47 protein-coding genes, 2 tRNA genes and 2 rRNA genes are annotated in these 57,246 nt (G+C 62.7%); 16 read left to right on the top strand and 35 right to left on the bottom strand.

The genetic code is table 11. The features are described from left to right. The first annotated feature begins 115 nt into the window (after positions 1-115). Positions 116-814 carry a response regulator gene (locus L4X63_RS22955; protein ID WP_250681002.1) on the top strand — a complete coding sequence of 233 codons (699 nt, stop codon included), beginning with the start codon at positions 116-118 and terminating at the stop codon, positions 812-814. Between the two features lies 1 nt (position 815). Here L4X63_RS22955 and L4X63_RS22950 read toward each other — a convergent pair whose 3' ends face one another. The 4 genes from L4X63_RS22950 to dusB form a co-directional block, all read right to left on the bottom strand. Further along, positions 816-1,379 (bottom strand): isochorismatase family protein, encoded by a 564-nt coding sequence (locus L4X63_RS22950; protein WP_250681001.1) that lies wholly within the window; start codon positions 1,377-1,379, stop codon positions 816-818. A gap of 142 nt (positions 1,380-1,521) precedes the next feature. Next, positions 1,522-2,964: a sigma-54-dependent transcriptional regulator gene (locus L4X63_RS22945; protein ID WP_250681000.1), complete on the bottom strand. Its 1,443-nt coding sequence runs from the start codon at positions 2,962-2,964 to the stop codon at positions 1,522-1,524. Between the two features lie 238 nt (positions 2,965-3,202). Then, positions 3,203-4,288 (bottom strand): two-component system sensor histidine kinase NtrB, encoded by a 1,086-nt coding sequence (locus tag L4X63_RS22940; protein WP_250680999.1) that lies wholly within the window; start codon positions 4,286-4,288, stop codon positions 3,203-3,205. After that, a complete protein-coding gene (gene dusB / locus L4X63_RS22935) occupies positions 4,281-5,246 on the bottom strand; it encodes a tRNA dihydrouridine synthase DusB (protein ID WP_250680998.1) in 966 nt (321 codons plus the stop codon). The genes L4X63_RS22940 and dusB overlap by 8 nt, the downstream gene beginning before the upstream one ends. A gap of 163 nt (positions 5,247-5,409) precedes the next feature. On the opposite strand from dusB, the gene L4X63_RS22930 reads away from it, so the two are divergent. After that, entirely contained in the window at positions 5,410-5,811 is a 402-nt protein-coding gene (locus L4X63_RS22930) for a VOC family protein (RefSeq protein WP_250680997.1), read from the top strand. Between the two features lie 92 nt (positions 5,812-5,903). Here L4X63_RS22930 and L4X63_RS22925 read toward each other — a convergent pair whose 3' ends face one another. From L4X63_RS22925 to ybaK, 3 genes are all read right to left on the bottom strand, one after another. Next, positions 5,904-6,638, bottom strand: a complete 735-nt coding sequence (locus L4X63_RS22925) for a UPF0149 family protein (RefSeq protein WP_250680996.1) — start codon at positions 6,636-6,638, stop codon at positions 5,904-5,906. A gap of 197 nt (positions 6,639-6,835) precedes the next feature. Further along, complete coding sequence (locus L4X63_RS22920) at positions 6,836-7,678, bottom strand: SIR2 family NAD-dependent protein deacylase (protein ID WP_250680995.1); 843 nt, start codon at positions 7,676-7,678, stop codon at positions 6,836-6,838. Between the two features lie 56 nt (positions 7,679-7,734). Next, complete coding sequence (gene ybaK, locus L4X63_RS22915) at positions 7,735-8,223, bottom strand: Cys-tRNA(Pro) deacylase (protein ID WP_250680994.1); 489 nt, start codon at positions 8,221-8,223, stop codon at positions 7,735-7,737. Positions 8,224-8,422: 199 nt separating this feature from the next. Between ybaK and L4X63_RS22910 the strand changes: the two genes are divergently transcribed. From L4X63_RS22910 to L4X63_RS22875, 8 genes are all read left to right on the top strand, one after another. Continuing rightward, positions 8,423-8,812, top strand: coding sequence for a response regulator (locus L4X63_RS22910; protein ID WP_250680993.1), 390 nt, complete (start codon positions 8,423-8,425; stop codon positions 8,810-8,812). A gap of 2 nt (positions 8,813-8,814) precedes the next feature. After that, on the top strand, positions 8,815-9,348 hold the full coding sequence (locus tag L4X63_RS22905) for a YkgJ family cysteine cluster protein (protein ID WP_250680992.1): 534 nt from the start codon (positions 8,815-8,817) through the stop codon (positions 9,346-9,348). Between the two features lie 7 nt (positions 9,349-9,355). Then, entirely contained in the window at positions 9,356-9,655 is a 300-nt protein-coding gene (locus L4X63_RS22900; protein WP_502799944.1) for a TIGR03905 family TSCPD domain-containing protein, read from the top strand. A 14-nt stretch (positions 9,656-9,669) separates the two neighbouring features. Beyond that, entirely contained in the window at positions 9,670-9,927 is a 258-nt protein-coding gene (locus tag L4X63_RS22895) for a hypothetical protein (RefSeq protein ID WP_250680990.1), read from the top strand. A gap of 234 nt (positions 9,928-10,161) precedes the next feature. After that, the gene (locus L4X63_RS22890; RefSeq protein ID WP_250680989.1) at positions 10,162-10,932 is read left to right on the top strand and encodes an enoyl-ACP reductase FabI; all 771 of its coding nucleotides are present in this window, start codon (positions 10,162-10,164) and stop codon (positions 10,930-10,932) included. An 83-nt stretch (positions 10,933-11,015) separates the two neighbouring features. Then, the gene (hflX, locus tag L4X63_RS22885; RefSeq protein WP_250680988.1) at positions 11,016-12,671 is read left to right on the top strand and encodes a GTPase HflX; all 1,656 of its coding nucleotides are present in this window, start codon (positions 11,016-11,018) and stop codon (positions 12,669-12,671) included. A 7-nt stretch (positions 12,672-12,678) separates the two neighbouring features. Beyond that, on the top strand, positions 12,679-13,299 hold the full coding sequence (locus tag L4X63_RS22880) for a trimeric intracellular cation channel family protein (protein ID WP_250680987.1): 621 nt from the start codon (positions 12,679-12,681) through the stop codon (positions 13,297-13,299). Between the two features lie 163 nt (positions 13,300-13,462). Next, complete coding sequence (locus tag L4X63_RS22875) at positions 13,463-13,927, top strand: NUDIX hydrolase (protein WP_250680986.1); 465 nt, start codon at positions 13,463-13,465, stop codon at positions 13,925-13,927. A 9-nt stretch (positions 13,928-13,936) separates the two neighbouring features. Here the strand turns inward: L4X63_RS22875 and L4X63_RS22870 are convergent, their stop codons facing one another. From L4X63_RS22870 to L4X63_RS22845, 6 genes are all read right to left on the bottom strand, one after another. Continuing rightward, entirely contained in the window at positions 13,937-15,589 is a 1,653-nt protein-coding gene (locus L4X63_RS22870) for an aspartate:alanine exchanger family transporter (RefSeq protein WP_250680985.1), read from the bottom strand. Further along, on the bottom strand, positions 15,586-16,665 hold the full coding sequence (gene rtcA / locus L4X63_RS22865) for an RNA 3'-terminal phosphate cyclase (protein ID WP_284694794.1): 1,080 nt from the start codon (positions 16,663-16,665) through the stop codon (positions 15,586-15,588). Before rtcA ends, L4X63_RS22870 begins: the two co-directional genes overlap by 4 nt. 241 nt (positions 16,666-16,906) lie before the next feature. Next, the gene (locus L4X63_RS22860; RefSeq protein ID WP_250680983.1) at positions 16,907-18,079 is read right to left on the bottom strand and encodes a 6-phosphofructokinase; all 1,173 of its coding nucleotides are present in this window, start codon (positions 18,077-18,079) and stop codon (positions 16,907-16,909) included. A gap of 162 nt (positions 18,080-18,241) precedes the next feature. Beyond that, on the bottom strand, positions 18,242-19,822 hold the full coding sequence (locus tag L4X63_RS22855) for a putative bifunctional diguanylate cyclase/phosphodiesterase (protein WP_250680982.1): 1,581 nt from the start codon (positions 19,820-19,822) through the stop codon (positions 18,242-18,244). A 176-nt stretch (positions 19,823-19,998) separates the two neighbouring features. Further along, positions 19,999-20,319: a carboxymuconolactone decarboxylase family protein gene (locus tag L4X63_RS22850; RefSeq protein WP_250680981.1), complete on the bottom strand. Its 321-nt coding sequence runs from the start codon at positions 20,317-20,319 to the stop codon at positions 19,999-20,001. Positions 20,320-20,539: 220 nt separating this feature from the next. After that, positions 20,540-21,013 (bottom strand): DNA-processing protein DprA, encoded by a 474-nt coding sequence (locus tag L4X63_RS22845; RefSeq protein WP_250680980.1) that lies wholly within the window; start codon positions 21,011-21,013, stop codon positions 20,540-20,542. Between the two features lie 111 nt (positions 21,014-21,124). On the opposite strand from L4X63_RS22845, the gene L4X63_RS22840 reads away from it, so the two are divergent. The 4 genes from L4X63_RS22840 (at position 21,125) to L4X63_RS22825 (ending at position 25,698) form a co-directional block, all read left to right on the top strand. Then, complete coding sequence (locus L4X63_RS22840) at positions 21,125-21,853, top strand: CBM21 domain-containing protein (protein ID WP_250680979.1); 729 nt, start codon at positions 21,125-21,127, stop codon at positions 21,851-21,853. Positions 21,854-21,946: 93 nt separating this feature from the next. Beyond that, positions 21,947-23,827: an alpha-amylase family glycosyl hydrolase gene (locus tag L4X63_RS22835; protein ID WP_250680978.1), complete on the top strand. Its 1,881-nt coding sequence runs from the start codon at positions 21,947-21,949 to the stop codon at positions 23,825-23,827. Between the two features lie 79 nt (positions 23,828-23,906). Continuing rightward, the gene (locus L4X63_RS22830) at positions 23,907-24,824 is read left to right on the top strand and encodes a GNAT family N-acetyltransferase (RefSeq protein ID WP_250680977.1); all 918 of its coding nucleotides are present in this window, start codon (positions 23,907-23,909) and stop codon (positions 24,822-24,824) included. 130 nt (positions 24,825-24,954) lie between these two features. Next, entirely contained in the window at positions 24,955-25,698 is a 744-nt protein-coding gene (locus L4X63_RS22825) for a hypothetical protein (protein ID WP_250680976.1), read from the top strand. 75 nt (positions 25,699-25,773) lie between these two features. Here the strand turns inward: L4X63_RS22825 and L4X63_RS22820 are convergent, their stop codons facing one another. From L4X63_RS22820 to L4X63_RS22740, 17 genes are all read right to left on the bottom strand, one after another. Beyond that, positions 25,774-26,226 carry a DUF2889 domain-containing protein gene (locus tag L4X63_RS22820; protein WP_250680975.1) on the bottom strand — a complete coding sequence of 151 codons (453 nt, stop codon included), beginning with the start codon at positions 26,224-26,226 and terminating at the stop codon, positions 25,774-25,776. 51 nt (positions 26,227-26,277) lie between these two features. Further along, positions 26,278-26,712: a DUF2141 domain-containing protein gene (locus L4X63_RS22815; RefSeq protein ID WP_250680974.1), complete on the bottom strand. Its 435-nt coding sequence runs from the start codon at positions 26,710-26,712 to the stop codon at positions 26,278-26,280. Next, on the bottom strand, positions 26,712-30,641 hold the full coding sequence (locus L4X63_RS22810) for a CheR family methyltransferase (RefSeq protein WP_250680973.1): 3,930 nt from the start codon (positions 30,639-30,641) through the stop codon (positions 26,712-26,714). The genes L4X63_RS22815 and L4X63_RS22810 overlap by 1 nt, the downstream gene beginning before the upstream one ends. Positions 30,642-30,870: 229 nt before the next feature. Then, positions 30,871-31,341 (bottom strand): HyaD/HybD family hydrogenase maturation endopeptidase, encoded by a 471-nt coding sequence (locus L4X63_RS22805; protein ID WP_250680972.1) that lies wholly within the window; start codon positions 31,339-31,341, stop codon positions 30,871-30,873. Positions 31,342-31,624: 283 nt separating this feature from the next. Beyond that, entirely contained in the window at positions 31,625-32,287 is a 663-nt protein-coding gene (gene cybH, locus L4X63_RS22800; protein ID WP_250680971.1) for a Ni/Fe-hydrogenase, b-type cytochrome subunit, read from the bottom strand. Between the two features lie 10 nt (positions 32,288-32,297). After that, a complete protein-coding gene (locus L4X63_RS22795) occupies positions 32,298-33,998 on the bottom strand; it encodes a nickel-dependent hydrogenase large subunit (RefSeq protein ID WP_250680970.1) in 1,701 nt (566 codons plus the stop codon). Continuing rightward, positions 33,995-35,092 carry a hydrogenase small subunit gene (locus tag L4X63_RS22790; protein ID WP_250680969.1) on the bottom strand — a complete coding sequence of 366 codons (1,098 nt, stop codon included), beginning with the start codon at positions 35,090-35,092 and terminating at the stop codon, positions 33,995-33,997. Before L4X63_RS22790 ends, L4X63_RS22795 begins: the two co-directional genes overlap by 4 nt. Positions 35,093-35,433: 341 nt before the next feature. Next, on the bottom strand, positions 35,434-36,237 hold the full coding sequence (locus L4X63_RS22785; RefSeq protein ID WP_250680968.1) for a hypothetical protein: 804 nt from the start codon (positions 36,235-36,237) through the stop codon (positions 35,434-35,436). A gap of 15 nt (positions 36,238-36,252) precedes the next feature. After that, entirely contained in the window at positions 36,253-37,737 is a 1,485-nt protein-coding gene (locus L4X63_RS23805) for a hypothetical protein (RefSeq protein WP_284694793.1), read from the bottom strand. Between the two features lie 12 nt (positions 37,738-37,749). After that, complete coding sequence (locus L4X63_RS22775; RefSeq protein ID WP_250680967.1) at positions 37,750-43,686, bottom strand: cadherin-like beta sandwich domain-containing protein; 5,937 nt, start codon at positions 43,684-43,686, stop codon at positions 37,750-37,752. Between the two features lie 452 nt (positions 43,687-44,138). Beyond that, positions 44,139-44,639, bottom strand: coding sequence for a chemotaxis protein CheX (locus tag L4X63_RS22770; protein ID WP_250680966.1), 501 nt, complete (start codon positions 44,637-44,639; stop codon positions 44,139-44,141). Positions 44,640-44,667: 28 nt separating this feature from the next. Next, complete coding sequence (locus tag L4X63_RS22765) at positions 44,668-45,024, bottom strand: Hpt domain-containing protein (protein WP_250680965.1); 357 nt, start codon at positions 45,022-45,024, stop codon at positions 44,668-44,670. Between the two features lie 237 nt (positions 45,025-45,261). Next, positions 45,262-45,975, bottom strand: a complete 714-nt coding sequence (locus L4X63_RS22760) for a class II glutamine amidotransferase (RefSeq protein WP_250680964.1) — start codon at positions 45,973-45,975, stop codon at positions 45,262-45,264. Beyond that, a complete protein-coding gene (locus tag L4X63_RS22755) occupies positions 45,975-46,505 on the bottom strand; it encodes a spore maturation protein (protein WP_250680963.1) in 531 nt (176 codons plus the stop codon). Before L4X63_RS22755 ends, L4X63_RS22760 begins: the two co-directional genes overlap by 1 nt. After that, a complete protein-coding gene (locus tag L4X63_RS22750; RefSeq protein ID WP_250680962.1) occupies positions 46,502-47,077 on the bottom strand; it encodes a nucleoside recognition domain-containing protein in 576 nt (191 codons plus the stop codon). The genes L4X63_RS22755 and L4X63_RS22750 overlap by 4 nt, the downstream gene beginning before the upstream one ends. Beyond that, a complete protein-coding gene (locus L4X63_RS22745) occupies positions 47,074-47,940 on the bottom strand; it encodes a S66 peptidase family protein (protein WP_250680961.1) in 867 nt (288 codons plus the stop codon). The genes L4X63_RS22750 and L4X63_RS22745 overlap by 4 nt, the downstream gene beginning before the upstream one ends. A gap of 212 nt (positions 47,941-48,152) precedes the next feature. After that, the gene (locus L4X63_RS22740; protein WP_250680960.1) at positions 48,153-49,496 is read right to left on the bottom strand and encodes a radical SAM family protein; all 1,344 of its coding nucleotides are present in this window, start codon (positions 49,494-49,496) and stop codon (positions 48,153-48,155) included. A gap of 209 nt (positions 49,497-49,705) precedes the next feature. Here L4X63_RS22740 and L4X63_RS22735 point away from each other — a divergent pair, with 209 nt between their 5' ends. Then, on the top strand, positions 49,706-51,379 hold the full coding sequence (locus L4X63_RS22735) for a B12-binding domain-containing radical SAM protein (protein WP_250680959.1): 1,674 nt from the start codon (positions 49,706-49,708) through the stop codon (positions 51,377-51,379). Between the two features lie 150 nt (positions 51,380-51,529). Beyond that, complete coding sequence (locus tag L4X63_RS22730) at positions 51,530-51,766, top strand: hypothetical protein (protein ID WP_250680958.1); 237 nt, start codon at positions 51,530-51,532, stop codon at positions 51,764-51,766. Between the two features lie 4 nt (positions 51,767-51,770). Here L4X63_RS22730 and L4X63_RS22725 read toward each other — a convergent pair whose 3' ends face one another. From L4X63_RS22725 to L4X63_RS22705, 5 genes are all read right to left on the bottom strand, one after another. Then, positions 51,771-53,237 (bottom strand): aminoacyl-histidine dipeptidase, encoded by a 1,467-nt coding sequence (locus tag L4X63_RS22725; RefSeq protein WP_250680957.1) that lies wholly within the window; start codon positions 53,235-53,237, stop codon positions 51,771-51,773. 442 nt (positions 53,238-53,679) lie between these two features. Next, positions 53,680-53,796: ribosomal RNA gene (gene rrf / locus L4X63_RS22720) — 5S ribosomal RNA — on the bottom strand. 155 nt (positions 53,797-53,951) lie between these two features. Continuing rightward, positions 53,952-56,909 (bottom strand): 23S ribosomal RNA (locus L4X63_RS22715). Positions 56,910-57,067: 158 nt separating this feature from the next. Further along, positions 57,068-57,143, bottom strand: a tRNA-Ala gene (locus L4X63_RS22710). A 22-nt stretch (positions 57,144-57,165) separates the two neighbouring features. Next, positions 57,166-57,242, bottom strand: a tRNA-Ile gene (locus L4X63_RS22705). Positions 57,243-57,246: the final 4 nt, after the last annotated feature.

The following is a 57,246-nucleotide window of genomic DNA, read 5'->3' as shown; positions in this document are numbered from 1 at the left end:
TAAAATCCCCCCTGTCCCCCCTTCGCAAAGGGGGGGGACGTCCTCCTCACGGGGCGTGGTGACTCTGGCACCGTCCTCGGTACTGCGTGCGTACGTTTAAGCGTAAGGAAATGTTATGGCGGAAAAGATTCTGCTTGTAGATGACGTGAATATGTTCCTGGAACTTGAGAAGGGATACCTGCAACACTCCGCAGTACGGGTGCTCACTGCACGCGACGGCCAGGAGGCGCTCAACCTCTGCCGGCAGGAGCAGCCCGGCCTCGTCTTCATGGATCTCCACATGCCGGTCATGAACGGCGCCGACTGCTGCCACAAGATAAAAGAAGACCGCAATCTCAAGGAGACCGCGGTCGTTCTCATCACTTCGGAGGGAAAGGCGGACGATCGTAAACTCTGCATGGACGCCGGGTGCGACGACTTCATGACCAAGCCGCTCGACCGCCTCCTCTTCCTGGCGACCGCCCGCAGGTTCCTCCCGGAGATCGAGCGGCGCGACAAGCGGGTGCCATGCAACATCAAGGCGAAATTCCGTGCCTTCGGCGTCACCCTCTCCGGCACCCTGGCCGACATCAGCCGCCACGGTGCCTATATCTCATCCGATATCGACGCGGAAATCGGGAGGATGATCGATCTGGTCTTCGCACTTCCCGACCCGATCGGGACGGTGATTCAGGCGAAGGGGAAAATTGCCTGGACCAATACGGCGAAGCGCCGGGTGAAGCCGGTGCTGCCGATCGGCTTCGGGGTCGAGATCATCTCCATCCCGAAAGAGGCGGAAGCGGACCTGGCCCGCTTCCTCACCCAGCACAGCTAGCCTAACGGACCAGCTTGGAGAGCTTCTTGAACTCCTCGCTCCCCGCCACCTTGAGAAGCTGGAAGACCACCGACTCGGTCGAGGTCAGCACCGCCCCGGCCGCCGCCATCGCCTGCTTGGCGATGTTCCAGTTGTCCTTCTTCCGGCTCATCACCGCGTCGCACACGAGATGCACCACGTACCCCTTCTCGATCAGCTCCAGGGCGGTCTGCAGCACGCAGACGTGAGTCTCCATCCCCACCAGGATTACCTGTTTCTTCCCGTTTTTGGCCAGGGTCTCCATGAACCCTTCGCCGCCGCAGCAGCTGAAGGTCATCTTCTCGAGCGCCGCGGAGGCGAGCTTCTCCTTAAGGGCCGGGATGGTCGCCCCGAGCCCCTTCACGTACTGCTCGGTGGCCACTACCGGGAGCCCCAGTTCGGCCGCCGCATCGAGCAGGATGGAGATGTTTTTCGTCAGCTTCTCAAGCACCGGGGGATCCATCGCCAGGCAGAGCTTCTCCTGCACGTCGACCACCACCAGTTGCGCCGTGTTCCGGTCCAAAAAGAACTTCTCCATCACACTCACGGTACCCTCCTGTCTTGTTGTTTCAGGTAATGTCGATTAAGTCCCCCTTTGAAAAAGGGGGACTTAGGGGGATTTTTCCCTCCGGCACCCCCCCCCCGCCCCCCCTTTTCCAAAGGGGGGTGAGCTGAGGAGACTCTGGCTGTTATTCCTTCCTGAGCTCGATGCCGAGCTCGGTGATCTTCTTTCTGAGGGTGTTGCGGTTGATGCCGAGGATATCGGCGGCCTTGACCTGGTTGCCGCGGGTCTTCTCCAGGACGAAGCGGATCAGCGGGCGCTCCACCTGCTCGAGAACCATGGCGTAGACGTCGCCGCTCTCCATCCGTTCCATGTTGGTGAAGCTCCCGCGCAGCTTCAGGTCGACGATTCCTTCCAGGGAAAGCTCTTCGCCTTTGCCGTCCCCGCTCTGTCGGCTCCTCAGCCCCGGGAAGTCGGCGGCCACGAGCTGCGGGTCGGGAGAGAGGATCACGGCGCGCTTGATGGTGTTCTCCAGTTCGCGGATGTTGCCGGGCCAGTTGTAGCTGGTCAGAAGCTTCATGGCGTCAGGCGAGCAGCGCTTGACCGGGACCTCCAGCTCGCCGCAGATCTTGGCGAGGAAGTAATCGACCAGAAGCGGCACGTCCTCGGCGCGGTCGCGTAGCGGCACCAGGTGGATGGGGATCACGTTCAGGCGGTAGTAAAGGTCCTCGCGGAACTGCTTCTTCCTGACGCTGTCCTCCAGGTCCTGGTTGGTCGCCGCGACGATGCGGACGTCGACCGGGATACTCTGGTTGCCGCCGGTGCGGGTGATTTCGCGCTCCTGGAGAACCCTCAAGATCTTGGCCTGGAGGTCGAAGGGCATGTCGCCGATCTCGTCGAGGAAGATGGTGCCGCCGTTGGCTTGCTCGAACTTGCCGAGCTTCCTTTCGGAGGCGCCGGTGAAGGCCCCCTTCTCGAAGCCGAAGAGCTCGCTCTCCAAAAGCTCCTTCGGGATGGCGGCGCAGTTCAAGGGAATGAAGGGCTTGCCGAGCCGTTTGGAGTTGTAGTGGATGGCGCGGGCGATCAGCTCCTTCCCGGTGCCGGATTCCCCCTGCACGAGCACCGTCACGTCGCTCGGGGCGACCTTGCCGATGGTCTTGTAGATGTCCCGCATGACGGGTGAGTTGCCGATGATGGTTTTTTCGAGCTGGTAGCGGTCCTTCAGCTCTTCTTTCAGGAGCGAGACCTGGGAGGTCATCTCGCGGGCCCGGCTCACCTTCTCCACCAGGGCATCGATCACCCCGAGGTCGAACGGCTTGGTGAAGTAGTCGTAGGCGCCGCGCTTCATCGCCTCGACCGCGTTCTTCATGCTCGCCTCGGCGGTCATGATGACCACGAAAAGGTCGCCGCTCTCATCCTTGATCCGGTCCAAAAGCTCGAGCCCGGACACGCCCGGCATCTTAATGTCGAGGAGCGCCAGGTCGTAGGAGCTCTCCTTGATCATCCGGAGCGCCTCGTCTCCGTCACGCGCCAGCTCGACGTTGAAACCTTTCTTCCGGAGGGCCTTGGAAAGGACCCATCGCATGCTCTCTTCGTCGTCGGCGACCAGAATGTTCTTGATGGTTGTCATGGGTGACTCCTGGGGCAAAATCGTTCAGCTAAGCAGGGTAGCGACGCTGCTGCCCCATGAATTAGGCAATTTCCTGTCTACTCCGCCTCAAAAGGGAACCGTCTCTCCCCCTTTTGAAAAAAGGGGACGGGGGGAATTTCTCATTCCGCCCAAGACAAATCCCCCTGAATCCCCTTTGTCAAAGGGGGACCTGGCGGCCCTCGCCGTTGAGGACCGGCCCGCGGAGCTTGCGAAAAAACTACTGGATCAAGGGGAGCATCACGGTAAAGACCGTGCCGCGGGAGGCGTCGGAATCGACCTTGATCATGCCGCGGTGCTCCGACACGATCTTTTGGCAGATGGCGAGGCCGAGCCCGGTCCCCTTGGATTTGGTGGTAAAAAAGGGTGTGAAAAGATTCTCCAGGACGTCCGGCGCCATGCCGGGGCCGTTGTCGGCCACGTCGATGGCGACCATCCGCGCCCGCCTCTCCCCGATCTGGTTCATGGCGTAGTCGGAGAGCACCCGGCTGGTGACCTTGACGACACCCCCCTCCCCGACCGCCTCGATGGCGTTCTTGATGAGGTTCAGGAAGAGCTGGGTCAGGAGCGACTCGTCCGCCAGGATGGCGGGGATGCTGGGATCGAAGTACTGGTGGATGGCGACCTCCCGCCCGCCGGTGGCGCGCTTTTGCAGGAGCACGATATCCGAAAGGACCCGGTGGAGGTTGACCTTCCCGAGCTTCAGCCTTCCCGGAGATGCCAGGGCCAGCAGTTCCTCGACGATCACGTTGACCCGCTGCACCTCCTTCAGCATGACCCGGATGTACTCGCGGAGATCCTCGTTGTCGGGGAACTCCATCTCGAGAAGCTGGGCGGCGCCGTTGATCCCCCCCAGCGGGTTCTTGATCTCGTGGGCGAGACCGGCGGCCAAGGCCCCCAGCGAGGAGAGGCGGTCGGCCTGGCGGACGGCGGCTTCCAGCTCCCGCACGTTGGTGAGGTCGCGCATAAGCACGATGGTCCCGATCCGCTCGCCGGAGGAGCTCAAAAGGGGCGAGGTGCTGGTGCCGATAGGAGTAATCCTGCCGCTGCGTTTGAGGACGATGTTCTCGTGATCGGAGACCGACATGCCGGTGGCGACGGTCTTGGCCACCATCTCGTTGAGGGCATCCTCCCCTTTGAAGATGTCCTTGAACGGCTTCCCCTTGGCCAGGCGCCGGGAAACGCCCGCCATCTCCTCGGCCGCCGGGTTCATGTGGGTCACCGCTCCGGCGTTGTCCAGCACGATGACGCCGTCGCCGAAACTGTCCACCACATTCGCGTAATAGCTCTCTGCCGTGTCACCCATGGAAAAAGCTCTCCATTGCCTCGACAAGTTGGGAACGATCCTCGATCCGGTTGACGGCGGCCCGGAATTGGGCGGCGCCGGGAAGTCCCTTGGAATACCAGGCGAGATGCTTGCGCATCTCCATGAGCGCGAGCCGCTCTCCCTCGTGCTCCTCGAAAAGGGCGAGGTGCTCGAGGGCGGCCTGATGGCGCTCGGAAGCGGTGGGGGGGACGGGCTCCCCGCCGGCCAGCATGGCAAGGGAGTCGCGGAAGATCCAGGGATTCCCCATCGCGCCGCGGGCCACCATCACCGCGTCGCAGCCGGTCTGCTCCAGCATGGCGGCCACGTCCTGGGCGGTAAAGAGGTCACCGCTGCCGATCACCGGGATCTTCAGGAGACTCTTCAGCTCGCCGATCTTCGACCAGTCGGCGTGGCCGTCGAACATCATCGCGCGGCTCCTGGGGTGGAGGGTGATGGCGTCGGCCCCCTCCTCCTGGGCGATCCGTCCCACCTCGAGGAAGACGTCGTCGCCGCAAACCCAGCCAGTGCGGATCTTGATGGTCAGCGGGAGCGTGGTCGCCTTCCTCACCGCGGCCACCATGGCGGCGATGCGGGGAGGATCCTTCAAAAGGGCGCTGCCGGCCCCGGTGCCGACCACTTTGCGAACCGGGCAGCCCATGTTAATATCCACCAGCTCGCCGTACCCCTCGACCAGCCGGGCGGCCTCGGCCACCATCTCCGGCTCGTCGCCGAAGAGCTGCATCCCGATGGGGCGGTCCTCCTGGGTAGTCTTCAAAAGATCGAAACTCTTGCGCCCCTCGCGGGTGAGTCCGTTCACGCTGACCATTTCGGTGAAGGTGAGCGAGGCCCCCTCGCGGCGGGCGATCAATCGCATCGGGAGGTTGGTTATTCCCGCCATCGGGGCGAGGAACAACCGGTTCTTCAAGGTCAGCGATCCGATCGCCACCGTTTTCTGCATAGGTTTCATCTTCCTTTTCTGCCTAAAAAATGTGCATACTAACAGGTAGGGTCACGGAAATCAAGGGGATTATACAGGAAGAAAACGTGTGGCAAGGTTGCAACAGACGGTGAAGAACAGTGCCTATCACGGGCGGCACAAGGAGCCAATTGGAGGGCTTACTATGATCGTTTCTACCTTTCTCATGTTCCAGGACGGCAACGCGCAGGATGCCCTGTCACTGTACGGCTCCGTTTTTCCGGATTTCCGCGTCGAAGAGATCCAGCGCTACGGCGCGGGAGAGCAGGGACCTGAGGGCACCGTGAAGCTGGCGCGGGTTGACTTGAACGGCCATCGCTTGCTGTTCAGCGACAGCTTCGTGAAGCACGCCTTCACCTTCACGCCGTCGATCTCGCTGTTCGTCGACTTTGCCTCGGCCGAAGAACTGGATCGTGCTTTCGCCCTGCTCTCCGAAGGCGGCATGGTCTTCATGCCGCTCAACGGCTACGGCTTCAGCCGCCGGTTCGGCTGGTGCAGCGACCGCTTTGGCGTTTCCTGGCAGTTGAATCTGCCACTGGTGGCGTGACAGAGGCGGAATGTAAAAGGGCCAGCTTGAAAAGCCGGCCCTTTTACGATGCCTACGCCCCTACGATACGGCAGACCATGGCCGCTGGCCGGTCAGGACTCCTCCCCGTCCCGGGGCATCCCCAATTTGCTGGCGTCGACTACCACAAAATCCTCATCATAGGCGGCTGCGTAACGCTGCAGCGAATCCACGATATGGTGCAGGCGGGCGATACCGAAGATCCGGAACAGCATAATAAGCTCCTCGTCCCAGCTTTCGCGCAACGCATGGTGCCAATCGGGGGAGCCAGCCAGGACGTTGCGCTGGAAAGGAATCGGGTCCTTCACTATCTCCGGTATCGTAGAAGGATCTACCACCGTGCCGAGGGATTGGATGTTCAGGTTGACCTCTTCCTTTAATTTCTCATCGATATCATCCACTTCATCCTCGTAAGGAATCCAGATGTCCTCCTGCGACGAGATCGCGTGATGCAGGCCGGTTGCCCAATCGATGACCGGCTGGGCATCCGACACGAGGTTCACCTTGAGCAGATCGAAAGGAAACAGCTTTCCTCCCTGCAGCTTCACGGCCTCCACCCTCTCGTACAGAGACAGCAGCGATTCCATGAAGACCTCGATCTCTTCTACTGCGCCGAGTGCTATTCCGTTGAGATCGAATAACTGTTGCAGCCAATCTGATGGCTCGAATCCTCCCGGCGTGATGACGGCGCCGGTGACGAAGCCAAGCAACTGCTCGAAGGAAGTCTCCCGGCCAAAGTTTTCCTGACACTTTTTCAGATGCGCTTCGATCGCGTCCCGCTCAGGGGCCTCAAGCAGATTCTCGCTCATATGGTTTCTCCACTCTGGGGTTTTCTACGGAAGCACCAAGGCCGGCGCAAGGCTCAGAATTAGAATTGCATAATAATAGCAGAATTTTTTGAGGATGCCAGGTACGCGTCAGGCACAGCTGATATGAGCCATCGCAGGACGGTAAAGAAACCGCCGCGCAGCCTTAGGCCCCCCTTCCCCTGAAGGAGGGGAAGCTCCTATCCTTGCGCCGGCTTGGCGAGGCAATCGTCGATGGCCGACAGGGCTTCCAGCGCGTTGCAGGGGAGCGAGATGTGGGGCGGGCGGATTTCGGGCTCGCGGGGGTTGATCCGGACAACGTGGGCGTGGGAGAGGGAACCGACCCGTTCGCTGGCGGCGCGCACGGTCGGGATGGCGGTACCGGCCCCCATCTCGACGACCACGATCCTTTTCCCGGAGTTGCGGTCGAGGAAGGCACGGAAGCGGTCCTGCTGGCGGCGGGTCCGCTCCTCGATCCACCCCCAGTCGCCGAACATGAGGATGTTGGGGCGGGCGGTGGCGCCGCAGTGCGGGCAAAGCGGCACGTGGCCGGAGCGCATGGTCTCCAGGTCGATCCCGAACGCTTCACGGTTCTCCCAGATCCGGTTCGAGCAGGGGCGGGTGCACTGCAGGTGGTGGATGGAGCCGTGAAACTCGAGGACGGCGTCTTCGCGGTAGCCGGCCTTCTGGAACTGGCCGTCTACGTTGGAGGTGGCCACGAAGTACTCCATCCCGAAGCGCCGTGACCATTCCAACAGTATCGAGAAGCCGCGGTGGGGAACGGTCTCGCGGTAGAGGTTGGTACGGTGGCCGTAAAAGCCCCAGCCGAAGGAGGGGTCGCGCTCGAAGTGGTCGGGGTTGGCAGCGTCGACGAAGCTGATCCCGAGACGCTGGTAGAGGGGATAGGCTTTCCAGAAGCCGGCATCGCCGCGAAAGTCGGGGAGGCCGGAATCGACGCCCATGCCCGCGCCGGCGGTCACGAGGAGTGCCTGGGCTTCACCGATCCATTCGGCAGCTTTGGCGTACTGATCGGAAAGATCCATGGAACCGCCTCCTGTAACGGGAGGGGAAAACCTCCCTCAAGCGACGAGGGTAGTGGTCAGCCTTCGATGCCGACCTGAACGGGGACGGGGTTGAGCACCCTGACCAGCTCGGCGGGGGAGATCGCGACGAGGAAGCCGCGGTGACCGCCGTTGATGTAGATCTTCGGCAGGGCGAGGATGCTCTCCTCCACGTAGACCGGCATCCGCTTCCGGGTGCCGAACGGGGAGGTTCCCCCGACCATGTAGCCGGAGTGGCGATTGGCGATCTCGGGGGCGCAAGGTGCGACCGATTTCACCCCGATGGCCCGGGCCAGTTCCTTGGTGGAAACCTGGTAGTCGCCGTGCATGAGAACGACCAGCGGCGCCTTGCTCTCGTCCTCCATGATGAGGGTCTTGATGACGGCGTGCTCGTCCACCCCGAGCTCCCGGGCGGATACCGCGGTCCCGCCCTTCTCCTCGTAGTTGTAGAGGTGCTCTTCGTAGGTCACCTTGGCATCCCTGAGCACCCTGACCGCCGCCGTCACCGGCGTCTTCACCTTGGCCATCGCGGGCCTCCTTTATCTATAAGGGCACCCGGCAGATACCTCGCGCCGTAAGCACCGCATTTTACGCCTCACATGAAAAAATCGGCTTGCAAGCACCCATCTTCCACGCTATAGATGTATGGCACTACATATCACGTCTCAACCAGCTACACAACCAGCAACCGGGGATTCTTCTATGGGCGAAGGCGGTCAGCAGGCAGTGACGAAGGTGCTCGTGATGGACGATGACGAGATGGTACGATTCGTCGCGGGTGAAACACTCAAACGGTATGGGTTCGATGTGGAATTTGCCGCTGACGGAACCGAAGCCGTGAAACTGTACCGTGAGCATCGCGACGCAGGGTCGCCGTTCGTAGCGGTGATCCTCGACCTCAACATACCCGGCGGCGTCGGGGGAGCCGAGGCGATGAAGTTGCTGCTGGAGATCGATCCCGAGGCCAAAGGGTACGTTTCCAGCGGAAGAACCGACGACCCCGTCATGATGAACTACCAGACCTTCGGTTTCACCGGCACCATTGAGAAGCCGTACTTTTACCTGAGCAAAGAGCTGATGGAAGCGTTCACGAAGAGCCTCCGCGGCACGGGGTAACAATGCCCGCCCTCGATAACTATCTCACCCTGGTCGGCCGCGTCGACGAACTCTGCGGCCGCACCGCCTCCAGCCTGGCCTCCCACATCTCCTGCACCCCCGGCTGCGACTCCTGCTGCCGCCACCTCTCCATCTTCGCAGTCGAGGCCGCTGCTCTTCGCCAGGCCCTCTCCAGGCGTCCCACCGCAGAAGCCGGGGTGATCCGCTCCTCAGCCGAAGAGTCCACCCCGGACGGCCACTGCCCGCTTCTCAAGGGCGGTCTCTGCCTTCTGTACGAGGCGCGCCCGATCATCTGCCGCACCCACGGCCTCCCCCTTCTGATCACCCGGGAGGGTGAACAGGAGGTCGATTTCTGCCCCCGCAATTTCCAGGAGCTGGAAAGCATCCCGGGGAGCGCGGTGATCGACCTTGAACGCCTCAACGCCGTGCTGGCGGCCATCAACGCGCTGTACCTCCAATCCTCTCCCGGCCCCGAACGGGTCACCATCGCCGACGCCATCCTCGGCCCCCAGGAAGAGCCCGACTCCGTAGCCTGATACCACCATTGGACTACCACCAACCCATTACACTTACAAGGAGCAGTACGTGAAGACCCAGGTTAGCTACCACACCTCCGGGAGCTGTGCCACCCGGATCGACATCGAGATCGAAGACGGCATCATCGTGAACACCGAATTTTTTCAAGGCTGCGCGGGGAATACCCAGGCGGTCGCGGCGCTGGTACGCGGGATGCCGGTAAAAGAAGCCATCACCCGGCTCAAGGGGATCCCCTGCCAGGGGAACACCTCGTGCCCCGATCAGCTTGCCAAAGCCCTGGAGCAGGCCGTAGCGGGAGCCCAGTAATGCCCGGAGGTCCCATGGAAGTCTTCGGCGGATTCATGATGATGCTCTCCATCATCGGCTTCTTCCTGACCGTCATCTGGTTCGTCCTCCCCTTCGTGATCTTCTCGATCAAGGGGAGGGTCGACCGCACGCTGGAGGTGGTGGAGAAGATGGAGAAGCGGCTGGCCGACCTCGAGCGGACCATCAGCGCCCAGGAGAGAGTGGTACGGCAGCAGCCGGTGGACGAAGCGGGCACACCGCTACCGGAGAAGGAACAGGAAGCAGAGGTTTAATCCGGCTCGGCATAAGCAAATCCCCCCACTCCCCCCTTTACAAGGGGGGACCCGATGGCCCCTTTTAGAGTTCCATCCCCCATCCATCCCCACCTCTGCGTATACCCATTTTCGTCCTCCAAGCAGGCCATATATCTTGCATTCCACTGGCTTTTTCATTATTATGCGCCGTTGCTATGGCGCCCTCGGGCCCGTAGCGCAGTTTTGTGCCGACAGCGGCCATAAGGAGAACACATGGGTTTACTGGAAGGGAAAAAGGCCCTTATCTTCGGGGTGGCCAACGAAAGAAGCATCGCCTGGGCGGTGGCCGAAGCATACCGCCGGGAGGGGGCTCAAGTCGCCCTCGCCTACGCGGGTGAGGCGGTTGCCAAGAGGGTCATCCCTCTGGGCGAAAGCATCGGGGCCGGGCCTATTCTCCCCTGCGACGTCCGCAGCGACGCCGACATAGCCAACATATTCGCCGAGATCGGCAAGACCTGGGGCGGGCTCGACATCCTCGTCCACTCGGTCGCCTTCGCCAGCAAGGACGAGCTCAAGGGATCGTTCCTGAACACCACCCGCGAAGGGTTCGCCACCGCGCTCGACATCAGCGCCTACTCGCTCATCGCCATGGCCAAGGAGGCCGCCCCGCTGATGGCGGGCCGTAACGGCAGCGTCATCGCCATGACCTACCTCGGCGCCCAGAAGGTGTTCCCGAGCTACAACGTGATGGGTGTCGCCAAGGCCGCCCTCGAAGCGAGCGTCCGCTATCTGGCCGAAGCCATGGGGCCGGAAGGTGCCCGCGTGAACGCCATCTCGGCCGGGCCGCTCAAGACCCTCGCCTCGGCGGGCGTCGGGGGCTTCAACCAGATCGCCGGCCACATGGCGTCCATGGCTCCGCTCCGGCGCAACATCAGCCAGGAGGAGGTGGCCGGAGCCGCCGTCTACCTCGCGAGCCACCTCGCCTGCGGCGTCACCGGCGAGATCCACTTCGTGGACGCCGGCTACAATATCATTGGATTGTAGTAGAATACTTTTTAATCCCGCATGCCGGAGGGGCACCCATCAAACAACCATACGGTAACCTGACAGGGCTCAAGCCGAGCCAGATGAAGAGGCTGGAACGGCTCTACCGCCGCCGCGTCAGTCCCGGCGAAGTGATCTCGCTGGAGCTGGCCCGGGAACTGGCGGAGATATCCCTGGAGATCAGGCGCCAGATCGGCGTACTGATCAGCCGGATCGGTGAGATCGCCTACCTGATAGTGGGCGACGAACGGGCAATCCTCATCCCCTCCCTGGACGAATACCCGTTGGGGCGGCGCCTCGTGCGCGGCCTTAGGCTCGTCCACACCCACCTCAAGGCGGAGACCCTTTCCGACGACGACCTGACCGACCTTTCGCTGCTGCGTCTCGACATGATCGCGGCGCTGCAGCTCACCCAGAACCCCGACCGTTTCTCCATCCAGACCGCCGCCCTGGTCCCCCCCAAGGGGAGCTCGTCCCCCTACCACGTCGAGCCCTCGGTCCCCTTCAACCGCTACGACCTCGATTTCCGCGCCTTCATCGAGACGCTGGAATACTCGCTGGAAAAGGGGCTGGAGGAGGGAACGGCGGTCTCGACCGGACAGGAGCGCGGCATCCTTATCTCGGTGACCCAGAAGTCCCTGGAGGAGGCGGCCGATTCCATGGAGGAGCTCAAGGAGCTCGCCCGCACCGCCGGGGTCGGCGTCCTCGACACGGTCATCCAGCGCCCGAAGGAGTTCAATCCGCGCTACCTCATGGGGGAGGGAAAGATCCGCGAGGTGCTCATCAAGGCGCTCCAGCTCGGGGCCACCATGCTGGTGTTCGACCAGGAGCTCTCCCCGGCCCAGGTCCGCTCGATCTCCGAGCTCTCCGAGCTGAAGGTCATCGACCGCAGCCAGCTGATCCTCGACATCTTCGCCCGGCGCGCCACCACCCAGGACGGCAAGGTCCAGGTGGAGCTCGCCCAGTTGAAGTACCTCCTCCCCCGGCTGATCGGGCGCGGCGTCCAGATGTCGCGGCTCATGGGGGGGATCGGCGGGCGCGGCCCCGGCGAGACCAAGCTCGAGGTCGACCGGCGGCGGATCCGGGACCGGATCGCACACCTGGAGCGGGAGCTCAAGGAGCTTTCCAACGGCCGCTACCAGCGCCGCCAGAAACGGGTGAAGGCGGGGATTCCCATCATCTCCATCGTGGGATACACCAACGCCGGCAAGTCGACCCTCCTGAACACACTGACCAAGAGCGAAGTCTTCACCGAGAACCTCCTCTTCGCCACCCTCGACACCTCGTCGCGCCGCCTCCGTTTCCCGATGGACCGGGAAGTGATCATCACCGATACGGTCGGCTTCATCAGGAGCCTCCCGAAATCGCTCCTCGGGGCCTTCAAGGCGACCCTGGAGGAGCTGAAGGACGCCGACATCCTGATCCACCTCGTCGACTGCTCGAACCCTCGCTTCGAGGAACACATCATCCAGGTGGACGCGATCCTCGACGAGCTCGGGCTGGGGGACAAGCAGCGGCTCGTGGTGTTCAACAAGGCGGACCTCCTCCCCGCCCTCAAGAAGAGCGACCCGCTGGCCTTCATGAAGGTACGGCAGGTCACCCGCAAGTACCATGCGATCACGGTGAGCGCCTCGGACCGGAAAACCCTTGAGCCGCTCATGAAGGAACTGCAGCAGCGCTTCTGGCACGACGTCCCCGACTACCAGGCCCTGCTGAACCAAGACCTGGACCTCGACTAATCAAACTATGAACGTTGTCGATCATCAGCCGCAGATCATTTACACCCTCGACCTGCTGGGAACGGTGGCCTTCGCCGCCTCCGGGGCCCTCGCGGGGGTGCGCAGGAAGATGGACCTTTTAGGGGTCATCGTACTCGGTATCGTCACCGCCACCGGCGGCGGCGTCATGCGCGACGTGCTTCTCAACGACACTCCCCCCTTCTGCTTCAAGAACGAGCTCTACCTCTATCTCGCGGTGGCCGCCTCGGTGATCGTCTTTCTCACTCCCCGCAGCTTCGAAAGGATGAAGCGGGCCATGCTCCTGCTCGACGCGCTCGGGCTTGGCACCTTCCTGGTGATCGGCACCACCAAGGCGCTGAACTTCCACCTGGGATTCATGGGATCGGTGATCATGGGGGTTATGACCGCGACCTGCGGCGGACTCGTGCGCGACATCCTCAGCAACCAGATCCCGCTCATCCTGCAGCGGGAGATCTACGCCTCCGCCTGCGTCGTCGGCGGCGCACTGCTATACTTCCTCCATCAAACCGACCTGCCATCCTCGGTCACCCTGCTCGCTTCCGCCATCACCGTCATCGCCATCCGCGGCGCCGCACTGGTGAGGGGGTGGCAGCTGCCGACCGCATAGCTCTCTCCTTGTCTGCCGACCGGTAGGGATCCCCTCCCCCCTGGAGGGGGAGGGTTAGGGTGAGGGGGAGCACGGCTACGGTACGCTGTGGAAACCTCCCCCACCCCCTTCCCCCTCCCTCAGGCTCCGTCATTGACCGGAGAGGTTAGACCAGGAGTTCTCTATGCCCAAAACCAGTGCGGGATTGCTGCTCTTTCGTTTCCGCGATCACCTGCTGGAACTCTTCCTGGTGCATCCGGGCGGCCCCTTCTGGGCCAAGAAGGATCTCGGGGCGTGGTCGATTCCCAAAGGGGAGTACGAGCAGGGGGAGGATCCGTTCGCGGTGGCGAGAAGGGAATTCCAGGAGGAGACCGGACAGACCATCGACGGTGAGTTCAGGGAGCTGAACCTGGTCAAGCAGCCGGGAGGAAAGCAGGTCCGGGCCTGGGCGGTACAGGGGGATTGCGATGCGGAGCGGATCTCCAGCAACACCTTCACGATGGAGTGGCCGCCGAAATCGGGGCGACAGGCGGAGTTCCCCGAGGTGGACCGGGCGGGATGGTTCACGGTGGAGCTGGCGAGGGAAAAGATTCTGAAGGGCCAGCTGGGATTCATCGACCAGCTTTGCGGGATGGTCTCTGGAGAGTGAGGCGCCGGCTCAATGCTGAGCGAGGGTGACCACCATGATCTGCACGAGTACGATCTTGAACACCGTGGCTGCGGGATAGACGGAGGCGAACCCGATGTTGGGAAGATCATTGTGGGTCTGGTCCAGGGCGTAGCCGAGCACCGCGCTCTGGGTCTGCATCCCGGCGACGATCCCCATCAGGAGAGTCATCGGTATCTTCACCATCCGGTACCCGACCCCGAGGACGAGCAGCGACGCCAGGCAGGTTATCCCCGTCCCTACCCCGAAAAAGAGCAGCCCCCCGCCATTGACGAAGGTGGAGAGAAAACTGTACCCCGCCCCGGTGCCGACCCCGGCCAGAAAGAGCACCATCCCGATCTGCCGCAAGGTGATGTTGGCACTGTAGGGGAGGTTCCAGAACATCTTCCCGGTGCGCCCGATGGTCCCCAAAACGATGCCGGTCACCAGCGGCCCCCCGGCAAAGCCGAGCTTGAAGGTTATCCCTCCCGGCAGCGGTATCGGCAACAACCCCAGAAATAGCCCCATCGCCAGCCCCAGACCAAAGGTGAGGACGTCGATCTCGCTGACCGCGCGGTAGGAGTCGCCGAAGAGCCGGGTGACCGCCTTCATGTTGTCGTGGTGGGTCACCACCCGCACCCGGTCGCCCAGCTCCAGCGAGAGGTCGCCGTTGGGAAGAAACTCGTCGTCCCCCCTGCGGACCCGGGTCACCACCGCGCCATACTTCCCGCGCAGTTCCAGATCGCTCAGCCGTCTGCCGGCCACCGCCGGATTGGAGACGAAGATGCGCCGGAAGTCGAATTCGCTCCGGTCGAGGTCGATCTCCTCCGTGCTCTTTTCCCCCAGGAATGCCGCCACCCGGTCCAGTTCCTCCGAGGTCCCCACCACCGTCACCAGGTCCCCCTCCCGCAGTTTCTCCTCCGGAGACGCCAGCAGATACTGCCCGTCACGCTTGACCCGGCCGAAAATGACATCCCACCCCTGTTCGCGGCGCAGTTGTTCCACCGGTTTGCCGCAGCAGACCTCCCCCCTCTTCACCGCGATGGTGTAATTTCTCAGCGGCTCCGTGGCGGCCCCCAGCGAGCGGAGCTGCTTCGCCTCGGCCTTGAAGTCGATCTTCCAGAGGCGCTGCGCCAGGCTGATGGCGAGCACGGTGCCGATCAGCCCCATCGGGTAGGTGATCGAATAGCCGACCACCGGTTCGGCGAGGAGCTGGTCCAGATTCCCTCCGCCGCGGAAGTTGTGCCGCAGGGTGTCGATGATGACGGCGATGGAAGGGGTGCTGGTCAGGCTGCCCGAATAGATACCGGCCGTGATGGAGGGCTTGAAGTGGAGGAGACTGCCGATGAGGGCGGTGACGATGGCACAGATCCCGAGGATGGTCAGCACCAGGAGGTTGTAGCGAAGCCCCTCCCGCTTGAAGGAGGCGACGAAGACCGGCCCGCCGCTCAGCCCGATGGCGTAGATGAAGATGCTGAGCCCGAGCATGTAGATGACGTCCGGCAGTTTCATCTGGGGATGCATGGCGCCGAAGGCGAGGCCGACGAAGAGGACGGCGGCAACCCCGAAGCTGGAGCCGAAGATCTTGATACGCCCCAAGGGGTAGCCGATTCCGGCCACGAGGAACAAAAGGAGTAGGGGATTGTCCAGCAGGATTTTAGTCATCGTTGCACCGTACTACCTTTCCTGGCGCCGGGACGGGGGGTGATGGTGACCGTGCCGGGTCCCTCCCATTCGCCATCGACCTCGACTTTGAAATCGAGAAAAAGTGCCGTAACCTCCAGGTTGGTCCTGAGGTGGGAAGTAAGCCTTGACGTCGCGTAACGGGAAGGGCCGGTAGCCTGGGCGAGGTAGAGGACGAGCTGGTCCGCCAGGTGAGGGTCGACCGGCATGCCGGTGTCGTGATGGCCGATCAGTTCGAGGGCCGCCTCCTCCCCTACCAGCTCGGCCGGTTTCCCCCGTTCGCCGAGGGAGGTGAATCCCGCGACGGCGTTTTCGTATTCGGCCTTGAGGAAGATGAAGGTCCCCTGCCCCGGCATCTTCAGGTTGCGTATGTCGATGGCAACCGGGAGGTGTTCCCCGAGGTGCTCCCGCAAACGGAGAGTCGCGGCATGGGCCTGTCGTTCGGCAATGGTAATGGGGAGGTTTCCCACTGCCGAGGCCCCCACGATGCGGAGCAGTTTCCCGCGGTGGACGGCCTCAAGCGGTGAAAAGCTCGCGGCAGGCTCGATGCGGCAGCGGACTCTCCCGCCCCCTTTGGGGTAGAAGCCGCAGGAGTCGAGGACGAAGTCGAGCCTGGCGCCCAGCCGGGCCATTACGGGGGAGAAGATCTCGGTCAGGTATTCCCACGAGGGGCTGAAGGGAACGTGAGTCCCGCCGGAAAGGGCGATGCGGCTCGTGTCGTGCGAGGTAAGGAGGGGGGGAATCAGGGTCTGGAGGACCATAGTGGTCGAGCCGGCGGTGCCGATGGCGATGTCGTAGTTGGCGGGGGCAACTGCCTTCGGTAGGAAGGTGAGCTCAACGGAGCCGATTTGGTCGCCGAGAACCTCGGCCGAGGAGATGCATGCCGCGGACTGCACCGCGACCTGGTGCTGCCGCATGAGGCCGGGTTTGGGACGCATCCTGCGGATGTTGAAGATGTGGAAGGGCTTGCCGGTGACGCAGGAGAGGCTGAGCGCGGTGCGCAGCATCTGTCGCATCTGTCCTCCACCTTCACCGAGGCTGCCGTCGATTTCGATCATAAAACCCCTAAAAACATGGAACGCGGATACGGCAGGAAAACGAAACGACAAGCAATGGAACACGGATCAAATCTGATGCAACGGATAAAGGCGGATTAAGCTTTAGGTTCTGTAAAAAAGAATAAGGTTTATCCGTGTAAATCCGTTCAATCAGATTTGATCCGTGTTCTATTGGTTAGATTTTACAGTTTCATCCGCGTAAATCCGCGTCATCCGCGTTCGAATAGCCTTTGACTTTTCGTTAGTACAGGAACATCGGTTTCCCTAGGACGTGCCTGACCCGCGGGCGGTACTCTTCACTGTCATAGAGCTCAGCCACATCGACCCGCTTCACCCCCTGCATCACGCTCCCGATCGGGATGTGACAGTAGGTCCCTCCCTGCAGCGCCACCATCCGCCCCGACATCCCCTCGTTGACCAGGTCCATCGCCATGTTGGCGTAGTTGAAGGCGACCATCAGATCCAGTGAATCGGGTGCCCCGCTCCGCATCAGGTAGGAGAGCTGCTGGTAGATGATGTGGGAACCGGTCAGCTTGCGGATCGCCTCGCTGACCACCACACCGATCCCGCCGAGTTTCTTGTGGCCGTAGGCGTCTTCCTGCCCGTACTCCACGATCTGCCCGCCGATCATGGTGGCCCCCTCGGAAACCGTCACCATCGCATAGTTGCTCTTGTTTCCCCGCTTGTCCTCGGCGAGCAGGCGGGAAAGCTTCTCGACATCGAAAGGGACCTCGGAGATGAGGGCCCGGTCGACGCCGGCGAGGTAGGCGGAAACCAGCGAGGTTTCCCCGGAATTCCTCCCGAAGAGCTCCACGATGGCGATCCGCTCGTGCGAGCCGGCCGAAGTCCTCAGGCTGTGGATGAAATTGATGCTCCGGGTCACCGCGGTGGAGAAGCCGATGCAGTAGTCGGTGCCGAAGACGTCGTTATCCATGGTCTTCGGAATGGCCACCACCGGGAATCCCTCGCGGTGCAGCCGCTCGGCGTAGCTCAGGGTATCGTCGCCGCCGATGGCGATCAGGGCGTCCAGCTCAAGGTGCTCCAGGTTCGCCAGCACATGGGAGGTGAAGTCGTGCGGTCCCTTGGCTAAAGGATCGAATCCTTCCTGCTGGAGGAAGGGCGGCACCTCCGAGCTCCCCACCTTCCCCGGGTTGGTGCGGCTCGTATGGAGAAAGGTTCCCCCGGTGCGGTCCACGGTACGCACCACCTGGCGGTCGAGCGGCGTAACCAGGCTCTCCATGGTGGAGGGATCGTCCCGGTTCAGGTTGAGAAGCCCTCCCCATCCCCGCCGGATCCCGAGCACCTGGTGCCCGAGATCGGACGCCCGGTTAACGAGGGTTTTCAGCGCCGGGTTCAACCCCGGTACATCGCCACCACCGGTCAACACCCCAACCTTCTTCACCCTCTCTGGCATGGCACTCCTCCCGAAGTAACGGCCGATATGTATTGGGAAACGTTAACCAGTATAGCGGAGGGGGTAACCATTACAACAAGGGGGCCTATAAGACGGCGAGTGTACGCTGGCCACTTCAAAAGCTGGCCTCACCCGGCCTCCGGCCAACGGCCGGAGAACCGCCTAATCCGGCTTTTTCTGGACCCCGAGACGGGCAATGTAGGCGGTCACCTCGGAGGCGGCCAGGGGACGGGCGAAGTAGTACCCCTGCATGAAACGGCAGTCGATCGAGGCGAGAAATTCCTTCTGGGCCTCCGATTCCACCCCTTCGGCAATGGCTTCCATGTCGAGGCACTTGGCCATGAACATGATGGTGGTGGCGATGGCGGCGTCGTCCGAGGAGGTCACCACGTCCCTGACGAAGGACTTGTCGATCTTCAAGGCCTGGAAATGGTAGTGCTTGAGCGACGCGAGCGAAGAGTAGCCGGTCCCGAAGTCGTCGATCTGGACGTTGATCCCCATCCGGTGCAGCCGCTCCAGCACCTCGAGGGACTCCGCCTCGTAGATCATCAACGACTCCTCGGTGATCTCCAGCGTGAGCCGGTCGGGCGGGAGCCCGCCGTCGTGAAGCGCCGTCTGGATCGCCTGTTCCAGATCCGGGTGGCCGAAGACCGAGGGGGACATGTTCACCGCCACGTTGATATCGAGCCCCGCATCGCGGTACCACTCCCCCGCCTGCCGGCAGGCAGCCTTCAGCACCCACTCGGTCAGGGTCCAGATCAGTCCCGCCTTCTCGGCGAGCGGCACGAAACTCAGCGCCCCCAGCACCCCCAAGTGCGGGTGGTTCCAACGCACCAGCGCCTCCACCCCGATCACCCGCATGGCACCGGTGTCGAGCTTGGGCTGGTAGACGAGGAAGAGCTCCCCGTGGGTGATCGCGCGCAAAAGTCCCTGCTCCAGGTACAGGCGCTGGTCCCGCTCCTCCCGCCACTCGCCACCATAGAAGCAGAAGGTGGAACGCCCCTGCTGCTTTGCCTGGTTGAGGGCGATATCCGCCATCTTGAAGAGCTGCATAGCCTCATCGCTGTCGGCAGGGTACAGGGCGATGCCGAGGCTCGCGGAGGTGTTGATGGCGTTGCCATCGAGCATGTACGGCTCGGCGAGGGAGTCCAGGATCCGCTGGGCGACCACCGAGGGCCCCTCCGGGGCCTCCGACTGGCGGAGCAGGACGGCGAACTCGTCCCCCCCGACGCGGGCCACGACGTCCTCGCCACGGCGGGCGCAGGTCTCGGTGAGGCGGCGCCCGACCTCCTGGAGGAGGAGATCGCCGACGAAGTGTCCGCGGCGGTCGTTGATGACCTTGAAGCGGTCGAGATCCAGGAAGAGAAGGGCGAAGGTTTCCCGGTGGCGTTTCGCGTATTCCACCGACTGCAGCAGGAATTCGTCGAAGGCTTGGCGGTTGAAGAGGGTGGTGAGGCCGTCACGGGCCGCCTGCTCGCGGATGCGGGCTTCGCTGGCACGGTGCCGGGCCTGGCTGATGGAGATAAGGATGTAGACGATGAGCCCCATGCTGAAGACGCCGAGGAGCTCGAAGACCGTCTCGGCCAGGGCACGGAGCTCCGGCCGGCCGGCCAGCAGGCGGTCCATGGTGAAGGTGGCGATCAGGATCCAGCAGAGGCTTGAGAAAAGGTAGACGGAGGTGATGGCCGCCGGAGTGAGCTTGCCCAACCACTGAAATGGTCTGAACAGCCTGCCACTGATCATCAGGAGGTCCTCTTCCGCTGGCTAAAGGCTCCGCGGCTCCCCCCTCTCTCTATCCTCTCTCCCCTTGCCTTTTGCCGGGGGGGACCGGCGTGCCCCACCCTCCCCTCAAACGCGAGGTAGCAGAAGGGTGGGGCCAGGTTAGGGGCCAGCAGGAAATGAAGGGGGAGCGGGCGCGGCTAGTATCCCCGTTCCAGCACGTCGTCGACCCACGAGAGCGCGGCGGCGGTGGACGGGAAGCCGATGGTGCTGACGAGGACGAGTACCGCGTGGCGGATCTCGTCGGGAGTGGCACCGGCCTCCAGGGCGCGAATGGTATGGCTGTGTGCGGAGCCATGGGACATGATGGCGGCCGAGGCGGCGAGCTGGATAAGGTGCAGGGTCTTCTTGTCCAGAGGGCCGGCGGCCTGTGCGGCATCGCGCAACGCCTCGACGGCGGCGACGACTCCCTGGTGACGTCCTTTCAATGTCTGATAGTGTTCGTGCGGTTCCCTGGCCATGGGATCTCCTTTCCGAGGGGGTAGCTCTGACTACTAACCCTTCAAAGTCTATCCGTTTTGCATCATTCGGCAAACCGGCGGAGGCGGATGTCTTAGCGGTGGTACTTCCGGATCCGGCCCGCAACGCCAAACCCGCCCACGCTCCCGGCACATCATTAGCGAGAACAAATTGTAAAACGGCCGACGGGTGGTAAGTTTCCCTTATTCACCGCGGGAACAATCAAAGCAGGAAAAAACGGAGATGGGGGTTCTCCCGGCAGAGCCTTTCGAGGCTTCCTCCCGGCGAGGCGAAGGCGACGACGATCTCGTCCGCCATCTCGATCATGAGGCGGTTGCGATGGAAGCAGGAATCCTCGCAGGCATGGGTCACGCTTTCCGCGTACCGTGTCACGATCAACAGGCGCCCCTCTCCCAGCCTCCTTTCCATCCAGGGTTCCAAGTGGCTCATGATCCCCCGGGCGAGCGCCAGGATGATCGGCTGGCTCCCCGGGATCAGGTGAATGAGCACGTCCTTTTCGATCCGGGAGTGAAAGCCGGAGATGACGCAGCTTCCCCGCTCCCTTTGGGCGATTGCCCAGAGCCGGGATTTCTCGGCGGCCTCGGCCGGACAGTTGCGGGAACAAAGGAAGGCGACCTTGTGACCGGAGAGAAGGTCCCGGTTTCCCAAGGTATGTAGGGGCAGCGGATTCTTCATACCCACTCCCGAGTTGCGGTTGATAGACGATACCAATTTTTGACTTGGTGACAATTACCGGGATCCCCCTCCCGCCCGGGTCCGGGGGCGTTCCCGCACAAGGAGAAAGCGATGGGACAGAGCGCGATACGTCTAAAGTACGTCGAGTCGGATACCTTTTCCCCGGGCGGCGGAATTACCGGGGTCAACAACACCATCGTGGCCGCCAAGGTAGAAAACCTGGCCTTTGCCAAGGATGTCGCCCTCCACTACCAGCAGCAAAACGGAACCTGGAGCGAAGTCCCCCTCACCTGGCAGAAGAACTTCAACGACTACGACAACTTCATCCTCAACGACGACCAGATCTATATCAAACGCTTCGCTCTCCGCTACTCGGTGGACGGGGTGACGTTCTGGGACAATAACGGCGGGGCCGACTACCGGTTCGACGAGATCCATCCCAACACGGTGGGCGGGAACGTGGTCCTCAACCTGGCGACCGCACACCGCGGGACCGAGGCGGGGGGCGGCTTCGTCTTCACCACCTCGTGGGTCGACGGGGAGATCTACCTGAACAACCTCTCGTTCAACAAGAAGGCCGGCATCCGGCTGACGGCCAACGATTGGGGCTCCTTCGAGGATACCTTCGCGAGCTTCGCGGAAACCGTCCCGGTCGCCGAAGGGATCTCCGAGGTGGAAGTGTGGAAATTCAAGAGTCCCGAGCTGAACCTCGACGAAAGTACCCCCGGCTTCAAGTTCGCCATCTTCTACACCGACCTGGACAGCGGCGAGACCTTCTGGGACAACAACTTCGGCCGGGATTACACGCTGAGCAAGGCGGATCTGAGCACCGATCAATAGCCCCTTCCCGCCCCGCCCGAATCTTCCCCTCACCCGGCCTTCGGCCACCCTCTCCCTCAAGGGGCGAGGGATTACTCAAACGGGAGTCGCACTATGAGCGCGTCATTGCTTCCCCTCACCACCCTGGGGGCCATCGAGAACAACGGGACGGTCACCTTCGGGGTCTGGCTCCCCTGGGTTTCGGACGCCGATGGCAACTCGGTCTCGGTCAAGATCATCCACGAGAAGGACCAGTTCCTCCAGGCGATCCCTCCCTCGGAGTTCCCGATGGCCCATAGCGTCCGCCAGCCCTACGGCGACTACTGGTCGGTCACCGTCCCGATCGCCGGGACCTCTCCGCCAGCACCGGGCTCGGCTTGGGGCACTCCGGGACGCTACGTCTACCGCTACCAGGTAACCAATCCCAGCGTGGGGGTGCTGGACTGGGTGATCGATCCCTGCGCCCGCGAGTTCGGGGCCGGAAAGCTCTCGGCCTTCACCCTCGGCTACCAGCCCTACCAGTGGAGCGCTGGCGAATCGTCCTGGAAGACCCCACCCCTTTCCGATCTCATCATCTACGAAGCGGACATCGCCGAGCTCGGCGGGGACCTGGAGCGGACCCAGGAGCTCCTTTCCTACCTGGCGGACCTCGGCGTGAACGCCCTCGAGGTCATGCCGCTTTCCAACGTCGCCGCGTCGGTCGATTGGGGGTATCTCCCCATCGGCTACTTCGGGGTCGACGAGCGGTTCGGCAAGCGTTCCGATTTCCAGCAGTTCGTCGATGCCGCCCACCAGCACGGCCTGGCCGTCATCGTAGACGCGGTCTACGGCCACACCGGGGTCGACTTCCCCTACTACGATCTCTACACCCGCCTCCAGTACCACGAAAACCCGTTCATGGGCCCCTTCGCCAAGGACTACTTCAGCAACTTCGGCAAGAGCACCGACTACACCCGCCAGCTCACCCGCGATTACTTCTACACGGTCAACCACCACTGGCTCGAGGTCTACCACGTCGATGGATTCCGTTACGACTGCGTTCCCAACTACTGGGACGGCCCGCTCGGCGTCGGCTACGCCGCACTGGTCTACGACACCTACCAGCTCACCAAGGGGCAACTGGCGGCGGCCACTCAGTACTGGGGGCGCTTCGACGCCGGGGGAGGCGCCCCGCTCAACCTGATCCAGTGCGCGGAGCAGTTGGAGGGGCCGGAGGAGGTGCTGACCTCATCCTATTCCAACTGCACCTGGCAAAACCGCACCTACGACGCGGCCAAGGCGGTCGCGGCCGGGGACCGGGGACAGCTCTACGACTGGGGACTCACGCTGGGGCTCTTCGGGTACCCCCAACAGGAGAACAGCAACGGCGACCTCATTCCCAAAAGCGCCCTCCAGTACATCGAAAACCACGACCACGAGCGCTTCATCTGCAACTTCGGGGTCTACAACCCCGACGAAGCGGGGAATTACCTCTTCCAGGAGGGGGACCGGAGCCGCTGGTTCATGGTGCAGCCGTTCCTGATCACCATCGTCATGAGCAAGGGAATCCCCATGCTCTGGCAGGGCGAGGAGTTCTGCGAGAACTACTACCTCCCCGACCTCGGCTCCGGCCGCGTCGGCATCCTGCGTCCGATGCGCTGGGATTTCTTCTACGACACGGCGGGAAAATCGCTTACCTGGCTGGTGAGGCGGCTCCTCAAGATCCGCCGGCAGCGCCAGCAGATCCGTGCCGGGGAATTCTTCTTCTTTAACAGCTGGGATCGCTACCAGTCGAAGGGGGTGCTTCTCTTCGCGCGCTACCAGGGAGCCCAGTACACGCTGGTTGCCATCAACACCGGCGATTGGGAGCAGACGGTCCCCTTCTGGTTCCCGGTCGGGGGGAACTACCAGGAGGAGCTCCACGGCCAGGCGAACCTGCAGGGTATCGTCCCGTACCAGGAGGTCGAGCTGACCATCCCGTCGCACTACGGAAGGATCTGGACGGCAGGCACCTAGGGAAGCACCGGGCGATCGTCGGCGGGGGGATACCGTGCCCACCCGACGATCTCTCCCCATGCAAGGACGGAGGTACGCGATGTCATTTCGGATCGCAAACAAGGGAGTCCTCGTCAAGGGACGGTTTCCGAGAATCGTGTACCTGGAAGACGAGCTGTTCGACTGGGTGAACGATCCCGACCGTTTCCTGGGCGAATTGAAGGAAGAAGGGGTGGAGGGGGATCTCTTCACCTTCGTCCAGCAGGGGGTCGATGAGCGTTCGCCGCGGTTCGACTTTTACCACGAGTGGGAGAGCCTGGCGGTGCTCCCGATAACCTCATTCGACGCGTGGTGGAACCACCAGATCCGCACCCACGAACGCAACCGGATCAGGAAGGCGGAGAAAAGCGGCATCGAGGTGCGCCAGGTCGAGTTCAACGAGGAGACGGTGCAGTCCATCAAGCTCATCTACGACGAGTCTCCCGTCCGCCAGGGGAAACCGTTCTGGCATTACCGGAAGAGCCTGGAGACCTTGAAGAAGGAGAACGGCACCTTCCTGGAGCGGAGCGAATTCCTGGGCGCCTTCTACCGCGGAGAGATGATCGGGTTCGTGAAGCTCGTTCACGACGAGGGGGTATCGAGCCTGATGCAGATCATCTCGATGATCGGACACCGCGACAAGGCCCCGACCAACGCCCTTTTGGCCAAGACCATCGAGCTCTGCGCGAGCAAGGGGATCCCCTATCTTCGCTACAGCACCTGGAGCCGGAGGGGGCTGGGGGACTTCAAACGCAACCACGCCTTCCAGCAGGTCGAGGTGCCGCGCTACTTCGTCCCGCTCAACCTGCGAGGCCGCCTCTCCCTCAGGCTGAAGCTGCACCGCCCCATCGCGGAGCTCCTCCCGGAGAGACTGCTGGACGCGGCGGTCACGGCCCGGAACCGGCTGAACGCGAGGATACTCGGGACCAAGCAGGGGCTTCCCCACGGAGCGGCGTTCGACGACGACCGGATGGACTGAGATAAACTGCTTCTACAAAGATCGAAACGGATAGCGGAGAGGACGAAGCTGACCACAAAGGAAGGGCAGAATGATTCGATTACCGTCGAGGAAGATGCAACGGCCGAGGGGCCGGAAGGGGGGAGAGGCGATGCGGAACCTGGTAGCGGCAGTGGTGGTCGGGATATCCCTGCTCCCATCCCCGGCCCGGGCCTGGAACGACCTGACCCACATGGCGGTGATGGAGGCGGCCGGGTTGGGTGACTACTCCTACCTGGCGGCGGGCCCCGACATGGCCAAGGAAAAGGCGGGGGGGCACGAGGATGGGAACCACTACCGGGACAATCCCAAGGGGACCGTGGTAACCGCCGACATGGTGCTCGACCAGGTCCGGGACTACAACTGCCGCTGCAACGGCGAGGGGCATCTCTACGGCGCCATCGTCGCCGCCCTGCACGACTACCGCCAAGCACGGGACCAGGGGAAGTACGCCCGCTACCCGCGGGGCTACGCTTCCCACTACATCGCCGACCTCTCGATGCCGCTCCACAATACCACCTACGACGACTTCAACAGGGCCCACCACGCCGAAAACGACGGGGTGGTGGAGAGGGGGGTGACCGGGTCGACCAGGGGGAGGGTTGATCGCATTGCCGCCGAGATCCGGGGGCGGATGAAACGGCTGGCGCCCTATCGCCTCCCCGCGGCCCGCGACGGGATGGCCCGCTTCGACAAGGAGCTGGCGGCAAGGATCGCCAAGCTCGCCAATCGCTCGATGGCGCTCGGGTACCGGATGGAGGAGAGGGCGCAGGCGGTGATGACCAGCGAGGAGGCGTACGGGCAACTGGCGGAAAGTGCCCTTTTGCTCAAGGAGGCTTACCGGGCGCTGCAATGAGGCGGCAAAAGGCTCCCTTCGCGCCCTTCGGGGCTCCCCCCATGTAAAACATCCCCACCGGTTGCGGCAGGAGGGCTACCGTTTGGGAACCGGGTTTTGGTAGCCGGCACAGGAGCCCATCAGCTTTTCGTGAATCATGTCCAGCATCTCGCGCTCGTCATAGATCCCGGCCGAGGCCTTCAGGTTCAGCGCCAGGGGAAGGAGGCCCAGGAGGAGATTGCGGACGTTGCCGCACCCTTCCCCGCCGCCGAGCACCTCCACCACCTTCTTGTTGAGCCCCTTGCCGATTACGAAACCGATGAGCCCCTCCAGCCGCCGGGAAACGTTACAGCAGTCGGTGGTCGGACTGCGGCGGAACTCGGCATCGGCGGAGACGATCTCCAGGCTCTCCGCGTTCACCACCACCGTCACCTCCACATCGTGAAACCGGTCCTTCATGAGGGCCGTCAGCCTGGCGGTCCCGTCCTCTTGCTTCAACAGCCGATAGGTGATATCGCGCTGGAAATCTTCCATGGTGTTCAGTTGCATCGAAACATCCTTCCTGCCTTGATTGCCCGCGCCGTCCGGCCGCGGAGTTCTCTACTTCACTTTGATCTCGATTTCCTGCACCGGCTCTTTGAGCTCGAAGGCGGCATCCCGGAAACGGGGAGGCCCCATCCGGCCCTTGGCGCCGCGCGAGGCTCCCACCGGTTCCACCGGCCATCCGAAGACGCTCCGGTCCATTTCGCCGTTGCTGTTGAGGTCCTGGTAGGCAGCTACCGCGTAGACTCCCCTCGGGAGGTTGCCGATGGTGACCTCGGCGGCCGTGCCGGTGACCCGGACCCGTTTGTGCGCCACCGCGGTCTTGGTATCGGACGGAAAGCCGGCGGCATCCTTCCAGACCATGACCACGACCTCTCCGGCACTATCCTTCAGCCCGGCAATCCTGACCTTGAGGGTTTCGGCATAGGCGGCGGGAACGGCTATCGCGAGGAGCAGCAGACAGCACGGCAGGAACTTTACAGGGGATGACATCAACGATCCAGGACCTCCCGGATCTTCTTGAGCAGGACCAGCGGAGCCACCGGCTTCATGAGGAGCTCGATCCCCTCCTCCTGCAGGCCGCGGTTCTCGAGGAAATCGGAAGTGTAACCGGAGGTGTAGAGCACCTTGACCTCAGGATGCAGCGCATGGATCTCCTGGTAGGCGTCGGCCCCGTTCTTGTTGGGCATGATGAGATCCATCAGCACGAGGTCGACCTCGTCACGGTGCTCGTCGAACTTGCGGACGCACTCGTCGCCGTCCACCGCGATGATCACGCGGTACCCGAACCGGGTCAGCACCTCCGCCACCATCTTGCGCACCGGCTCCTCGTCCTCGGCAATGAGGATGGTCTCCGACCCGTGCGGCGATACTTGGTCGGCCGTTACCTCGGGCACGGGTTCCGCAGCGTTTTCCACCAGCGGCAGGAAGATCTGAAACGCCGCGCCGGAGCCCGGATGGCTCTGGACATCGATGAACCCCTTGTGCTGGCGGATGATGCCGTAGACTATGGCCATCCCGAGACCGGTCCCTTTTCCGGGGTTCTTGGTGGTGAAGAATGGTTCGAAGATCCGGGAGCGGACGTGGTGGTCCATCCCGCAGCCGTCGTCCTTGAAGGTCAGCACGGCGTAGCTCCCGGCCTCCCCGGTCCCATGCGCGTGCAGGATCTCTTGATCGAACTGCAGCAACTCGGTAGTCAGGGTCAGCTTCCCCCCTTTGGGCATCGCGTCCCGGGCGTTGGTGGTGAGGTTCACCATGATCTGCTCGATCTGCCCCCAATCGACCATGACCGGCAATGGCCCGTCGGCGAGGACCGCTTCCAGGACGATGTCTTCCCCGATGATCCGCACGAGCAGCTGCTGCATGTGCCGGACGATCTCGTTGAGGTCGGCGAGCTTAGGGAGCATGACCTGCTTTCTGCTGAAGGAGAGGAGACTGCGGGTAAGCTGCCCGGCCCGCTCCGCCGCCGAGACGATCTGCTGGATCCGCTCGGTCTGTGCCCCATTGAGGGTACTGTCCATGAGGAGGATGTTGCTCAGCCCCGAGATCACCATGAGGATGTTGTTGAAGTCGTGGGCGATCCCGCCTGCCAGTTCCCCGAGGGCCTCCATCTTCTGGGACTGGCGGAGCTGCTCCTCGAGGTCCCTCCGCTCGGTCACGTCGTGCATGATGACGAGGATGGAGGGCTCCTTGCCGTCCAGGAAGCGGACCGCCGTCGACTCCACCGCCCGCTCCTCGCCGCCGGAACGTACCACCTTGAGCTCCATGATGGGGACGCATCCCCCTTCCATGGCCGTGGAGACCCTCGACTCGACGAGTGCCGTGAAGTCGGGATGGACGAAGTCGAGCGGCGAGCGCCCGATGAGGCCGTCGACACAGGGGACCCCGAAGAGCCGCGCGGTCGCATCGTTGGCGATGGCGATCTTCCCCTGCCGGTTCACGAAGACCGCCACCTGCAGCGACTTCACCAGGCTGCGGTAACGCTCCTCGCTCTCCCTCAGGGCCACCTCGTCCCGCTTCTGTTCGCTCACGTCCCGTGCCGTCATGACCGAGCCGACAATGCTCCCGGCGGCGTCCCTGATGGGTGCGAAACTCACGCTCGCCACCCAGCTCTTGCCGGTATCCTTGCGGCGCACCCCATACTCCACGTTGCTGCAGCTCTCGCCGCGCAACGCCCGCGAAACCGCCCAGTGGTCGATCCCGGCCGGTTCGCCGTTCGGGAGGAAGGCCTCCAGAAGATCGGGGTAACCGGCCAGTTTGCGGCTGCACTCCTCTTTGTTCCGGAACTTGTGGAAGGTCGCGAAGGCGTCGTTGAAGTCGAGGAACCGCCCCTTGTTGTCGGTGATCAGGATGGCGTCGCTCATGCTGGCCAGGGCAGCCTCAAGCTTGGCGGTACTCGCGACCAGGGCGGCCTCCATCGCTTTCCGCTCGGTGATGTCGACGAGGGTGACGACCAAGCCGTCGACCCCGCCGTCCTGGGTGCGGAAGGGGAAAAGCCTGGTGAGGTAGCAGCGTTCTCCCTCCAAGGAGGTCAGCTCCTGCTCGGCCACCGTCTCCCCGGCCAAGACCCGTTCGGCGTCCAGGGAAAAGGCGGGCCAGTTGATCCTGCCGGCAAAGTGCCGTAGCGGCCGGCCGTCATCGGACGGGATCAGGTTGAACAGGGAAGCCGCCGCCGGGGTGAATCCCTTGAGGTTAAGATTGCGGTCGAGGAAGAGGGTGGCGATCTCGGAACTGGCCAGCAGGTTCTCCATCTGGCTGGTGGTCCGGTTCAGCTCCTCCACCTTGAGCTGCAACTCGTCGTTGACGTTTTCGAGCTCCTCGTTGAGGGACTGCAACTCCTCCTTGGAGGTCTCCAGCTCCTCGTTGGCCGACTGGAGCTCCTCGTTGGCGGAGTGGAATTCCTCGTTCATCGACATGAGCTCCTCGCTGGTGGAGAGGAACTCCTCGTTGGAGCTGTCGAGCTGCTCGCTGGTAGCCTGCAACTGCTCGTGGGTGATCCGGAGCTGCTCCTCGAGCTGCCGTACCAGCATGGCCCAGCGCTCCTCCCCCTCGGAAGGGACGGGTAAGGACGCCGGGGCGGCCGCGGCGCCGCCGTAGCGGACCGGCTCGAAGACGACCAGCAGGAGCTTGCCGTGGCCGGGGAGGGAGTCCAGCGGCTTCACCACCACGTTGACCAGCGCCATGTCGGCGCTCTCCTCGACCGGGAGATTGTTGAAGACGACTTCCGTCTGCTCCGTCAACGCCTTGTAGATCGCGGCGCGCAGGGCGGGCCTCAGCTCCGGGCGCGCCATTTTCAGGATGTCGTGGGTCGGCTGGCCGATGGGGAGCTCGAGAAAGGCCGCGATCCGGGAGAAGGTATGGACCACCTCGTACTGCTCGTTCACCACCACGCTCGCGGGGGCGTAACTCTCCAGGAGCGCCTTCTGGGCCAGGGTAGCGGGAGTGGGATCCTCCGGACTCGGCTGCCGGAAACGTTCCTTGGGGGGGAACCAGAGCGGGTTCGGCAGCGGGATGGAGACGTCCAGCCGGGTACCGATGTCGCGCCGGGAGAAGATCTTCCACTTCTTGTCCGCCGCCGAGAAGAGGTCGCAGTCGGCCCCGACGCTCTCGGCCACCCCGAGGAAGAGGTAGCCGTTGGGAACCAGTACCCGGTGGAAGAGCGAGATCAGCCGTTTCTTCAGGTCGGGATCGACATAGATCAGGAAGTTGCGGCAGACCAGGAGGTCGATCCGCGAGAAGGGGGGATCCTTGATGAGGCTGTGGTGGGCGAAGACGATCATGTCCCGCAACTGCTTGTGAACGCGCCACCCGTCTTCGGTCGGGGTGAAGTAGGTGGAGAGCCTCTCGTCGCTGATTCCCCGGCAGAACTGCTCACGGTAGCTCCCCGAGCGGGCCTGGTCGATGGCGGCCGCGTCGATGTCGGTCGCGAAGATCTGGACGTTCGCGCTCAAGCGGTGTTCGGCGAGGAACTCCCGGACCAGGATGGCCGTGGAATAGGCCTCCTCGCCGGTGCCGCAGCAGGCATGCCAGATGCGGACCGGACGGCCGGGCTCCCGGCCTAAGAACAGCTGCGGCAGGACCTGCTCGCGGATCGCATCGAAGGCCGCGGGATCACGGAAGAAACTGGTGACGCCGATCAGGATGTCCTGGGAGAGGGCCTCGGCCTCGGTGGGATTTTCGCGCAAGAGGTCGATGTACTGCGCCACCACCTCGACGTCGTTGACCGTCATCCTCCGGTGCAGGCGGCGCAGGATGGTGTTTTCCTTGTAGGAGCTGAAATCGTGGCCGGTCGCGGACTGGACCAATCCGAAGATGGCCTTCAGCTCGTGAGGGGCGGGTGGGGAAGCCGGCATGCCTAGGCGGGGGGTGAGGCGAATGTCGCCTCCCGCGTCGTCCAGGTCGTCCAGGTCGGATGGGGTCATGAGCTCAACCTCAGCGTCAGGGGATGAAGTATCTGCACGGACCGGCAGGACGTTCGTAGCCGCACCCCGATACCGGGGCTAGGCGAAAATAAGTACGGATGGTGTATACCACACATTAAAGGAAAAAAATACCCTTTCCAGGAAAAAATATCGCCGAGGAATAAGGCAATCTCCTACGTGGGATGGCAGACGGTGAACCAAGGGGAGAGGAAGGCGGGACGGCCGGGATTCAGCAGGGGGAAGCTCCCCAGCGATGAAGCTCCTGGAGAACCAGTCCGGCCAAGGGCTCCACCTGGGCCTGGACGGCGGGGGTAAGCTCCATCGACATCTCGATACTGCCGGGCTTCACCCCGAGGAGCACCATCTCGCTGGCCGTGTGCCCCATCAGGGAGGCGACGGTCAGGAGGTCCTTGAGCCCCATCTGGTGCGGGGAAACCTTGGTCTGCAGGGCGAGCGGGATATCCTCGCCGGTCAGCCGCACCAGGGTCCCCGGCTCCCCGTCGCACTCCACCGCATCCACCACCAGGAGCTTGGAGATCCCCTCGAGCTGGGGGAGGAGATCGAGTCCCAGGGTGCCGCCGTCCAGCACGGTCACCCCTTCCGGGAAGCGGTGCCGCTCGTTGAGAAGCTGGACCACCCTCACCCCCACGCCGTCGTCGGCCATCACCAGGTTTCCGATTCCCAGTACCAGTACGCTCATAGACTCTCCCTAAGGTGAAGTGGGGAGGGCATCCGAAGACACCCTCCCCTTCCCTCCTATCCAGCACAATCCTGAGTATGGTTGCCGGCGCTTCGCCGGCCGGCCGGGCTCCGGACCCGGCCTAAACGTTATGACCGCTACCGGTCCCCCCTCCCCTGGAGGGAGGGGGCGAGGGGGTGGGGGAAGCCGGCGAGTGAAACACTTCAAGCTGCCGGACATGGCTGAAATCCCCCCTGTCCCCCCTTCGCAAAGGGGAGAACCAAGGTCCGGCAGTTCCCGGTGGTCAGCTCTCCCCTTCCTTGTGGCCGATCTGGTAGCCGCTGAAGATGGAGGAGATCACCCCGCCCCGCTCCTTGGCGTCCATCAGCCACGCGCTGTAGATGTGGTTGATCGAGAAAGCGCAGAAGAACCACATGATAAGATGATGGGCAAGCCGCAGCTGCTGGTTGCGGAAGATGGAGAATTCCCACCCGAAGAGCTTGTACAAAAGCCCCCCGGGAGCGTGCTCGCTGTAGAGGGCAAAGCCGGTGAAGATCATGACCACGTACAGGAGGAAGATCAGCCCGTACATGCTCCCGGCCAGCGGGTTGTGCCCGACAAGAGGGGGGAGGCTGTGCTTGGTGAAAGTGTAGTAGCGGAAGGTCTCGAGCACCCCCTTGCGCCCCTCCTTGGTGTAGAGGGGGAAGAAGACCCTCCAGGAGGCGTACTTGTTGCCGGCGAAGGCCCAGTAGAAGCGGGCGGCCACGCTGACCGTGAAGCAGAAGGCGGCTACGAAGTGGACGAAGCGGACCCATCCCATCACGTAGTCGCTGGTGGTCAGGCCGAGCGTCCTGGGGCTTCCGATGTAGATGCCGGTCACCGAGAGGAGCACGATGGCCACCGCGTTCACCCAGTGGCTCGCCCGGACCGGCACTTCCCAGACGTACCTTGCAATCCTGTCTACCATGGCTCGCCTCCTAGAGCACCTTTACCCGCACCATTTCGTTGCCGCCGGGGTCGAGCACGTGGACCGCGCAGGCCAGGCAGGGATCGAAGGAATGGATGGTCCTCAAGATCTCCAGGGGCTTGCTCGGATCGGCCAGCGGGGTCCCGACCAAGGCCGCCTCGTAGGGTCCGCGGAGCCCCTTGGCGTCGCGGGGGGAGGCGTTCCAGGTGGAGGGAACCACCGCCTGGTAATTCTCGATGGCGCCGTTCTTGATCTTCACCCAGTGCCCCAGCGAGCCGCGCGGGGCCTCGTGCCAGCCGTAACCGGCGGCTTCGGTGGGCCAGGAGGAGGGATCCCACCGCTCCCCGTTGTGGATCCTGAGATCCCCCTTGCCGATGTTGTCGATCAGCTGGTCGAGCCACTTCGGGGTCTGGCGGGCGATGAGGAGGCAGTCGATGCCGCGGGCGGCGGTGCGGCCCAGGGTCGAGAAGAGCGCCTCCGGCCCCACGCCGAGCTTCTTCAAGACGGCGTTGACCGTCTCCTGGGTCGCCTTGTCGCCGGAAGCGTAGGCGATCAGCACCCGGGCCAAGGGACCCACCTCCATCGGCTGGTCCTCGTAGCGGGGCGCCTTCACCCAGGAGTACTTTCCGTTCACATCCAGGTTCTTGTAGGGGGGTTCCGGTCCGCTGTAGCGGTGTTCGGTCTCCCCGTCGTAGGGGTGGAGCCCCTTCCCCTGCTTGCCGGGATACTCGTACCAGGAGTGGTCGACGTACTCGGTGACCTTCTCCTGGCTGACCGGGAGCACCTTGGAGATGTCCTTGCCGAGGATGACCCCGGGGGGGATCCACTGCTTGCCGCTCAAGGGATCCGGGAATTCGCCGTAGGAGAGGAAGTTCCCCACCCCGCCGCCGATGGCCGCCCAGTCCTTGTAGAAGGAGGCCACCGCCAAAAGGTCCGGGATGTAGACCTTCTCGACGAAATCCTGCGCCTTGGCCAGAAGCCTCTTGATGGTCTCCAGCTTGTCGGCGTTCAGCGCGTTCTGGGAGTCGGGGCCGATGGGGATCGACATCCCTCCCACCAGGAAGGTCTGGGGGTGCGGGTTCTTGGAGCCCAGGATGGCGTGGATCTTGATGACGTCCTTTTGCCACTCCAGGGCCTCCAGGTAGTGGGCGGTCGCCATCAGGTTCGCCTCGGGCGGGAGCCGGTAGGCGGGGTGCCCCCAGTAGGCGTTGGCGAAGGGACCGAGCCTCCCCTTGGCGACGAAAGCCTTGACCTTGTCCTGGACCCCTTTGAAATAGGTGGCGGAGTTCAAGGGCCAGTCGGAGAGCGAGGCGGCCAGCGCGGCGGTCTTGCCGGGATCGGCCTTTAACCCGGAGGTGATGTCCACCCAGTCGAGGGCGTGCAGGTGATAGAAGTGGATCACGTGGTCCTGCACGTTCTGGATGCCGATGATGATGTTGCGGATCAGCTCTGCGTTCGGCGGCACCTTGAGCTTCAGGGCGTTCTCGACGGCGCGGATGGAGGCGATCGAGTGGACCGTGGTGCAGACGCCGCAGAAGCGCTGGGTGTAGTACCACGCCTCGCGCGGGTCGCGCCCCTTGAGGATGGTCTCGATGCCGCGGAACATGGTGGAGCTCGACCAGGCGTCGGTCACCTTCCCGCCGGAGACTTCGGCCTCGATCCTCAAGTGCCCCTCGATCCTGGTGATGGGGTCGACCACGATCTTCGTCATTGACTATCCTCCTTCTTGTCCTTGTCTTTGCCGCGGAACGAGGAAATCACCGCGTGTCCGGCGAAGGCTGCCGCGGTACCCACCGCCACCCCAATGCCGATGGTGTTGGCGGTATGCTCGATGTCGAAACCCGGGACCTTCGGGAGCCGGTTGTACATCGGCATCATGGTGTCCCAGAACTGGGGCTGGGAGCAGCCGGCGCAGCCGTGGCCGGAGCCGACCGGCCAGGAGGTCTTCTCGTTGAAGCGCTGGGTCGGGCAGTTGTGGTAGCTCTCCGGCCCCTTGCACCCCATCTTGTAGAGGCAGTGCCCCTGCACGTGGGCCTCGTCCCCCCACCGCTCCACGTACTGGCCGGCGTCGAAGTGCGGACGCCTTTCGCAGTTGTCGTGGATCCTTTTGCCGTAGGCGAACATCGGGCGGCCGTAGTTGTCGGTGGCGGGGAGCTTGTTGAAGACCAGGTAATGGACGACGATGGCGGTGAGGTTGTCGGCGTTGACCGGGCAGCCGGGGAGGTTGATGACGGTGGCGCTGGGGACCGCTTCTTTCACCCCCACCGCGCCGGTCGGGTTGGGCTTGGCCGCGGGAAGCCCGCCGTAGCTTGCGCAGGTGCCGACCGCGATGGTGGCAAGCGCGTTGCCGCAGACCTCGCGGGCGCTCTGGAGGGCGCTCTTACCGGCCACGCAGCAGTAGACCCCGTTGTCCTTCAGGGGGATCGATCCCTCCACGATGGCGATGTACTTCCCCTTCTCCTCCTTGACCACCTTGGCGAGCGCCTCCTCGGCCTGGAATCCGGCCGCGGCCATCACCGTCTCGTGGTAGTCGACCGAGAGGATGTCGAGGATCAGCTCGGCCACCGTCGGGTTGGCCGCCCTGAGGAGCGCCTCGGTATCGCCCGCGCAGTCCTGGAACTCCATCCAGACCAGGGTCGGCCGCTTGGCCCCCTCCAGCGCCTCGGCGACCTTGGGAACGAAACTGGCGGGCAGCGCCAAGGCGGCCGTCACGCCGGTGCAGAACTTGAGGAAGTCCCTGCGGGAGACCCCCTTTTGCTTCAGGAGCCGGGAAAAATCGAACTCCTCTCTCTGGTCCTTCGCCATCACGCCCTCCTTTCGCTACCTTTCGCCTCCGCATCGAGCCGCGGGCCGTAAAAAGCCAATCGCCGCATCCTTTAAAATAACGATGTTCTATATGACCATAAACACTTTGTCAAGCGGGATCGGTACGGAAACAGAGGGTTTAAACGATTTAAGGGGCTACTCCTGCTGTTTTAATGACGTCAGCATTACCGCCGGGCCAAAACGGCATTACCGCCACTCGCCACAAAAGCCCCCGGCCGGCCGGGTAAAGGCGACGGGGAGCCGGGAACGAAAAACGGCCCTCGCCGGGGAAGATTTCCGACGAGGGCCGTTTTAATCGGCAGGAACCTGTGGCTCCTGAGTTACGGAAAGTAGCAGTAAAGGGCCATCCCGCCCGTGAATCCCGCCACTGACTGCTCCTTCTCGTTCCCGACCGTGCGGCGGGAATGCTGGAAAGCGCCGAGGTTCGGGAGCAGGTAGACGTTGGGGAACATCTGCAGATATCCCGTGAGGTCGACGGCGTACTCCTGCCAGGAGGTGCGGTCCCCCGCCGCCGTCTCGAAATCGGCAGCGAGCTTACCGTCCAGGGTGAATCGCCTGCCGAACGCCTTCTCCGCCCCCAGCGCAAGACTGTGGGTGTCGGGATGTCCCTGGCCGCGCAGGACCGGCCGGTAGTAAAGGTACGGCGTGACCTGCTGCTCCAGCCGGTAACTGGCGGCCAGCAGCGGAATGAAGTCGGTGCCGCCGGTTCCCGCGTTACGGGTCCCCGCGGTGTCGAACTTCACCCCCAGACCGGCGGCTAGCGCAAGCGCCCCCGAGGAGGGGAGGGAAAAGGAGGCTCCGGCGGTCAGGTCCCCCAGTCCGTCGTGGCTCTCCACCCCGTCCGCCCCGAGCTCGCGGGCCCGGAACACCGACGGAACCGAGAGAGTGAGCTCCACCCCCTTCGCCACCCCGATTCCCCCCGAGACGGTGGACTGGTAACGGCTCTCGGTGATCTTTCCGCCTCCCACCAGGGTCGGGTTCGCATACCGGTAGTCGTATCCCACCTGCAGCTCCGCCTCACCGCCGTTGAGGATGTCGGTCACCAGCAGTTTCTGATCCCCCCAGGCGTTGCCTGTCAGCATGGCGCCGAGGCAAAGCCCCATCAGCAAGATCCTTTTTCTCATCGCGTCCCCCTTTCGCTAGTTGACCGTCACGGTGATCTGGGCCGGAAGGGTGGCGCCCCCGGCGTCGACTATCCGCACCCCGGAGAGGATGAACGAGGCGGCCTCGGGGGCGCTTCCCGCCGAGCTCCGCGTGCAGGCGAAGGTCAGGAAGGGCCCGGAGGCGAAGCCGTGGCTCGCCGCGATCCCGAACACGAAGGAGCCGGTGGAAGGATTGGTCTCCAGCAGTGCCCCCACCGCCGAACCGGTCAGCGTAGCGGAGCCAGGGTTCAGGGTGAAACCGGCCGGCAGGGTCACGGTCCCCTGCACCCCTCCCACCAGCGAAACACCGGCCGGCAGGCTCAACGTCACGCTGTAACTGGTACCGGCGCTGGCCGACGAGGAGCTGAGCGAGGTGACCGTCAGGGCCGGAGTGACCGCCAGCACCGACGCCGAGGAATCCAGCACCTTCACCGAGGAGAGGGTGAAGTCGGCGGGGAGCGGGACGGCCTGCTGGGAAGGAACCGAACAGGTGAAGGTCAGGACGTTCCCCGAGGCGAAGCCGGTAGTGGAGAGGATCCCCACCCTGAGCGAGGCGGCGCCGGGGTTGGTCTGCAGGATGGATCCCACGGCGGCGCCGGTCAAGGCCGGGCTCCCCGGGTTGAGGGTCACTCCCGACGGCAGCGCGATGGTGGCCTGCATCCCGCCGATGGTGAGCCCCGCGGGGAGCGCCATGGTCACCTGGATCGTGCGGGTCCCCACCTGGGCCAGGGGTGACTGCGAGGGGTCGGTGATGCCGGTCTGGTTCTGGCTGTTGCCGGTGAAGCTGGTGAGCGCCCCCTGCAGCGCCGCCGCGGTGGAGCTGCTCATGGAGCTGGTCGCCACGTCGATATGCTCGGCCACGTCGGAGAGGGTGGTGGCGAGCGAGCTCCCGTTGTCCTGGGAGAGCTGGGAGATGGTGGCCAGGGCCAGGGTGTAGGTGGCCTGGTCGGCCGAGGCGCCGTTCAGGGCCTCGGCGGTGGCGGCCACCGGCTCGGTTTTGATGATGTCCACCTTGAAGAGATCGGAAACCACCGAGTTGGCGGTCTGGATCGCCTCCGGCGTGTAGGAGCCCCCGGTCTTCTGGACGGCTATCTCGGTCAGCGCGGTGACCGGGAGGTCCACCGTCCCCTGGGCCAGCGGAAGCGCCGCCCGGATCGGCGCCGCGGCCGGCACCTGCAGGGTGCTCCCCGTCGCCTCGTCCAGGTAGCTCCCGCTCGCCTCGGCCACCACCGGCCCCACGTAGCTCCCGAGATTGGCCGAGTAGGTCCCGAAGGTGCTGATGGGGACCTGCTTGAGGAGGGATCCCCGTTTGCCGTCCACCAGGGAATAGATGCTCACCATGCCGCTGGTGAAGATCCCTTTGGAGGCCACCCCGTTGACCCTGGTCGGTTGTGCGGCGGTGGAGGATGGATGGTAGTCGCCGCAGCCGCTGAACAGCAGCGGGAACAACAGGGCGAGCAGCATGTGTCTAAGCTGTATCATGACGTACCTCTCTTAGAAGTTGATCAGCCCTACGGCCTTTTTCAGAATCGCGTAGGCGTCCTCGACGTCGACCACCCCGTCGGGCTGGGAAGCCCCGTCCACCAGGGGGGCCACATCGCCCGCCTGGAGCTCGGCCGTGGTTGGCGTGCGCATTCCCACCGACATTTGGAGCGCGATCAGGGCGTCGGCGATATCGACCTTGCCGTCGAAATTCAGGTCTCCGAGAATCTTGGGACGGATGACGTTCCTAACCGTGGTGACGCTGTTGCCCGCCTGGTCGGCGGCGGTCACCGTGATGGCGTAGCTCTTGGCGATCGGAAGCGGGATCGCCTGCTGGAAGCCCCCGTTGACGACCGGCGGGGTGAAGAGCTGATCGTCCACCGAGACGGTCACCGTTACCGCGCCGAGGTTGTCGGAGACGGTGCCGGCGAGGAGCAGACTGGCGGCGTTGACGGTGCCGTCGGCCGCGGGCGAGGTGATGGCCAGGGCCGGCCGGCTGGTGTCGGAGATCACCGTCCGCTTCACGGTCGAGACGTTGCCGGCCAAGTCGGTCCCGGTAACCAGCAGGGTGTTGACCCCGTCGGCCAGGTTGAGGGTGGCGCTGAAGGAGGTGCCGTCCATGGCGGCCAGCTGGGGAGTCCCGCCGTTGACGGTGACGCTCACGGTCCCGTCGCAGTCGAGCTGTCCGGTCAGGGTCACCGAGGTGGCCGGCAGCGAGCTGTTGTCGGCCGGCGAGGCGACGGTGACCCCGGGGGCGGTGCTCTTCAGGGTGACAGTGCGGGTGTCGGTGCTCTCCAGCCCACCCTGATCGATCGCCTCGGTGAGGAAGAGGTTTCTCCCCTCGCTCATCACGCCGGCGAAGGAGAAGGTTCCGTCCGATGCCACCGTCACCGCGGCGCCGTTAACGAGCACCGCCTTGATGCCGTTGGAGCTGGAGACGTGCCCGGTCAGGTTGAGGGTGGCGACGTGGGTGATGGTACCGTCGGGAAGAGCGGAGACGGTCAACTGGGGGGGCTGGGAGCCGTAGCGGACTACCAGCGTCTGGTTAACCGGCTGAGCGGGGGCCCAGTTGCCGTTGCCTGCCTGGCTCGCGGTGATGGTGCAGCTGCCGGCCCCGGTGATGGTGACCGTCGATCCGGTGACGGTGGCCACCGAGCTGTCGGAGCTGGCGAAGGAGACCGGCAGGCCGCTGCTGCTCGCCGCGCTCAGCTGGAAATCGGCACCGCCCAGCGTCTTGCCGGCTGGCGCCTGGAACGCGATGGCCTGCGGGGCCTTCTGGACGTCGATCGCTACCGTGGCGGTGACCGGGCTGAAGCTCGCGCCGTCGGCCGGGGTGAAGGTAGCGGTGAGCGTCTGGGCGTTGCCGGCAGCCGGCATGGTCCCGGCCGCCGGGGAATAGCTGAAGGTTCCCGCCACGTTGGCGCTGGCGTTCAACTGGGCCGACGAAAGGGAGGTGCCGTAGACGATGGGAGCCGGGGCAACCCAGGTTACCACCGGGGTCCCCCTCTGCACGGTGAGGGAGACTTCGAGGGTGACGGTGGCGTAGTTGACCGTGTCGGTGGGGACGAACACCGTGGTCAGGGTCTGGGTGCCACCGGCCGGCACGGTGCCCGCCGAGGGGGTGTAGTGGAAGCTGCCGGCGACGCCGGAGGTGGCGTTGAGCTGGGCCGGGGAGAGCGCGGTGCCATAAACGATGGGCGCCGGGGCCGGCCAGGAGACGCTCGGCAGCGCCTGGCTCACGTCGATGGTCACCGTCCTGGTCACCGGTGCGTAATTCACCGTGTCGGCCGGGGTGAAGGTGACGCTCAGGCTCTGGCCGCTCCCCGCCGACAGCACGGTCCCGGCCGCGGGGGTGTAACTGAAGCCCCCGGCGACATCGGCACTGGCGTTGAGCTTGCTTCCCGAGAGGGGTGTCCCGTAGACGATGGTGGAGGGGGAGGACCAGGTGACGGCCGGGGTCCCCCTTCTGATCACGTTACGCACCACCGAGACCTGGTTCCCCGCCTGATCGGTGGCGGTCACCGTGATGGCGTAGCTCTTGGCGGTCGGGAGGCTCAGCGCCTGCTGGAAGGAGCCGGAGGTCACCGCCGGCCAGTAGGTCTCCCCGTCCATGGTGATCGAGACGGTCGCCGGGGTGCCGCTGTCGGATACGCTCCCCTGCAGCTCCACGGTGGAAGCATCCACGCTCACGTCCTGGGAGGGGGAGACCACCGAGAGGGACGGGTTGACGGTGTCAGAAACTACCGCGCGGTGGACGCTCGAGCTGTTGCCGGCCAGGTCGGTGGCGGTGATCTGGATGTCGTTGAGTCCGGCGGCCAGGCTGACGGCGGCACTGAAGGAGTTGCCGGTCATGGTGGCGGCGGCCGGGGTCCCGCCGTTCACGGTCAGCTGGACGGTGCCGGGGTTGTCGAGGGAGCCGGTGACCGTCGCCGAGGTGGCCGACAGCGCACTGTTGTCGGCGGGCGAGGCCACGGCGATCACCGGGGCGGTGCTGTCGAGGATGATGGTGCGGCTGTCGCTGGTCTCGAGCCCGCCGGCGTCCACGGCGGTGGTGGTAATGACGTTGCTCCCCTCGCTCAAGCCGAGGGCCGCCGAGAAGGAATTCCCCGCGCCGAGGGTGACCTGGGTACCGTTCACGGTCACCGAGCGGACCCCGTTGACCGCGGTGGCGCTCCCGGTCACGTTGAGGGTCTGGTTCCTGGTGCGGGAGCCGTCGCTGAGTGTCGAGAGGGTGAGGACGGGAGCGGTGGCCGCGTAGCCTACCGTGAGCGGCTGGTTCACGTCGGCCGCGGCCGCGTAGGTGGCGTTACCCGCCTGCGAGGCGGTGATGGTGGTGGTACCGGCGCCGGCGATGGTCACCGTGGAGCCGGAAACGGTGGCGACCGCAGGGTTGGAGCTCGTGTAGCTCACCGTGAGACCGCTCGTCGCGCTGGCCGAAAGCGAGAAGGAGGGATCGGTCAGTACCTTGGCGGGAGGCGCCGGGAAGGTGATGGCCTGGGTCTGCTTGTTGACCGCCAGGGAGACGCTGGCGCTCGCGCCGTTGTAGTTGGAGGAGTCGGCCGGGGTAAAGGTCACGTTCAGGGTCTGGGTGGCGGAGACCGTGGCACCCGCGGCTGGCGCGTAGACCAGGGTACCGGCGACCGATGCGGTTGCATTCAGCTGGCGGATGTCCAGCGTGGTCCCGGACGGGACCGGGTACGGGGTGAGCCAGGTGATGGTCGGGGTGGCCTTGGTGATGGTGAAGTTAGCCCCGGTATAGGAGATGGTGTAGTTCCCCCCTGCGGAGAGGCTCCCCTGCCCGATAGCGTAGGGGCTTCCCGCCACCGTCTCCCCCGCGGCGCGGGTAAGCGCCCCGGTGATGACCGCCGCGGTGTCGCCGTTGGTGAGGCCGGCGTACGAGTAGGTGAGCGCGGGATCGGTGCCCTGGTAGCTCTTGCCCACCGCATCGGCGGTGACCGTGAGGGTCGCCTTGTTCACCGTCACCGTCCTTTGCACCGGGGTGGCGGCGTTGTAGTTGGCATCCCCGGCCTGGTCGGCCTGGATCGTCACCGTCCCGGCGCCGGTGGCGGCCAGCGTCTTGTTGCTGGTACCGGAGAGGGATCCGCTCCCGGCCCCCCCGGTCACGATGCTGAAGGTGACCGGGCTGCTGGAGCCGCCGGAGGTGGCGTAGGCCGAAAGGTCCGCGCTCCCCCCGTAGGTGACCGCGGCCGGCTGGGAGAAGGCGAGAGGCTGGTTGGCCTTGTTGACGGTGAGCGTCTTCTGCACCGGCGCAGCCGCCGTATAGTTGGCGTCAGCCGCCTGGTCGGCCTGGATCACGATGGTCCCCGCCCCGGCGATGGTGAGGGTCTTGTTATTGGCCCCCGACAGGGTCCCGCTCCCGGTCCCCCCGGAGACGATGCTGAAGGTGACCGGGCTCGTGGAGGCCCCGGGAGTCGCGTAGGACGAGAGGTCTACCGTTCCGGCCCCGTAGGTGGCCGCGCCCGGCTGGCTGAAGGTGAGGGTCTGGGCCGCCTTGTCGGCGGTCACGGTCCGCTGCACCGGGGTGGCCGCGTTGTAGTTGGCGTCGGCCGCCTGGTCCGCCTGGATCACGATGGTCCCCGCCCCGGTGATGGTGAGGGTCTTGTTGTTGGCCCCCGACAGGGTCCCGCTCCCGGTCCCCCCGGCGACGATGCTGAAGGTGACCGGGCTCGTGGAGGCCCCGGCGGCCGCGTAGCTCGAAAGATCCACCGTGCCCCCCCCGTAGGTGGCGGCGCCCGGCTGGCTGAAGGTGAGGGTCTGGCTTCCCTTGCCGACCGTGATGCTCTGGGTCACCTGGTTTGCCGCGTCGTAGTTCCCCCCTCCGGCCTGGTTGGCGGCCACCGTACAGCTCCCGGCGGTTACCCCGGTGACGGTGGTGCCGCTCACCGTGCAGACCGCGGGGGTGGTGGAGCTGAAGGTAACCGGATTCCCCGATCCGCCCCCGGTGGCGCTCACCTGGCCGGTTCCCCCCACCACCAGCGCTGGGGCGGTGCCGAAGCTGATGTTCTGGGCGATGCCGTCCCGGTTCACCGTGATGGTGTAGCTCTTGGTGCTGCCGTCCTGGGCGGTGACCTGGATGGTGACGGTGTTGTTCCCGATGGAGAGCGGGATCGGCTGCGAGGCGTTGCCGCTGGTCACCGAGGTCCCGTTGACGGTCACCGTGGCGGTGGAATCGGCGACCGAGGGGGTCACGGTGAGCGAGGAGACCCCGTTGGCCACCGCATCGGTGTAGGAAGTGGTTCCCGCGGCGAAGGTTGGGGTGAGGGTGCCGCTCGAGACGGCGAGGGCGCCCAGGTTGGCGTTGGAGGAAAGGGCGCTCCACTGGGCATAGAGGGTGACGTTCGAGGAGCCCATGGTGAAGGTGGCACCGGCCGCCCGCGAGGTGCCGCTCCCGTTAGCCGCCGTATTCCACCCGGCGAACTGGTAGCCGCTCCTGGTGAGGCTCCCCGCCCCCAGCACGGTCACCGTGGCGCCGTTCAGGTACGGGCTGCTCCCGTCGGCCGGGGCGCTTCCCCCGCTGTTGCCGTTTCCGTTGTAGGTGACCGTGTAGTTGGTCGCGCAGGCCGAGGTGGTGAAGTTCTGGTCGCCGCCGAAGGTGGTCCCGTTGGCGTTCGCCGCCTGGACCTGGTAGTGGTAGGTGGTGTTGCAGGTAAGGGAATTGAGGGTGACCGCCACGTCGGTGCTCCCGGCCCCGGAGAGGATGGTGCCGCCGGTGGTGGCCGCCACGTTGGTCCCGTAGCCGGTGGTGGTGCCGTAGTTGAAGCTCACCGATGTGTTGGCCCCGTTGTCGCTCACCGTGCCGTTCAGGGCGGCGCCGGTGGCGGAGATGCCGGAAGCGGCGTTGGTGGTCGGGGTCACCGTGTACCCCGCTGGTACCGCGCCGGCGTAGACGAGGATCTCGGTGATCCCCTGCCCGCTCCACTGGCCGTTGGAGAGGTCGAAGGTAAGCGTATAGTTCTGCCCGACGGTGGTCGGCATTACCTGCATGATGCCGTCGAATCCCCCCACTGCACCGTCGTACCAGGTCCCGGAGGAAAGCACCCCGGCGGCATCCAGCCCCTGGGTTCCCACCAGCGCCCAAGAGGCCGGCTGGTCCGGGTTCCCCACGGCCGAGCCTCCCTCGAAGTTGCCGTTGATGAGCATCTCGCTCCCCCCTCCCGCGGGCTTCAGGCTCACGTTGTCGAGCGTGAAGAAGTTGGGGTCGTTTCTAAAGAGGAAGGTGAGCGCAGTGTTGGAGTGGGTGGCCGTGAAGGTGTAGGTAAAGGTGTCGGGGCCGGTGTTGGAACCTCCGCCGGGAATGAACACGCCGCCGGTGGTGATGCCGTCGTAGATGTCGGCGATGGGTGGTTCGTCTCCGTAGCAGGGTGACCAGATCGCCAGCAGCATCGTCAAGGCGATTAAGATGGAACCGAGGCGGGTAAACGTTTTCATGGTGGAATCCTCCATCTGTCTAAACTGCAAAAAACGGTTCCGCCGGGCGTCCATCCCCGCGAGGGAGTGTATGAAAGAGCGGAAAGGCTAATAACTACTCAGCGGACATTTCGTTTGTCTCTAGCTGGTTTTTCGTAGAATCGGATTGACGGGTAAATATCTTGAGGGGACAATGACCGCTTTTTACCGGATGAGACAGGAGAGGCATTCAAGCGATTGATAACATTGGCGGGAGACGAGTATTATTTTTGTCAAATATTCATCCAGCCGGACATATCTTCAATAATTTCCAATCGCATATTTTCCGTTCTTTTACTTTTGAAGATCAAAGTAGAGATACTGGCTCCCCACAACTGTGTATCTACCCGCTTCATTCACTACAACAGCTGTCAGCGTATGTATGAACGGAGTTTGAAACCACTATTGGAAGGTGCCGGCCTCAGTCATAATCGTCAGTTCTCCAGCGCCAATGCCGCCATGAACCATTCCTCCTCGGAGTCGAAGAGTAGCGTCATCACCTCGGGCTTCTTGGCCACATGGATCACATACTGCTTCCCGGAGACTATCGAGGGGGTCGAGAGTCTCACGGCGAGGCTGTTGGCGGAGAGGTGCTGTTTGAAAGCGCCGGCCAGGATGTTGGCCATCTCACCCAGGGCGTCCTCCACCTCCTCCTCACTCGGATCGGCGGTATCAAGGAGTTGCGAGGTCAGCCTGATGGCCAGCGCATTGGGGACGTGCAGGCTGACCAGGCCGTTATAGTCCCCGGCGAGCCCCACCAAGGCGCTGATGCAGTCGCTGAAGTTACTGGCCGGGTCCACCGAGATCGGCAGGTGCAGCAGGTGGTCCATGCCGAGGAGCTCGGCAAAGACCTTCCTCACGTCCTTGATGAGCGACTTCTCCATCGCCGCTTCGGTGGTCTGCAACCGGGCCAGCAGAGTGCCGGAAAATGCCATTGTCTCTTCCTCCATCGGGCTAGGTGCCTCAGCGGCCAGCCACCGCTTCCTTGAACGCCTCGAACTCCAGCTCCAAAAGGCTCACCAGTTCCCGCGCTCCCGCGAGCGACCCGAGGATGGCAATGGACTCCATCGCCGTGGTGACCGCCTCCATCCGGTGGGCTGCCAGGGAAGCCGCGGTCCCTTTCAAGGTGTGCGCGATGGCGAGAAAGTTGTCCACGTCCCCCTCCGCCACCGCCTCCTTGAGGCTCGCCAGGTGATTGGCCCCGCTCACCAGGAAGATCTCCACGATCTGGTCGACCGGAATGGCGTCCCCCAGCCGGGTCTCCAGTTCTTCCCGCGAAAATACTTCTACGCCGTCACCGGTAATCGTTTTGTATTTCATCTGCCCCCCCCCTGAAATTTAGCTGCAGCTTGGTTGGACTCTGCGCTCCCGGTGGCGGCAGACCCGTGTCCCGCGAGGGGACAATGAAGGGAGACCGCACCGTTGCTGCCTTTATATCTTTCAGGATGGATGCCAACGAAGTAACTGCTGCAATTTTGGGAGGTTAGGCTGGAAGGAGGGGAACCCGGCTGTCCCGTAGCGGGACAACGCGGGCCTGGGTGGGACAAACGGGGTCAATCAGCGGATAGCGGCGGCCGGGAGCTCGATAAACTCCCCCTTCTCCATCGCCACCCACTCGTGGCGGTCGTCGAGCGGCTCGGAACAGACCAGCGAGGAGGAGGGGGAGAGGGATTTGTAGAGCGAGTAGTAATCGGGCTCCTTGGTGAAGTCCCGGTAGGCGTAGAGGGTTGTGCCGTCGCTGAAGAGACAGTTGAGGGCGGAATAGCGGAGCCCCTGCTTGATCCTCGCCACGCTCTGCCGGAAGGCGGGAGCCAGGCCGTGCTCGCGAAAGCTCATGATGTGATAGAAGAAGACCTCGGTATCGAGGGCATCGCCCCCCAGCCCGGGGAGGGTGATCTCGGGGAGCAGCGGCTTATATTCGTACACGGTGCCGTTGTGGGCGAAGACCACGTTGTCGTGGTGGAAGGGATGGGCGTGGCGGGTGGAGGAGCTGTCCTTCCAGGCGGATTTCCTCAGGTGCAGGATCAGCACCGGCGTCCGGCCGAGCCGCTTGAGAGGTTCCACGACCCGCGCCCTCTCCTTGAGGAGGCTCTCGCCGCTCTTCTCCACCACGAGCTTCCCCTCCACGTAGTAGGCCATCCCCCAGCCGTCCTCGTGGCCGGGAGGGTCCTCGGCCATCACCACGCCGCTGCGGGCGAGCTCGCAGAAGTTGTCGACCAGGTGGCCGTGAATGGAGTAGTCGAAATTGGTGATGCCAAGGAGTCTGCACATTACAGGAAGTACCTCGCGACGGTTACCGCCACCACGATGCCGATGAAGTCCCCGATCAGGCAGACCGGCACCAGGTAGCGGCTCTTTTTGATGTTCACCGCCCCCAGGTAGACGGCCAGGACGTAGAAGGTCGTCTCGGCGCTCCCCACGATCACGCCGGTCATCTTGGCCGCCATCGACTCGGGGCCGGTGGTCTTGACGATATCGGTGAAAAGGGCGGTGGCGGCCGATCCGGAGAGCGGCTTGATAAGCGACATGGAGACCACCTCGATCGGGATATCGAGGAAGGAGAAGATCTGGTAGAACCAGTTCTTGAGGTAATCGAAGGCGCCCGAGGCCTGGAACCCCTTGATGGCGATGAAGATCCCCACCAGGTAGGGGAAGATGTTGAGGATGACCTTGGGCCCTTCCTTGGCCCCCGCGATGAAGGAGTCGTAGACCCGGATCTTCTTGAAGGTCCCGTACCAGATGGTGAAGAGGATGAAGAGCGGGATGAAGAGGAGCGAGATGTAGTTGACGTACTCGGTCACTTGAGCACCCTCCTGAAGGCGAAGAGGACGGCGACCGCGGAGCTCGCGTGGATGATGGTGGCGATCATGACCGGGAGCACGATGGCGGTCGGGTTCTTGGCGTGGAAACTCGCCAGGATGCCGATCAGCGAGAAGGGGATGAGCTGCACGCTGGCGGTGTTGATCACCGTGAAGATCATCATCTCGAAGGTGATGGTCCCCTTCTCCTCGTTGAGGGTGTCGAGCTCCTGCATCGCCTTGATCCCCAAGGGAGTGGCGGCGTTGCCCAGGCCGAAGACGTTGGCCAGGACGTTGAGGGTGATGGCGGAGACCGCGGGATGGTCGTCGGGGATACCGCGGAAGAGACGGGAGATGAGCGGCTTGAAGAGGTGGGCGATCCGGTAGATGAGGCCGGAGTCTTCGAGGATCCTGGTGATCCCCATCCAGATCGAGACGATCCCCAGAAGAAAGAGCGATATCTCGACCGCCTGCTTGGCGCCATCGAAGATCGCCTTGGTGAAGGGCTCGAGGTTGCCGGTGAAGATGGCGAAGACGACGCTGACGGTGATCAGCCCGAGCCAGACGACATTCATGCCGTATCTCCGGGCCAAGCCATGTTGCGGATCAGGAGCTGCTTCTTCTGGGTGTTCAGCTCGACCTCGGCGCCCACCGGGAGGGTGATCTTGTTGGGGACGTGGCCGATGAACGGGCAGTGGATGACCGGGATGTCCAGCTCCATCTGCGAGGAGAGGATCTGGTACACCTGCGGGCTCTTGATCCCGCGGAAGTCGCCGAGGATGATCCCCCGCACCCCTTTGAGCTTGCCGGTGAGGATCCACTGGGTCAGGTAGCGGTCGACCTGGTGGAGCTTCTCGTCCACGTCCTCCAGGAAGAGGATGGAGCCTTCCAGATTGGTCTCCCAGTTGGTGGCGATGAGGGCGGTGAGGGTGATGAGGTTCCCACCCTTGAGGACCCCTTCGGCGACGCCGTGGCGGTAGACCTTGACCGGCGCACCCTTGAGGAGGTTTTTCTCCGGGTAGCGGTTGAGGGCGTTCAGAAAGGATTTCACCGTGAAATCGGTGGGGGCGTCGAGGTTGATGACCATCGGCGAGTGCAGGGTCACCATCCCGGTCCGCTCGTAGATGGGGTTCAAGAGCGCGGTCAGGTCGCTGAAGCCGGCAAGGATCTTGGGATGGTTCCCGATCAGTTCGAAGTCGAGGAACGGAAGCGACTTCATCGCGCTGTAGCCGCCGCGCTGGGCGAGGATGATATCGGTGCCGGGGTCGCGGAAGAGGCAGTGAATCTGCTCCGCCTTCTCGGCTGGCGACGGAAGCACCGTGGGGCAGGCCGGGTTGAGGATCTGGAAGCCGAGCTTCTCCAGTAGCTTGATCCCCTTGGCGTGATCGGTCTTCTTCTTGATCAGATAGCTCGGCGTGATGATGGAGATGGTGCTCACATGACCTCCGTATGCAGGTTGCTTCCGCGCACCGGCTAGATCTGCCGGGAAAACGCTCCCCCTGGTGAAAGGATGTTTCGTCAATTCCTGGGAGAGCTATTGAAATCAGGTCCCCCCCTTTGCGAAGGGGGGACAGGGGGGATTTGACTCACGAACGAAGGCGAAACCCCGGTACATCACTTTTATCTTTGAAAGCTTGCACCTGACTGAACCTACTTTTTCCTGCCCTTTTCCTTGATCGGCCATCCCGTCTCATAGCCGTCCGGATAGAAGCGCTCCTTAGTGCGGTTAAAGTAGCCGTACTGGATCTTGGGATACTCCTTCTTGATAACCTCCAGCAGCCGGTACATGCCGATGCCCTTCTGAGTCACTCCCATCCTCTCGTTGTAGAAGGCGGGATCGATCGAAAGGTTACGCATCTGCAGCATATCGACGCCGGTCTCCCCGATGAAGCGAAGGAGCGCCTCGACCTCTTGCGGACTGTCCGTCACCCCGGGAGAGACCAGGTAGTTGATCATGGTGAAGAGCCCCTTTTCCTTGGCAGCCTTCACCGACTCGACCACGTTGGCAAAGGTGTACCCTTTGGGGCGGTAGTACCGGTTGTAGAACTCTTCCTGCACCGAGTTCATCGAAAAGCGCATGGAGTCCATCCCGGCGTCGCAGAGCATCCGGACGCGGTCGGGGAAGGAGCCGTTCGAGTTGAAGTTGACCGTGCCCCGCGAGGTGCCTGCCTTGAGCCTTCTGGTCGCCTCGGCGATGGTGTCCGCCTGCATGATCGGGTCGCCCTCGCACCCCTGGCCGTAGGAGACGATCGGCTCCGGCGCCTCGTTCAGGTGGGGGAGCATCAGTTCCACGATCTCCTCCGGGGTGGGGACGAAGGGGATCCGTTCGTGGTTCGACGGGCAGCAATCGGAAGGCTGGAGGCTGATGCACCCCAGGCAGCGCGAGTTGCAGACCGGGGAGGTGGGGATGGGGGCCTCCCAGCGGCGGAAGAAGAGGTTTTTGGCTGCGAAGCAGTGGTAGTCCACCGCGCAGCGGGAGAGTTGCTCGATGAGCCGGTTCTTCGGGTACTGGGCGACCATCTTGCGGACCAGCGGATCGAGCTTCCGGTCGTCGTAGTTCTTGGGGAGCCAGTTTTCGTTATCGTCGACCCGGGTGGCCGCCACCACGAAGCAGTCGCGCTCATCGTCCCACCCAACCGCGGTGTAGGACCAGAGCGGGAGGTGCACCTTTTTCTTCGAGTAATCGCAGGCGGGCAACAGGGTCCGCATGTACCCCGGAGCCATGAAGGCGGAGACCGCCTGCACCGGAATGCTCCGCCTCCCCTCGTTCACCCTTGAGACCGTGACGAAGCGGCGCTCGCGGCCGTCCCACGCGATGGGGGGCGTATTGGGGATGGTGAAGAGCCGGCTGTCTTCCGGCAGCGGGATCAGTTCCACGTTCTCCGGCAACACCGCCTCGTCCGCACTCATCCCCGCCATATTGAGGTAGGGATGGTCAAAGATATTCCCCTTGCTGTCCGCGTACAGAAGCTTGGGAAGCTTTCTACCCTTCATAAATGAACCGCCTTCCATATATCTCCCCCTCCCCTTGAGGGAGGGGGGCGGGGGGTGGGGGCAGCCGCCACATTAGGTAAACCGTCCGCCCCTCCACCGTATTTCGTAACCTCAGCACACTAGCAAAAATCGCCCTTTACGGCAAGGCGCATCGCCAATGAATCCCTTTGACCTTTCCCCTTAATGACTTTTCCGCTACAATCGCCGCCATGAAAATTCTTCTCGCCACCCTGCACGCGAAATACGTCCACTCCTCCCTTGCCCTCCCCGCCCTGGCGGCCGCCTGCGCCGATCTGCCGGGCGCCGAGTTCGAGATCCTCGAGCTGACGGTGAACGAGCACCGGGACCAGCTTCTCTCCCGGCTGGTGGATGCCAAGGCCGACGTCGCGCTGTTCTCCTGCTACATCTGGAATGCCGAGCTCACCTTGAAGCTCGCCTCCGATCTCAAGAAGGTCGATCCCCAGCTCTTCGTGGTACTGGGAGGCCCCGAGGTCTCCTTCGGCTCCTTCGAGTTGATGCAGCAAAACCCGGCGATCGATTGCATCGTCCGCGGGGAGGGGGAGGTCACCTGCCGCCGTCTCCTGGAAGCCCTGCTCAACCGCGAACCGCTCGACGCCATTCCCGGGTTGAGCTACCGCGAGGATGAGGAGACCGTGGCCAATCCCGAAGCCGAGGCGATCGCGGAGCTCGACACCCTCCCCTCCCCTTTCCAGGCGGGACTGGCCGATCTCTCGAAGCCGCTCGTTTACTACGAGACCTCCCGCGGCTGCCCCTTTTCGTGCGCCTTCTGCCTCTCCTCCCTGGAAAAGGGGGTGCGGTCCTATTCCTATGAGAGGATCGAAGCCGACCTGGGACTGCTGATGAAATCGGGAGTGCGGACCATCAAGTTCGTGGACCGGACCTTCAATTACGACGCCGGCCGGGCCAACAGGATCTGGCGCTTCATCCTGGAGAACAACCGCGAGAGCAAGTTCCACTTCGAGATCGCCGCCGACCTTTTGACGGAGGAGAACATTATGTTACTCGCCGAGGTGCCGCCCGAACTCTTCCGGTTCGAGATCGGGGTGCAATCAGGCGGAGAAGAGACGCTCGCCAAGGTGGAGAGGAAATCGAGCCTGGAGAAAGTATTCGAGAACGTACGGCGGCTGAAAGAGGAGACCTGGGTTACCGTTCATCTGGACCTCGTGGCGGGGCTTCCCGGCGAATCGTTCACCGGTTTTCTTTCCTCCCTCCAAAGCCTCTTCGAGGTGGCGCCCGACCACATCCAGGTCGAGCCGCTGAAGGTGATGAAGGGGACCCGGATGCGCAGCATCGCCCGGAGCGAAAAGTACGCCTACTCGGATTCCGCCCCCTATAAGGTGCTGCAGACTCCGTGGCTCACCTTCGCCGAGATCCGCTCCATCGAAAACATCAGCCGGCTGCTCGACCTTTGGTACAACAGCGGCAGGTTCGCCACCTCCCTGAAAGTACTGGCCGAACAGGCTCCGCTTTCCGGCATCTTCGCCACCGCAGCCTCCTTTTTCGAGAACCAGGAGATGGCGTGGAGCAGTTCCCTCCCGGCCCTCTTCGAAGCATTCAACGGCTTCGCAGCCACCCGGCTCTCCGGCGACATGCTTACCCGCTTCCAGGACGCCCTCGCCTTCGACTATTGCCTCGTCGGTTATCCCGGCGGAACCCTCCCCTCCTTTTTCGGTCCCCCCCAGCACGCGACGAGAGAGCCACTCCCCTCGCTTCCCGTCGTTCGCAAAGACGAGCGGGTCAGATACTATCGGCGCACCTTCGCCCGCAACTATCGGACCAAACCGTGGCTTGAAGAAGCCACCACCGTCACCTTCGTCTACCGCTCCGCCCCCGGAGAAGGTCTGACCGTCCAGGTCATGTAGCCCCTTTTTCCTGCTTCCCGCCAGCAGTCCTTATCAAATTAGCTACCATTAACTTTTCAAGCTTAGTATCCACAGCCCCACCCCTGCACAAGTTCTCCTCCCTTTCAAGGGGAGAGACAGGGTGAGGATGGGGTAAGGGGGCTGGTCGCCATGGAATACTTCACCGTATCCTGCCAGCGCAATGGAAAAGTTATCCTGGACGGACTCGACATGGGGGAAAACCGGAGAGGAGACACCCTACGCGTGTTTCAGTGCGACCCGGGGCTGCACGATGTGGCACTGGAATGTTTGATGGGGGGAAGGTGCCGGGTCATGACACAGAGGGTCATGATCTCCGGCACCAATGCTATTTTACCGGTGCAGGTACGCTTCGTCTGCATTCTATGAGCTATCAGCGTACCGCTTTGAGGATCTCGACGAGGAACTCCCAGAACTTCGGTACCGAGGCTATGTCGATCCGCTCATCGGGAGAATGAACTGCATGGAGCGTAGGGCCAAAGGAGATCATGTCGATCCCGGGTATCCGCTCCCCGATGATTCCACACTCGAGACCGGCGTGGACAGCGGTGACCTCGGGGTCCTTTCCGTAAAGGGCCCGGTATTTTTCTTTTGCCACGGCAAGGATGGGAGAGTTCACGTTCGGCTTCCATCCCGGATAACCAGAGCCCCCCTCTATCTCAGCCCCGCCCAAGCGAAGAGCCGCATCCACCGTTTCGGCTACCTCGGCCAGGCGGGAAGCTATCGAGCTCCTTTGGCTGGTGATGAGTTCGATAGTGTCCTCGTGGGTCCTGATGACGGAAACGTTGGTGGAGGATTCGACGAGACCGGGCATATCCGCGCTCATGTGCTGAACACCTGACGGGAGCGCCGCGATCGTGCGGCAAAGGCGCTCTTGAAGAGAGGCAGTCATCACCTCCCCACTTCCCCCCATTTCTTCTGCGAGAGTGAGTTCGAGGTCAGGATCTACCGAGGCAAACTCAGCGCTATAGGTGGAGTTCAGTGACTTCACAAGCGCATTGGCCTCATCGAGCCGCTGTTTGGGAATAAACGCCACCGCGGAGCACTCGCGGGGAATGGCATTGCGCATGTTCCCCCCTGCCAGCGAGGACAACCTCAAGCCGATCCCACCCAACTGAATGATGGCGCGGTTGAGGATCTTGATGGCGTTGCCAAGCCCCCTTCCGATATCGATCCCGGAATGGCCCCCTTTCAGCCCCCGCACCATGAGGCGGACCTGCGCGAAATCGGAAGAGATTTTTTCCCTCGCGACGGTCCACTTCCCCACGGTATCCCGGCCGCCTGCGCAACCGATGAAGATGACGCCTTCATCCTCGGAATCGAGATTGAGGAGAATGCGGCTATCGACGAGGCCGGAGGTGAGATTGAGAGCCCCGGTGAGCCCGGTCTCTTCCTCGACCGTGAAGAGCAACTCAAGAGGGCCGTGTTCGAGGTCGCCATCCTCCATGATGGCGAGACTGGTGGCCACGCCAACACCGTTGTCGGCGCCGAGGGTGGTATCGTTCGCGGAGAGGAAGTTGCCGTCGCGGACGAGTTCGATGGGATCGGCCATGAAGTCGTGAGCCTTGGTGGCGTTTTTCTCACAGACCATGTCCAGGTGAGACTGCAGACAGACGGAGGGAATGCCTTCCTTCCCTTTGGTAGCAGGCTTTTTGACCACTACGTTACCGAAGCCATCCTTGCGGGCTTGCAGGCCGAGCGAGTGGGCCCGGTCCAGCACGAACTGGGCGGCGCGCTCCTCATGCCCGGATGGGCGCGGGATGCGTGAGAGTTCGGCAAAGCAGCGCCAGAATCGTTCGGGTTTCAACCCGTCGATAGCGGGGCAGACGTTGAATTCCAATGGGCACCTCCCTGGGTAAAATCAGAACAGCTAGAACATACCAGATTTTCCGCTTAAGGGAAGTTCAATTGGAGGCCGGCAACGTGAAGCCAGGGAACTAGGGAACCGGAACTGGAGGCAGTTTGGGTAAGCCAGGAGGGGCAGGCGGTTGCCACCAATGACAACCATAGATTGTATTGAGGCCGAACAGGATAGCGATGAGCACAACGACGATGCGAAAGACTTTGTTCATGTCGCACCCTCCGAACTCCGCAGCTAAGATGATGGTAAGAACGCGTGGATGAGAGGTACCGTTAGAATATTATCATGTGATCTTGAATTGTGGAGGGAGGAACAAAAGACGCCCCGCCGGAAGGAATTCTAGCGGGGCTCTTTCTTAGACAGGTGAGCAGAAAAACAAAAGCCCCGCGCTGGAATAACCAGGCGGGGCTTTCTATTAAATTCCCTGCGGCGACCTACTCTCCCACACCGTTACCAGTGCAGTACCATCGGCCCTGAGAGGCTTAACTTCCGTGTTCGGGATGGGAACGGGTGTGGCCCTCTCGGCATCGCCACAGAGAAACTCTTTGCGCTTTCGCGCGAATCTCTCTATGAGCTGCACTGGGACTTTCGTCCCGTGCAACCGTTACAATTGCATGCTCTTCGATCTGTCGGTAGCTTTGGCAGTTTATATCAGGGGGGCTGGAGGACCAGCCCCCCCTTCAGTTAATTTTTATGGTCAAGCCTCACGACCGATTAGTACCGGTAAGCTGAACGCATTGCTGCGCTTACACACCCGGCCTATCAACGTTGTGGTCTACAACGGGTCTTCAGGGGATTGCTCCCAGGGATACCTAATCTTGAAGGAGGCTTCCCGCTTAGATGCTTTCAGCGGTTATCCTTTCCGTACATAGCTACCCAGCGACTGCTCCTGGCGGAACAACTGGAACACCAGAGGTACGTTCAACCCGGTCCTCTCGTACTAAGGTCAACTCTTCTCAAGTATCCTGCGCCCACGGTAGATAGGGACCAAACTGTCTCACGACGTTTTAAACCCAGCTCGCGTACCGCTTTAATTGGCGAACAGCCAAACCCTTGGGACCTACTTCAGCCCCAGGATGCGATGAGCCGACATCGAGGTGCCAAACCTCCCCGTCGATGTGAACTCTTGGGGGAGATCAGCCTGTTATCCCCGGCGTACCTTTTATCCGTTGAGCGACGGCCCTTCCATACAGAACCGCCGGATCACTAAGACCTACTTTCGTACCTGCTCGACTTGTTGGTCTCGCAGTCAAGCTCCCTTATGCCTTTACACTCTACGGCTGGTTTCCAATCAGCCTGAGGGAACCTTCGCGCGCCTCCGTTACTCTTTGGGAGGCGACCGCCCCAGTCAAACTACCCACCAGACAGTGTCCCCGACCCGGATGACGGGCCTGGGTTAGACATCCAAACAAACCAGGGTGGTATTTCAAGGTTGGCTCCACCGAGACTAGCGTCCCAGCTTCAAAGCCTCCCACCTATCCTACACAAACTTATTCGAATGTCACTGTCAAGCTGTAGTAAAGGTGCACGGGGTCTTTCCGTCTTACCGCGGGTACTCGGCATCTTCACCGAGAATTCAATTTCGCTGAGCCACTGGTTGAGACAGCGCGGAAATCGTTACGCCATTCGTGCAGGTCGGAACTTACCCGACAAGGAATTTCGCTACCTTAGGACCGTTATAGTTACGGCCGCCGTTTACCGGGGCTTCGGTTCAAAGCTTCACCTTGCGGCTAACAAATCCCCTTAACCTTCCGGCACCGGGCAGGCGTCAGACCCTATACGTCGTCTTGCGACTTTGCAGAGTCCTATGTTTTTAGTAAACAGTCGCTACCGCCATTTCTCTGCGACCCCCCCTAGCTTCACGTGCGAATCGCTACACCTGGAGGGGCATACCTTCTCCCGAAGTTACGGTATCATTTTGCCGAGTTCCTTAACCAGTGTTCTCTCAAGCACCTTAGGACATTTATCCTCACCCACCTGAGTCGGTTTACGGTACGGTCACCTGCTGTCTGAAGCTTAGAGGCTTTTCTTGGAAGCATGGGATCGACGACTTTACGGGGATACCCCCTCGTCATCAGTTCTCAGCGTTGAATGGAAGAAGGGATTTGCCTCCTCTTCCCGCCTACGACCTTAAACCAGGACAACCAGCGCCTGGATCGTCTACCCTACTCCGTCCCCCCATCGCAACAACAGGTGGTACGGGAATATTAACCCGTTTCCCATCAACTACGCCTTTCGGCCTCGCCTTAGGGACCGACTAACCCTACGCAGATTACCTTTACGTAGGAAACCTTGGGTTTTCGGTGACAAGGTTTCTCACCTTGTTTTTCGCTACTCATGTCAGCATAATCTCTTGTGATACCTCCAGCCGTCCTCGCGGTCGACCTTCGCAGGCTTACACAATGCTCCCCTACCACTTGATCCTTAAGGATCAAATCCGCAGCTTCGGTACTACGCTTAGCCCCGTTACATTTTCCGCGCAGACCCACTCGACCAGTGAGCTATTACGCTTTCTTTAAAGGGTGGCTGCTTCTAAGCCAACCTCCTGGTTGTCTGGGCATTTCCACATCGTTTTCCACTTAGCGTAGATTTTGGGACCTTAGCTGGCGGTCTGGGCTCTTTCCCTTTTGACCGCGGATCTTATCACCCGCAGTCTGACTCCCGTGATAACAGTTGATGGTATTCGGAGTTTGGTTAGGTTTGGTAATCCGGTAAGACCCCTAGCCCATCCAGTGCTCTACCCCCATCACTTACTTCACGAGGCTATACCTAAATATATTTCGGGGAGAACCAGCTATCTCCGAGTTTGATTAGCCTTTCACTCCTATCCACACCTCATCCCCTGGCTTTTCAACGCCAGTGGGTTCGGGCCTCCACGAAGTGTTACCTTCCTTTCACCCTGGACATGGATAGATCACCCGGTTTCGGGTCTACCTCCAGCAACTATGTCGCCCTATTAAGACTCGCTTTCGCTGCGGCTCCACTCTATGAGCTTAACCTCGCTGCTGAAGGTAACTCGCTGACTCATTATGCAAAAGGCACGCGGTCACACTGGATTGCTCCATAGTGCTCCCACTGCTTGTAGGCATACGGTTTCAGGTTCTATTTCACCCTCCTCATAGGAGTACTTTTCACCTTTCCCTCACGGTACTAGTGCACTATCGGTCAGAGAGTAGTATTTAGCCTTGGGAGATGGTCCTCCCGGATTCCCACCAGGTTTCACGTGCCTGGCGGTACTCGGGGACACCCTAGAGTGACTCAAGGTTTCGGATACGGGGCTATCACCCACTATGGCCGGACTTTCCAGACCGCTTTCCTACCCATTGTCAATCTCATGTTGGGGCCCCACAACCCCAAACCCACCGAAGTAGATTTGGTTTGGGCTGTTCCGCGTTCGCTCGCCGCTACTGACGGAATCACTATTGTTTTCTCTTCCTGGGGGTACTTAGATGTTTCAGTTCCCCCCGTTCGCCACGCATGGCTATGTATTCACCATGCGTTACTGGAGCATTACCTCCAGTGGGTTTCCCCATTCGGAAATCTCCGGGTCAAAGCCTGTTTAGCGGCTCACCGAAGCTTATCGCAGCTTACCACGTCCTTCATCGCCTCTCTCTGCCTAGGCATCCACCGTACGCCCTTAGTAGCTTGACCATAAAAAAACTTAACTTAGTCAAAACTGCCGTGCATACACCGAAATGGTTTTCGCCATTTCGTTTTTCTACCTACAGATCTTGAATATGCAATTGTCAAAGAACAGTTTTCAAAAGGTCCGACTCGTCAGACAAGCCGACGGATCAGAGCTTCGAAAATGGTGGAGGTGAACGGGATCGAACCGATGACCCCCTGCGTGCAAGGCAGGTGCTCTCCCAGCTGAGCTACACCCCCGTAATACGGGTTGAGACTTAAATGGTGGGCCTGGGAGGACTTGAACCTCCGACCTCACGATTATCAGTCGTGTGCTCTAGCCAGCTGAGCTACAGGCCCCTTC

Origin of the sequence: Geomonas sp. Red32 (genome assembly GCF_023652955.1) — a bacterium.
In the GTDB taxonomy this organism is placed as follows: domain Bacteria; phylum Desulfobacterota; class Desulfuromonadia; order Geobacterales; family Geobacteraceae; genus Geomonas.
This window is presented reverse-complemented; position numbering and strand designations above follow the sequence as displayed.

What these genes read in the sequence shown, in the direction of transcription:
- L4X63_RS22740 (WP_250680960.1), bottom strand. Translation starts at nt 49,496, where the DNA reads ATGAAGGGTAGAAAGCTTCCCAAGCTTCTGTACGCGGACAGCAAGGGG.
- L4X63_RS22930 (WP_250680997.1), top strand. Translation starts at nt 5,410, where the DNA reads ATGATCGTTTCTACCTTTCTCATGTTCCAGGACGGCAACGCGCAGGAT.
- L4X63_RS22815 (WP_250680974.1), bottom strand. Translation starts at nt 26,712, where the DNA reads ATGTCATCCCCTGTAAAGTTCCTGCCGTGCTGTCTGCTGCTCCTCGCG.
- L4X63_RS22785 (WP_250680968.1), bottom strand. Translation starts at nt 36,237, where the DNA reads ATGAGAAAAAGGATCTTGCTGATGGGGCTTTGCCTCGGCGCCATGCTG.
- cybH (WP_250680971.1), bottom strand. Translation starts at nt 32,287, where the DNA reads ATGGTAGACAGGATTGCAAGGTACGTCTGGGAAGTGCCGGTCCGGGCG.
- L4X63_RS22870 (WP_250680985.1), bottom strand. Translation starts at nt 15,589, where the DNA reads ATGACTAAAATCCTGCTGGACAATCCCCTACTCCTTTTGTTCCTCGTG.
- L4X63_RS22795 (WP_250680970.1), bottom strand. Translation starts at nt 33,998, where the DNA reads ATGACGAAGATCGTGGTCGACCCCATCACCAGGATCGAGGGGCACTTG.
- L4X63_RS22860 (WP_250680983.1), bottom strand. Translation starts at nt 18,079, where the DNA reads ATGCCAGAGAGGGTGAAGAAGGTTGGGGTGTTGACCGGTGGTGGCGAT.
- L4X63_RS22890 (WP_250680989.1), top strand. Translation starts at nt 10,162, where the DNA reads ATGGGTTTACTGGAAGGGAAAAAGGCCCTTATCTTCGGGGTGGCCAAC.
- L4X63_RS22920 (WP_250680995.1), bottom strand. Translation starts at nt 7,678, where the DNA reads ATGGATCTTTCCGATCAGTACGCCAAAGCTGCCGAATGGATCGGTGAA.
- L4X63_RS22940 (WP_250680999.1), bottom strand. Translation starts at nt 4,288, where the DNA reads ATGGGTGACACGGCAGAGAGCTATTACGCGAATGTGGTGGACAGTTTC.
- L4X63_RS22760 (WP_250680964.1), bottom strand. Translation starts at nt 45,975, where the DNA reads ATGTGCAGACTCCTTGGCATCACCAATTTCGACTACTCCATTCACGGC.
- L4X63_RS22835 (WP_250680978.1), top strand. Translation starts at nt 21,947, where the DNA reads ATGAGCGCGTCATTGCTTCCCCTCACCACCCTGGGGGCCATCGAGAAC.
- L4X63_RS22805 (WP_250680972.1), bottom strand. Translation starts at nt 31,341, where the DNA reads ATGAGCGTACTGGTACTGGGAATCGGAAACCTGGTGATGGCCGACGAC.
- L4X63_RS22945 (WP_250681000.1), bottom strand. Translation starts at nt 2,964, where the DNA reads ATGACAACCATCAAGAACATTCTGGTCGCCGACGACGAAGAGAGCATG.
- ybaK (WP_250680994.1), bottom strand. Translation starts at nt 8,223, where the DNA reads ATGGCCAAGGTGAAGACGCCGGTGACGGCGGCGGTCAGGGTGCTCAGG.
- L4X63_RS22850 (WP_250680981.1), bottom strand. Translation starts at nt 20,319, where the DNA reads ATGGCCAGGGAACCGCACGAACACTATCAGACATTGAAAGGACGTCAC.
- L4X63_RS22845 (WP_250680980.1), bottom strand. Translation starts at nt 21,013, where the DNA reads ATGAAGAATCCGCTGCCCCTACATACCTTGGGAAACCGGGACCTTCTC.
- L4X63_RS22895 (WP_250680990.1), top strand. Translation starts at nt 9,670, where the DNA reads ATGGAAGTCTTCGGCGGATTCATGATGATGCTCTCCATCATCGGCTTC.
- L4X63_RS22905 (WP_250680992.1), top strand. Translation starts at nt 8,815, where the DNA reads ATGCCCGCCCTCGATAACTATCTCACCCTGGTCGGCCGCGTCGACGAA.
- L4X63_RS22825 (WP_250680976.1), top strand. Translation starts at nt 24,955, where the DNA reads ATGCGGAACCTGGTAGCGGCAGTGGTGGTCGGGATATCCCTGCTCCCA.
- L4X63_RS22730 (WP_250680958.1), top strand. Translation starts at nt 51,530, where the DNA reads ATGGAATACTTCACCGTATCCTGCCAGCGCAATGGAAAAGTTATCCTG.
- L4X63_RS22770 (WP_250680966.1), bottom strand. Translation starts at nt 44,639, where the DNA reads ATGGCATTTTCCGGCACTCTGCTGGCCCGGTTGCAGACCACCGAAGCG.
- L4X63_RS22880 (WP_250680987.1), top strand. Translation starts at nt 12,679, where the DNA reads ATGAACGTTGTCGATCATCAGCCGCAGATCATTTACACCCTCGACCTG.
- L4X63_RS22925 (WP_250680996.1), bottom strand. Translation starts at nt 6,638, where the DNA reads ATGAGCGAGAATCTGCTTGAGGCCCCTGAGCGGGACGCGATCGAAGCG.
- L4X63_RS22810 (WP_250680973.1), bottom strand. Translation starts at nt 30,641, where the DNA reads ATGACCCCATCCGACCTGGACGACCTGGACGACGCGGGAGGCGACATT.
- L4X63_RS22830 (WP_250680977.1), top strand. Translation starts at nt 23,907, where the DNA reads ATGTCATTTCGGATCGCAAACAAGGGAGTCCTCGTCAAGGGACGGTTT.
- L4X63_RS22775 (WP_250680967.1), bottom strand. Translation starts at nt 43,686, where the DNA reads ATGAAAACGTTTACCCGCCTCGGTTCCATCTTAATCGCCTTGACGATG.
- L4X63_RS22855 (WP_250680982.1), bottom strand. Translation starts at nt 19,822, where the DNA reads ATGATCAGTGGCAGGCTGTTCAGACCATTTCAGTGGTTGGGCAAGCTC.
- L4X63_RS22790 (WP_250680969.1), bottom strand. Translation starts at nt 35,092, where the DNA reads ATGGCGAAGGACCAGAGAGAGGAGTTCGATTTTTCCCGGCTCCTGAAG.
- L4X63_RS22875 (WP_250680986.1), top strand. Translation starts at nt 13,463, where the DNA reads ATGCCCAAAACCAGTGCGGGATTGCTGCTCTTTCGTTTCCGCGATCAC.
- L4X63_RS22840 (WP_250680979.1), top strand. Translation starts at nt 21,125, where the DNA reads ATGGGACAGAGCGCGATACGTCTAAAGTACGTCGAGTCGGATACCTTT.
- L4X63_RS23805 (WP_284694793.1), bottom strand. Translation starts at nt 37,737, where the DNA reads ATGATACAGCTTAGACACATGCTGCTCGCCCTGTTGTTCCCGCTGCTG.
- L4X63_RS22735 (WP_250680959.1), top strand. Translation starts at nt 49,706, where the DNA reads ATGAAAATTCTTCTCGCCACCCTGCACGCGAAATACGTCCACTCCTCC.
- L4X63_RS22955 (WP_250681002.1), top strand. Translation starts at nt 116, where the DNA reads ATGGCGGAAAAGATTCTGCTTGTAGATGACGTGAATATGTTCCTGGAA.
- rtcA (WP_284694794.1), bottom strand. Translation starts at nt 16,665, where the DNA reads ATGATCGAAATCGACGGCAGCCTCGGTGAAGGTGGAGGACAGATGCGA.
- L4X63_RS22820 (WP_250680975.1), bottom strand. Translation starts at nt 26,226, where the DNA reads ATGCAACTGAACACCATGGAAGATTTCCAGCGCGATATCACCTATCGG.
- L4X63_RS22765 (WP_250680965.1), bottom strand. Translation starts at nt 45,024, where the DNA reads ATGAAATACAAAACGATTACCGGTGACGGCGTAGAAGTATTTTCGCGG.
- L4X63_RS22750 (WP_250680962.1), bottom strand. Translation starts at nt 47,077, where the DNA reads ATGAATGTCGTCTGGCTCGGGCTGATCACCGTCAGCGTCGTCTTCGCC.
- dusB (WP_250680998.1), bottom strand. Translation starts at nt 5,246, where the DNA reads ATGCAGAAAACGGTGGCGATCGGATCGCTGACCTTGAAGAACCGGTTG.
- hflX (WP_250680988.1), top strand. Translation starts at nt 11,016, where the DNA reads ATGAAGAGGCTGGAACGGCTCTACCGCCGCCGCGTCAGTCCCGGCGAA.